A 53,928-nucleotide genomic window follows, 5' to 3' on the forward strand; every position below is an offset into this window, starting at 1 on the left:
TCTATAGCTGCATGCCCTATGAAATCTATTTTGATCATTTCAAAACCGGTTTCCTTAAACCGTTTGATGAGATAAGCAATACGCTCACGGGTGGCAGGATGCGTGGGATCCATGGCACGGGCCCCATCAAAATCGTGGTATTGCCCATTTACTTTTGTCCATGTTTCTTCATAATTATAATGGCTGCCTTCTACCATGCGGGAAGATTTAGACCAATCCACGAATGGTGCCCAGTAAATACCGGGTTTGCAACCCCGCTGCCTGCAATAATCCACAAATGCTTTGAGCTGGCTGAAATCGCCGGTCATACCGCCTTTGGTCATGTTGTCCCAGTAGGAATCGAGATCAATATAAAGGCTACCGTCTTTACCACGGAATGTTTTACAGGAGTCTGCAAAAAAGTCGACCACCTGTTTGGCTTTGGCAAGATCCAGTTTCGTTTGCATACTTCCCCAGCTGTTCCAGCCCAGGGGCTTTGCGCCGGTCCATTCAAAAATATAACGGGGCTCAGCGAGGCGATTGGCGCTACCATACTGTTCCATGCCTTTGCGCCAGTTGGCCGCAGGCAGTACAAAGATCTTTGGGGAGTTGCACAAAGTATCGCCCCGGGTAACAAATCCATGGGGTATTTTATCACGGGTAATCAGGCTGTCTGTCCACCCCGCTACCACAGAAACGTGGTTATTTTCCACCTTTACGCCTGTTTTCCAATCGTTGTGCTCTACCGATCCCAGTATCAGCCCGGCGTTGGTGGTACTGTCGTACAGGGCGGTTACTTCCGAGCTGGTAAATGCGGGGCCTTGCTGATTGGCCACCCGGTATTTGATCCAGGCATCATTATCGAACGGCACTACTACACCGCTGGTATACAACGCCGCTTCTCCTGTTAAAGGGCTCATGGCGCGGGAGCGCGCTCCTTTTCCCTGCATGGTTAGCGAAGTATAAAAGCCTTCATTCCCGTTATATACCTCAAATACCTGTTGTTTTTTTATGCCGTTACCGGCAGATGTAATTACATACCGGGCCCCGTCTTTTATACGGGAACTGGCAAAAGTGCGCAGCACGGGAAGGGTATCCGCCATACCCGCATCTTCATAAAAAGCAAATGCATTACGGATCACTTCTTTTTTCCCGGCCCATACGGAATAAGTGCCTTTCTGTAAATCGTAGGCAATATGGTTGTTTTTCCCGAAGGGAATATTTTTTACATGCCCCGCCTGTTGGGCGTACAGCGGTGTTAACAGGCAAAGCATTCCTGTAACTGGTAAAAGGTTCCTGAACCAGATCAGCGCATTATTCATTTTGCAAGTCCTAGTGGTGAAAAGATGATAAATAACAATACCATCAGTATCAGTAAAGCGGCGCTGTACCAGTGCCGGTGCTTCCACGGCTCTACAGATACTACAGGGATCACGGCGGGCTGATAAGGTACTGCCATTGGTTTTATTTTGCCGATGATCAGCATCAGCAGCGCGGTTACCACAAATGTGATGGCCAGCAGGTGCAGATAGTGGATGCCTGTGTCAAATACCCATTGCAGTAAAACATTCATGGCCAGGAAAAATACCAGCCCGGCTTTAGCCGCTACCGGCGGTACATACCGGGTAGCCATGCCTACTACCATGATGGTAAAAATGGGGATGCTGAAAAACCCTGCCAGCATCTGTATATAATTATAGAAACCACCTTTAAACAACATGATAAAAGGCGCTATAATAATACCGGACAACAACACCAATACCTGGAACAGGCGGGTACGGCTGATTAATTCCTTATCGGGCACACTGCCTTTGCGGGCTATCATAAAGGGTTTATACAGGTTCATGGTGAACAGGGTGCCCACGCTGTTCAGCCCTGCATTAAAGGTGCTGAGCGCTGCCCCAAAAACGATGGCAGCAATTAAACCGGTGTATACGGGCGGCAATACATCTGCTGCCATCCTGGGAAATATTTCCGCGGTTGCCTGTGGATGTATGTAAAGATGCACTGCAATAAGGCCCGGAATATTGAGCATGAGCGGCGATAATAGTTTGCACAAACAGGCCAGCGCAATGCCTTTCTGGCTTTGCTCCAGGTTCACTGAACCCAGCGCCTGCTGCACAATGAACTGCTCCATGCCCCAGTAGTAAATATTCACCAGCAGCATACCGGTAAAAATAGTGCTGAAAGGCACAGCGTCGTGCACTGATCCGATGGCGTTCAGGTGATCGGTATGACTTCCCAGCACGGTAAGCAATCCTGTTTCCGCATCGCCATGCCCCAGGTATTTAAACCCGAAATAAGGCAGTAACAATCCGCCTATGATCATGCCGGCGCCCAGCAAAGTATCTGAAATGCTGATCACTTTTAAGCCGCCCAGCACGTTGTAGAAGAAACCGGTGATGCCTATAAGACAGGCCAGTATCCAGATGGTGGACCAGTAGCTGAGATGCAGCAATTCATTCAGGTGAAAGATGCCGTTGAACGCCACTGCTCCGCCGTACAACACAGCAGGGATCAGGTTTACCAGGTAGCTGAGCAGGAAAATAACAGACACTATCTTCTTGGTGCCGCTGTCATATCTTACTTCCAGGAAATCTGGTGTGGTAACTGCTCCTATGCGGAGATAGATGGGCATCAGGAACTCGCTTACCAGCAGCATGGCAAACACGGAAGTAACGCCCCACGACATAATAGACATGTTGTTGATAAAAACAGATTCGTTTTCACCAATAAACTGGTTGGCGCTGATATTTGTCATAATGAGCGCACCACCTATCACCAGCCAGTTCAAACTGCGGCTGCCGAGAAATACGTCGGCCGCGGTTTTCAACTGGTGCCTTCTTGTAATGTACCACGACAATACCGTCATGAGCACCACAAAAAAAGCAAAGCTTATAATCGTAGAAAGAGGCATTAATAATTACAGTTACAACGATTTTCTTCTTATCAGCACGGTAGGCAGTGTTTCCTGGATCTTTTCCCTGTTCAGCACAAAAGCGGCTGCCTTTTCCGCCATTAGTTTAAAGTCGGTGGAATAAGTAGTGATGCCGTTGCAGATAATTTCTTTCACTACATCATCATTATGGGATAAAATGCCTACATCTTTGCCCAGCGCCAGTTTCTTTTCCACGCAATCTTTCAGGATGGCCCACAGTTCCGTATTATTGATGGTATAATATACTTTCCCTTTAGCAACGGAGCCCGGCTCATATTCTGTTTTAATGACCCCGTTGATCTTATGATCTTTTATAAAACGTTTAAACGCTTTCAGTATTTCTATGGGCGTATCAGTAGATGGCCGGTAATAAAAGATCATTTCATCGAACCGCCGGATCGTATCCGCCAGCGCGGAAAAGGCCCTGTAGGAAGATTCCCCGAATTCCTGCACAATGTAAGAACAGTCTGTTTGCAGCGGTTCATACCGGTCAATCATCAGGAACTTATCCATGGGCAGCCCCCGGAGGATCTCCGCTGTTCTGGGATGCGGGATAGGCGCTACCACGTACATCCCGTAACGGCCTTTTACCGACGCTACAATGCTTTCAAATACTTCGATGTTGTTATGATGAAAGAATACATCCAGCTGGATATTTCCACCAATGTTAGCCCTGAAAGTTTTATAGAATGTTTCCTGGAAGGTATCGAATGCAAACAGTAGCAGCGCTACTTTCAGCTGCTGCCCGGTATCATCGCTGCTTACAAAAAAACCTTTCCTGTTCTGCGAAGCTACAATGCCTCTCTCCACCAGTTCCTTATAGCCTTTGGCAATAGTTTCCCTTGCAAAACCAAGTTCCCCGATCAGGTTATTTACCGAAGGCAGGGAATCACCTCTCGACAACAGTTTCGAGTTAATGGCATTAATGATCCCCTGAACAAACTGTTCGTGTTTGGACAGGCCCGGAATGCCATCCAGTTCATGTATCTGTTCGTATACGTCCTGCATGTAAGGGGAAATTGACTGTACTATACTATCCTACTAAGCTATTGTGTTTTTTCCATACCTGCAACTGCCTGTGAATAATGTATCTCAGGGAGCGACTGTAACTTCTTCGCAGCCCATTCCGGCGTGATATCGCGCTGTGGACTGGCCAGCAGCTCATACCCTACCATAAATTTTTTCACGGTGGCAGAACGCAGCAGCGGCGGATAAAAATGCATATGCCAGTGCCATTCAGGATGATCGCCGGAATTTACGGGCGCCTGGTGCATACCGGCGGAGTAAGGGAAAGAGGTTTCAAAAAGGTTATCATATTTAATGGTCAGTCTCTTTAAAATATCTGCCAGCGCATTTTTCTCCGCTTCATCAAACTGCAGCAGGTTGGTTACATGCCGTTTGCTGATGATCATGGTTTCAAATGGCCATACCGCCCAGAAAGGCACCAGTGCAATGAAGTGCTCATTTTCACAAACGATCCTTTCCTGTTTTTCCTGTTCCAGGGCAATATAGCTTTGCAACAGGCTTTTGCCGGTAGCTTCATAATATTTTTTCTGGTGAGATGTTTCCTTGATCAGTTCCGCCGGTAAATCGCTCGTAGCCCAGATCTGTCCGTGTGGATGAGGGTTGCTGCAACCCATGATATCCCCTTTGTTCTCAAAGATCTGGATATACTTTATGTCCTTATCGGTAGAAAGCTGGCGGTATTCGTCCTGCCAGAGCGTAATCACTTTCCGGATGTCTTCTACCTCCAACAACGGCAGCGTAAGATCATGCCGTGGAGAGAAACAGATCACGCGGCAGGTGCCTTTCACACCGCGGGCGTGCAGCAAGTTGTCGATAATATCCGCGCCGGCAGGCGTATCTGCCAGGAGTGCGCCAAAGTCGTTGGTAAATGCATAAGGTTCGGTGTAAGCAGGGTTCAGCTCCCCGCCCATCCTGCTGTTGCCCGGGCACAGATAGCATGCGGCATCATATTCCGGCAGCGGGTCTTTATTTATTTTTTCAACTTTACCCTGCCACGGTCTTTTTGTACGGTGTGGCGATACCAATACCCACTCGCCTGTTAAGATATTCAAACGCTGATGTGGATGTTCTTCTAACTGGAAATTATTCATAGATTACGATTAGGAAACTTCGCTGATCCGGATCACCACGCTGGTTCTTCTAACATTCAGTTGTGGATTAAACCCGATATTCATTAAAAATTCGCCGGTAAATGTGGTGTTTCCCTGTATGGCTGATGCTTCTCCGGGATATACATTGATTTCTTCCAGGCGATATTTCTTTGCGGGGTCCAGGCCTTTTAGCCGGATGGGGAATTTACTGCTTTCTCCATAACGGTAATTAACCAGGTAGTTAAACAGTACGCCGGAAGATTTCTTTTCATTCACATACATTACTGCCGCTACGCTGCCCTCGTGCGGGTCTGCCAGGCGGTATTGGTCGCCATGCCAGATCACCTCTTTCAAAGCATTATAATTGCTGATGGCCTCTTTGCAGAAAGCCAGCTCTTTCTCTTTTAAGTCCTTTACCACAATATCAAAACCCAACTTGCCCATCATGGCCACGTCTACCCTGAACTTGATCGGTTGTTTGCCCCAGTCGGTTACATGGTTGGCGCTGGTAATGGCCGGATAAAAATAAGAATTTTCCCATTGGATAAAAATCCGTTCCAGCGGATCGGTGTTATCGCTTGGCCAGTATTCAGTAAAATACTGCAGTGCGGCATAGTCTACCCGGCCGCCGCCACCGGAGCAAAGCATCATAGGCACATGAGGATATTTGGCCCTCAGCCGTGCCAGTACTTTGTACAACCCCCTTATATATTCCACGTAAAACTGCGACTGCTGCTGTTGCTGGTAAGCGGACCATGCATTATAGATTACGGCGTTGCAATCCCATTTGATATAAGACAGTTTGGGCGCTTTTATAAACAGGGAATCCACTACGCTGAAAACGAAGTCCTGCACTTTCGGGTTGCTCAGGTCCAGCACCAGCTGGTGGCGGAAATAATGTTCCTCCCTGCCTGGCTGTCTCAACACCCAATCCGGGTGCCTGGCGTTCAATTCACTTTTCGGGCTTACCATTTCCGGTTCTACCCAGATGCCAAACTTCACGCCTGTAGCCTGCGCCATGCTATCGAGCGCCGCGATGCCATTAGGCAGTTTTGCACGGTTCTCCTGCCAATCGCCCAGCCCCTGGTGATCGCTGTTGCGCGGGAACTTATTCCCAAACCAGCCATCATCCAGCAGGAACAGGTCCACGCCCAGGTCTTTGGTATCTTTCAACAATCCTTTCAGTACAGACTCATTGAAGTTAAAATAGGTGGCTTCCCAGTTGTTTAACAATGTGAGCCTATCGCCCTTACCATCCAGCACTTTGTAATTCCTGGCCCAGCTTTGCAGTTTGCGGCTGGCGGCTCCCTTTCCTTTATTGGAAAAGGTATACAGGAAAGGCGGTGTTTCAAAAGCGGTGTTTGTTTTTAATATATAGGGAGATGCGTAATTATTGATCCCCGCTATGATACGTAAGTTATCCAGGTTGTCAAGTTCCAGGTCGATGCGGAAATTGCCGCTCCACTCCATTAACCCGTACAGCACACTACCCTGGTCTTCTGTAGCCGGCTGCCCCAGCGATACCATGAATACAGGCGGCTGGAATAAATTAGCGCGGGTACCTAATTTTGAATCGAGGGTTTTAATGCCGTGGGTCAATTGGGTTTCTTCCGGCTGCATTTCTTTGGCCCAGTCGCCATGATACTGGCGCAGCCAATACCGGGGCGCTTTCAGGTAAAGATTAGCCGAGGCAAATTTCTGCAGGGTAACATTTCCTTTTTCCTGGTGCCTTATCACGGACCATTGTTCTATCACATCTTCCGCTTTGTATACTTTATAATACAGGGTTACTTCAAAAGGGTATACAGGGTCTTTCAGCAGGATACTGGTTTCCTCTATGCCGGATCCGCGGGATACTGTTTTATGGCTTACATACCGGAGATCCAATCCATTGTTGCCATCTGCATGCGTTACCGCGATAGCTGGTTCCAGCAGGTTTTTTGTGCCGGCGGCAGTGTAGGCCGAGCTGGCTACTTCCGAGTAATCTTCCGTTTGTTTGTATGCGGAGGGTACCTGGCTATATTCTGCGGTGTTGGATAATTTTGTACCAAAGTAGAGGGTAGACAGTTGTCCTTTTGTATCTACCTGTAATACCACGGCATTATTCTTTGACTCCAGGGGTATGGTAACGGGCTTTGCATCCTGTGCAGCGGCCTGTCCGTACATTATCGCCAATAACCAGCAGCTCTGTTTCAAATGAATGGATCGTATCATGAAAAAATCTTTTTAAATAAATTGCCGCAGTAAGATATAAACAATACGGATAACAGTGTAGCGTTATCCGTTACTTTTAACAGGAAGATCAATAACCATCATTCTGGCGGAGCTTTCTTCCGGATGAATTAATTTCTGACTGAGGAATAGGCACCCAATAATTCTTTGTTTTATCAAACTTGCGGTTATCCAGCGCAATGATCTTTGTATACACGATAGTGCCGTCTGATTGTTTGGAGGGCAATACGCCATATGCAGGAATGTTTTCTGTTACCTCTGCAATTTTCCACCGGCGCACATCGAAGTAGCGGTGCTCTTCAAAAGCCAGCTCAATGCGGCGCTCATTGCGGATGCGGATTCTCATGCTGTCCGTCGACAGCCCCCGGGGCAGCTCAGGCATACCGGCTCTTGCACGGATATCGTTTACTGCTTTATATACCGTGGCATCCGGCCCTACCGCTTCGTTCTGCGCTTCTGCATAGTTCAGCAATACTTCCGCATACCTTAAATATTTCCAGGGCTGATAAGCCGTTTGGTTAGGGTTTTCCACCGGGTTGCCTTCGTTGATATATTTCCTTACATAATAGCCGGTAGGACTGGTATTCCAGTTGCCGTTGCCATCTTTACTGTCTTTACCGCCGGGACGGAATGTTTCCACGTTACGGTTCCTGTAAGGAGCTCCATTATAAAGGATGCTGGCATAAAAGCGGGGGTCCCTGTTCTGGTAAGGGTTTGCCTTTTGTGCAGGATTGTTCCAGTCGAACCGGGAGCCATCCGCCATTTCATAATCGTCTACCAGGTTTTGCATGGGAGTATTACCGCCCCATCCGCCATAGCCGTTAGGTCCGTTTACCAGTTCCAGGTTGGTGTGCTCATTGGTAGGGGAATATACCCGTTCAAAAATATCCTCGCTGGTACCGCTGATGGTGAATAAGGTTTTATAATTGTTATACAAGGTGAACTTGTTCAGCGCCATCACTGCCTGGGCAGCGGAGGCTGCGGCAGCCCATTTCGTTTTATCGTTCACGTTATTGGTATACAAAGGACTGGCAGCGTATAACAGCAGGCGCGCTTTCAATGCCAGTGCGGCAGCATAGGAACCGCGGCCAATAGGGTAGCTTTTATCCTGCATCATGGCCGCGGCCGTATTCAGCTCATTCAATGCGTACCCAATACATTCCTGTACCGGTTTGCGGATGAAGAGCGAATCAAAATTGGTATCGTCCAGGTTATACACCCGATCGCCCACCAGGGGTACATCACCGAAATTGCGGATCAGGTCCTGGTAGCGGTATGCGCGTATAAAATGGAGCTCGCCTTTCAATCTTTCTTTACCATAATCGCTCATGGGCACTTTATCGATATTGGCCAATGCGTAATTTATTTCGCGGATGCTCCGGTAGCTCCTCACCCAGGTATCGCTCATCCAGCCCGTTCTGTCGGGCGTGAGCGCACCCTGTTGCACAAACCAGGTATTGTTATCCCATACTACTACCGATTCATCTGTTACAGAGCTCATCCAGGCATCTTCAAAACCGCGGCCGAAGCCGGGTTTTCCTCCATCGTTGTTACCGCCCACACCGATGTACCTGCCTGTAATATAGGCTTCTGCCAGCGAGGAGTCGCCCCATACCGCTGCATCGGTGATGATACTGGTAGGCGTGGTATCCAGGAAATCTTTTTTACATGCTCCCAATGCTGCCAGGCCGGCTGCTAAAAGGATCAGTGAAATATTTTTAGTCTTCATTTCTTTGCAATTGAAATAGTAAATGATTTGTTTCTCCCTCTTAAAAATTCACGTTCACGCCTACGTTAAACACTTTTTGCTGCGGGTAAAAATATCCGCTACCGTCGGTGCCTTCCGGGTCTATCTGTTTCACTCTTGTAAAGGTGAGCAGGTTAAAGCCATTCACATAAAAGCGGGCTGATTTGATAGATGCCCTGGATACTAAAGTTGTTGGCAGGTTGTAGCCTATTTCCAGGTTCTTCAGACGGAGGAAAGAGGTATTCCAGTTCCAGAAAGTGCTTGGGTAAGCGCCGAGGTTGCTGGAGTTGGGCCTTGACACCGGGCGTGGCCAGGAAGCGTTGGTATTTTCCGGCGACCAGCGGTTATCTGCCCATTCCTTGAGGAAAGAGCCGAATTCTCCGGATTCCCATAGGAGGTATTGTGCGGATTCTCCCTGTCCCTGGAATAAAACGTTGATATCAAAATTCTTCCAGGAAGCGCCTAACGTGATCCCATATACGATTTGCGGGATATTGTTCTGATCAATCCGTACGCGGTCTGCTGCCGTGATCTGTTTATCGCCGTCGTAGTCTTCCAGGATCAGGTCGCCGGGCTTAGTGCCCGGTGCATGTGGCGTAGCGTCTATCTGTGCCTGGTCTTTGAAGATACCGATGCTGCGATAGTACAGACCGGCATTGATAGGATGACCTTCCACTTTCTGGTAAGAAAGTGTTCCCGGGGCTTCATCCAGGAAGATGACCTTATTTTTGATAAAGCTGAAGTTACCGCCGATATTGAATTTCACTTCATTGAAGCGGGTTTCATACATCACGGAGGCTTCCACGCCTTTGTTGGTTACCTTACCTATATTTTCGTCGGGAATCTGGTTGCTGCTGATACCGCTCACACCGGGGATGCTCAGGTTCCGCGGCGCCAGGATGTTGTTCCTGGTTTCGCTGAACACATCCAATGTTACATTAAAATGATTGAATAAAGATGCGTCCACACCGATATTGGCTTTCTTCGCCGTTTCCCAGGTGATGTTGGGGTTGGCGAGCTTGGCATATACAATGGTGGGGATATTGGCGCCGTAAGGCTGGCCTGAGCTGGTTAATGTGCTCAGCACATTTGTTTGCAGGTTGAGGTTCTGCAGGTATTGATATCCCGGGGCATCATCCGGTTTAATATTCTCATTTCCCAGCAGGCCGTAGGAAGCGCGGATCTTTAAGCTGTTGATGGAATTCTTATTAAACCAGGATTCTTCCGAGATACGCCATGCGGCCATGGCGCTGGGGAAAAATCCGTATTGTTTTCCCGGTGCAAAAATGGATGATCCGTCTTCGCGGAGCTGTACATCCAGCAGGTATTTCTCTGCATAGTTGTAACTGATACGGCCAAAGTAGCTTCTGCGGGTAATGATATAACTGCTGCCGTAGTTGCTGGCATCGGTTGGCAAAGCGCCACCCTGGCTCAGTTCCGGCAGTAAGGTGGTGATATAGTTCTGTCGCGCTGCGCCAAAAGTTTCATACGTTGTTTTGGATTGCTGTACAGCCGCAAATGCGCTGAGTTGGTGTTTACCGAAGTGTTTATCGTAGCTCAGGCGCAGGAAGGAGTTGAGCAACGTATAGTTGATCTGGCTTTCCGACAGGGAAGGATTATTAGGCCCGCCTTTCACGGGATTGTACGTATCTGCGCCTCTATCATACTGGTACACGATCCAGTTATGAGCCAGCTGTTTATCAAATTCAAAACGTTTGTCGATAGACACCATTCCATCTACAGATAATCCTTTAGCCAGTTCATAACTTGCCTTACCGATGATGCTACCGGTGGTGATGGGTCTTTTATCCGCGCCGGATAACTGTGCCATAGCGAGTGGGTTCTTTCCCATTTCCACGCCGGCGCCCATCAGCCCATTGGGGTAGTAAGCGGGAAGTGTCGGATAAGTGCGGTAAAGGAATTCAAATACATTGGATGCGCCAAAACCGGCCAGGGCTGTCTTTTCCTCCTGGCGGCCGGACATCTGCACGGTTGCCTTAAACCTGGAAGAGAAGTTAATATCGAAATTAGCGCGGATGTTATATTGTTTGTAATTGAGAGGGCTGTTGCGATACAATCCTTCCTGGTTCAGGTAACCGCCGGAAATATAATACGACAGCTTATTGCTGCCACCGGAGAAGGAAAGATTAGCTGTAGTTTGAGGCGCTACTGGCTTCATCAGTTCCTTTTCCCAGTTTGTATTCGGGTAAGATACCGGGTCTTTCCCGTTCCTGAACAATTCTATTTCCTCTTCGGAATAGCGTTGGTGCGTACCTTGTGAAGGGTTATTATAATAGCCTATTTCATTCACGATAGTAGCATAGGTAGCGGCGTCCACGAATTCCGGCAACCGGGTTGGTTTGATAAAACCCTGGTTAAGGTTAAAGCTGAAATTTGTTTTACCGGCTTCTCCTTTTTTGGTGGTAACAAGGATAACGCCGTTAGCCGCCTGCGAACCATAGATGGCTGCGGAGGCGTCTTTCAGGATGCTGATGCTTTCGATATCGCTGGGATTCAAACGGGAAAAACCGCCCAGCGCATTGGGTACGCCATCAATTACAATGAGAGGGGCTGAGTTACCGGTAGTGGCCACACCGCGGATCAGCAGGCGGGCATCATCGTAGCCTGGCTCCCCGCTGGTGTTAGGTGCAATGAGGCCCGGCATACGGCCTACAAGCGAATTCGAAATATTTGGCTGCGGGCTTCTCACTATCTCCGCGCTTTTCACTGCTGCTACGGAACCCGTCAATGTTGCTTTCTTCGCGGTGCCATAACCTACCACTACTACATCGCCCAGTGTTTCAACAGATGTTTCCAGCGCAATGGTGGTGAATTCTTCTGTGAGCGCCAGTTCCTGTTGCCGAAAGCCGATGCCGGAAACAATCACTGTATTGCTGCCTGCGGGGGCAGTAAGTACAAATTGTCCGTTAGCATCTGTTTTGGCGCCGGTGGTAGTGCCTTTCACAACTATGGAGATGAAGGGTAGCGGTGATTTGTCTGTGGAACTGATGACTTTACCTTTGAATGTTTTTTGCTGGGCATACCCTGGTATACACAAACAAAAGGCAGCAAGAAATGCAATGAAGCATTTCAGCAAATGTCTGGCAATCATTTTCTTTAATTTAAAACGTAAATGGAATACGAATGGCGAACAGTGTGGTGACCCCGTCATTCATAACGTGCTTTCAGTTGATCTGTGTTATTTACATCTGTACTATACTATACTATTCTACAAATATAATTTCCGGTATCGAATTGTCCAAAAAAAATTATGCGGAGATTGCCGCGGATTTTGTCTGACTCAGGATTACGCTGATTATACTGATTTGTTTGATTTGATATTTTGTATTTAATTATAAAGGGAGATGGAGGGGATATTCATTGTTGTCTTCCTTTATCTCTGGGGGATTACTGCTGCTTATGCCGCAGGATGTGGCAGCATACGCAAATTAATCAGATGTAGATAAGCCATATTTAATAGATACGGCTTAAATACGGCTCGGATAGGGCTTATATAGGTCGGAAATACGGCGGAAACATGGAGTATCCATACCGTAGCGCTGGAGTGTCTTAGTAACGGCATCCATACTGTTCTGATGCCAAAATCTTCCTACCGGGAATTTAGTCAGGTATTCCCGGGTTTATGACTTTATATACTACAAGTATATAACCTTTATTCATAGGGCGGCGGACCAACGGGTATTCCCATTTTCTTTTGCAGGTTCCTGGCCGAATCAAGATGAGCATTCAACACAGGTAACCGATCTATTGCGAAAGCCCTTATTTCCGGATCTGCCGCATTCTTTGCCGCCCTTTCAAATTCCCGGATATCTTTTCTATGCTCATCAATCATCAGGCTGATATAAGCCCTGTCGAACTCTTCTCCTTTCTTTTTTCCAAGCCGTTCCTTTATTCTTTGCTGGTGATTGGAGATCTCACCGGGGAGTACAATATTCTTCGACTGGGCCAGGTTCTTCAGTTTCTCCCTGCTTTCCGTCTGATCTTTTATCACCAGTTCTCCGAATGCCTTTATTTCCCGGTTCATGGAATTATCCCGGGCAAGCTGGCCCAGCTGCACTTCCGTCATGCCGCCGCTGGCTGCTTCTACCAGGAAGTCTGCATCCGTTTTGGCAGGAACAGTTACAGCCGTGTCGGCCAGCCGGTTACTCATGATCTGGCTGTCGATCTTTTCTTCATTGGCGGCTTTCGCTTCTTTCTCGCTGTCTGCAGACCTGTTATTACAACCACACAGCGCCAATAATACCGCACAGCAGCAAAATAAGTTTTTCATGATACCCTCCTTTTTTGAAGCAGGCCGGAACCTGCGGCTAGGCCGTTTTCTGGTTCCGTTCTCCCTCATCTATACGGAAAGACACCTTACAGATTAACCCATATGTGGATATCTTCCCGTCTTTTACATGTACTTTAATATCTTTCACAAAAACAGAATCTATATTATGGATCGTTTTTGATACTTCTGTTACTGCGTTGGTGATAGCATCTTCAATGCTTTTTTCAGAAGAAGAAATAACTTCAATTACTTTTACGATAGCCATAAAATTGTTTTTTAAAGATGAGAAAATGCTTGCAACTCGCACAATCCGGCACAAAAACCCGGCCACCCGGCGCCGGTTAAACCAGGAAATCTGCCAGGTTTTATATACAGGGGAACCTGCCGGATCTGCCCGGAAACCCTTATCCATAAAGCTTCCGGTTGCTATGGGAAAAATGTGCAACAAAAGGATGATTTAAACAGCACCAGCAGCAACTATTCCGTTTCTTTCCTGATAATCTGGCTGTATATGCATACAGTGCTTCCTTTTTATCAATTGTTATTCTTAAATCTATAACTAATTAGTTTCCAATTTTTTAATAACAGGGCTTTGTCCTTGAAATTTTTTACTCTAGTTTGTGCCTCCAAACATGAACATTATATAAGGCATTGTCAAGCAACCAAGCATACGAGGAAACTGCGCTGATCTCTTCTTTTCAGCAGGGCGAGCACAAAGCACTGCACCAGGTTTATGCGTTATATCAGCGTGCCTTATGTTATTTCACTGAACAGCTGACGGCCGATACGATGGCCGCCGAAGATATTGTTTCGGAATGTTTCATCCAGGCATTCCAGAAAAAAGAGGACTTCCCCACCCTCGCCCAGCTGAAGGGCTTCCTGTTCACTGCCGCCAGGAATGCCGCGCTTAATCACATTAAAGCACAAAAAAGGCATGGTGATATTCACCAGCTGATAGAAAGGGATGCCGACCGCTTTTCCATAGATGTGGAAAAAGCCTATATCAAAACAGAGGTCATACAGGCTATTTTTCTTGAAATAGAAAAACTGCCGCCGCAATGCCGGCAGGTGGTTCGTCTTTCCGTTATTGAAGGAAAACGCGCGCAGGAAATAGCGGCCGAACTGAATATGGCCTATCAAACTGTGCTGAACCAAAAAGCAAAAGGAGTAGGATTATTACGCACCGCGCTTTTAAAAAACGAGCTCATCTCCCTGCCAGTGCTGGTTTCCGCGTTGCTGATGCTGCAACGGTAATTTTTTTTTAAATAGGGCGGTATAAAAAGCAGCGTTAGTTGTTTTAGTAGTATCAACATGACAGAGAACAATCATTACATAGCCGGCCTGATTGGCAAATACCTGGACAATAGTTTGAATGCGGAGGAAGAACGCGCATTAACGGAATGGATCAATGCCTCCGAAGATAACCGTCGTCTTTTTGCGGAGCTCAACGATCCGCAGCAGCTGGTGGCCGGTCTTCAGCAGTTCTATGCCTATAACAGCAACAGGATTGCCAGCAGGATCAGTGAACAGGTTCCTGAATTTGACAGACCGGTAGCTGCGCCGGTTCACCGCGTCCATTTTATACGCAGGTGGGGCTGGGCCGCCGCTGTGGCATTGTTACTTGCAGGAAGCGCTTACTTCCTGGTTAATAAAAAAGATACGCCTGCGCCAATGGCTGCAAAGGCTGCGGAGATCACTCCGGGCATGCAGGGCGCTATACTCACGCTGGCCGACGGGCGCCAGGTGGTGCTGGACAGTATGGCCAGCGGCGTGGTGGCGCAGCAGGGCGGTACTTCCGTGGTATTATCGAACGGGAAACTGCAGTACGATCCTTCCGGTGAAGCCGCCACCGGTATTCAGTACAACAAAATGACCACGCCTAAAGGGCGGCAATTCGAGGTAACATTGCCCGATGGAACAAAAGTATGGTTGAATGCAGCCAGCTCTATCCGCTATCCCACTGCCTTTACAGGCAATGAAAGAAAAGTGGAGGTATATGGAGAAGCTTGTTTTGAAGTTGCTAAAGATGCCGGCAAACCTTTCCTGGTGAATGTAAATAATAAAGCATCCATAGAAGTACTGGGCACGTTGTTTAACGTAAATGCTTATGAAAATGAAAAAACGATCAACACAACATTGCTCAACGGAAGCATAAAAGTAGCTACCCATCCTGCCAGCATTGTGCTTAAACCAGGCCAGCAGGCGCAGATCAGCACTACTTCCGGCGCTAATAAACCAGAGGGAAAAATTGAAGTGATCAATCACCCGGACATGGAAAAAATCATGGCCTGGAAAAACGGCCTGTTCAATTTTGAAGGCGCCGGTATTGAAGAAGTGATGCGGCAACTGGAACGCTGGTATAATATAGATGTAGTATATGAAAATGGTATACCGGATATACAATTTATCGGAGAAATGAGCAGGCAGATTTCCCTGTCGGACCTGCTGGAAATATTAAGAAGGACAGAAGTAGACTTTAGAGTAGAAGGACGCAAACTGATTGTGCTGAATAAATAAAAGTACCAGATAAGCTGCACCGAAGAAACACAGCAGGGGCCTTTATGGCCCGGCCAGGTTATTTATTTGAATCAAACCAACCATTAAAAAAAACCGTCACGGATTGCGGCCGTGACGGTGTATTTGACTCAGTTGGTTTCTAAACGGTTTATTGCAATTCACATTTATTAACAACCAAATCCCTTGCAATTTATGCAAAAAAAATGCTATTGGCCGCCCGATCGCCCGGGAAAACAGATGGGCCTAACCAAAATCTTTCTGGTAATGAGACTAACCGTCATTTTATTAGCAGCCGCCATTTTCCAGGCAAATGCCTCGGGACATGCCCAAACCGTTACACTATCGGGTAAAACTATACCTATTAAAAAAGTATTTACCGCCATTAAACAACAAACGGGTTATGTGATTTTCAGCAATACCAACACCATCAGCGATGCGCAGAGCGTATCGCTTTCTGTACGGGACATGCCGCTGAAAGATTTGCTGGATGTAGTATTGAAAGATCTTCCTGTTACTTACCTGATCAAAGACAAAACAATTGTCCTCTCGCGCAAGACGCCTTCTTCCGCCGATGTCCTGACTATTCCGGCGCCTCCAACCACTATCAGCGGAGTGATCCGGTCCGCCACCGGGGAACTGCTCCCGGGCGTTTCCGTCCGGATAAAGAACACGGTTACCGGAACGGTCACTTCTTCTGATGGTGCTTTTTATTTTACACATCTCCCCGAAAATACCGTGCTCCTGATCACCATGCTGGGGTATGAAACACTGGAAATAGGCGTGCGTAAAGGAACTAACGGGTATACCGCCTATACGGTGGATAAAGACCAGTCGAAATCGTTACTCGTTACCGATGGCAACAACCTTGTCATGAATATCACCCTGCACAGAAAGGATATGGAAATAGGAGACGTGGTGATCACCGGTTATATGAACGTAAACAAGGGCAACTACGTAGGTTCCGTTTATTCTGTGAAAGCAGATGATATAAAGATCGCCGGTGAAACCAGCATCGACCAGATGCTGCAGGGCGTGGTACCAGGCATGTCGGTAATGGTGCAATCGGGCCAGGTAGGCTCCAGCCCTAAGATCCGCATCCGCGGTACTTCCACCATCCTTGGCAACCAGGAACCGGTTTGGGTGGTAGACGGCGTGATCCAGCGCGATCCGCTGCCCCTTCCAAACGGCAGCGGCTCACTGGCGGGAGATGCGGGCGAACTGCGCCTGCTGGCCTCCAACGCCATCTCCTGGCTCAATCCAAACGATATTGAAACCATCACCGTATTAAAAGACGCCTCCGCTACCGCCATCTACGGATCACAGGCGGCCAACGGCGTGATTGTGCTTACTACGAAAAAAGCAAAACCGGGACAGTTATCAGTATCCTACACTTCCAACCTCTCCGTTGGCCAGCGCCCTTCCTACGGCATGTACGACCTGATGAACTCACAGGAACTGATGCAGTTCTCAAAAGAAGTATACGAAGCCCGCGACAGCTACACCTATGATGTACTGCCCATAGGCTATGCAGCATTGATCCAGCAACTGCAGAATAAGGAGATCGATTACGCTACCTATAAAGAAAAATATCGTAAGCTGGAAAATCAGAATACAGATTGGTTCCGTTTACTGTTCCGGAATTCCTTTAACCAAAACCATAGCGTAAGCATCTCCGGCGGTAACGAAAAAATCGTGAACAGGACTTCGTTTAATATGCAGCAGCAGAAAGGCGAAGCAAAAGGAAATGATCTGACCAGCTTCTCTGCATCTTCCAACACCACCCTCCGCTTCGGAAAAAGACTTACGGTAAACCTCCTGCTGAACGGAAGCATGCGGGAAACAGATGGTTTTGCCTATGGTGTGAGCCCGTTCGACTATGCCTACAATACCTCCAGGACTATCCCCATGTACAACGACGACGGCTCCCTTTTCTTCCATGAAAAAAGAGGTGATGCCAGCACCGCTATCCCCGGAAAAGCCAGCTACCTGTACAACATCCGGAATGAAATTGATAATACCGGCAACAAAAACACTACCACTACCCTGTCGTCTACCGTGGATGTACGGCTGGAATTGCTGAAGGGCCTGGAGTACCAGGGCCTGTTGTCATATACCGCCGCTTCTTCTGATATAAAGTCCTACGCAACAGAATTATCTTACTATATCACACAAACAAGAGGTTACGAGTTTGGCAGCGTATTGTCCAATTCCCCCCAGGAATTAGCCAGCAGACTGCCCTTTGGCGGATTGGCGCAGCTGGAGAACGCCACCAATAAAGGCTATACTTTCAGGAATGCCCTGGTGTATAACCGCGTTTTCCGTGAACGCCATACCATGACGCTGCAAGGCGGTATTGAAGCCAGATCCGCGCTTGCACAGGGAAACACAGATACCCGCTATGGCTACCTGCGCTACCGCGGTGAAACATATGCTCCCGTTCCGCTGATGCCAACTTTACTCAGCGGCAACCCAGACAATCTTCATGAGCTGATGCGCCTTAATTCAAGGATCGTTAACCAGGAAAGTAACTACCTGAGTGAATATTTTTCAGCGGTATATGGTTTTGATCAACGCTATATACTCAACTTCAATGCAAGGCTGGATGCCTCCAACCGTTTTGGCCAGGATAAAAATAAACGGTTCCAGCCAACCTGGTCGCTCGGTGGAAGATGGCGTGTTGCGAATGAGAAATTCCTCCAGTCGCAGCGGTGGCTGAATTCACTGGACCTTTCCGCCACCTATGGTTACCAGGGGAATGCCGTGGAAGCGGTGTCTCCCTATCTCATAGCTACAGACGGAGGCCTTAGCAGCATCTTCAAACAATATACCCTGAACATAAAATCATTGCCTTATCCTGATCTGGGCTGGGAAAAAACAAAAACATGGAACCTTGGTATTGATATCTCCATGTGGAATGGCCGCTTTAATGCTACTGCTAACTGGTACAAGAAAACCAGCAATATCCTTGCTTCCAGGCAGGTGCCCGTTGAAAATGGTATGAACTCCGCTACTGTGTTCGGTTCCCGGATGGAGAACACCGGGTACGACCTGATCGTAAGCCTGATACCGGTACGCACCACCGACTTTATGTGGCAGTTTTCAGTGAATACCGGTCTTGCACGCAACATCCTGAAAGAAAATGAAAGGATCAACACCAGGGAAGATTACCTGAACGGAACAGCTATTGTAAACGGACAGGCTTACTCTACTTTCTATTCCTATGCCTTTGCGGGATTGAACCCGAACAACGGGCAGCCGATGTTCAAAAACATGGATATCAAGCCTACCGCCAACGACCTGGATTACCTCGTAAAATCCGGTAAGCTGGAACCTGATTTCTCCGGTGGTTTCAATACCATGTTCAGGTATAAAAACATTTCCTTCTATGCACAGTTTGCCATGGCATTCGGCGCACAGAAACGTTTGCCGGTTTACTACAACGCCTCCGGTGCGCCCACTCCCGAACAAAATGTTCCCAGGGTGCTGAACGACCGCTGGAAACAACCCGGCGATGAACAACATACCAATATCCCTGCTATTCCCCCGGGAAATCCACGCAGGTTTGAGATCGATCTGCCTACGCTTTCTCCTGTTACAGTGTCTACCTACAACCTGTATAACTTATCCGATTATATGGTGGCCAATGCCGATTTTATCCGTTGCCGCCAGTTATCTGTAAGCTACGAGTTTCAGCCACAGCTGCTGAAAAAGGTGCACATAAAGCGGTTGAGCACTTCTCTCAGTATGACCAACCCGTTCCTGGTAACAATGGATGATGCATGGAGAGGCTATGATCCTGAAACAGCCGGCTGGCCCGCCCGCCGGATGACGTCATTATCTTTTAATATGACTTTCTAATATTGAAGCGCATGAAATATAAATTATGTTCCCTTTTCTTTATCGCAGGCCTGCTGGTATTCAGCAGCTGTTCCAAACTGCTGGAAGAACAATCGCAGAGTGACGTAATTCCGAAAACAGCCATCGACTTCAGGGAGCTCCTGATCGGATCAGGTTATATGAAAAGAGACGATCCTACCAATTTCGTTTACTTTATGGACGATGATGTAGACCTCCACATTGAATACGGAAATGGCACAGGCGAAACCGTAGTGGGAAGCTCCATTGCCAAAAGCAATTATCTCTTCTATACCTGGCAACCCAAACTGGCCGACAGGAACGGGTTAGGAGACCTGATCAGTGAAGATCCGGCTTCTACCACTTACTATTATTTTTATGAACTGATAAAAGGATGTAATGCCGTACTGGATAACATCGACAATGCCATTGGCACCCAGCAGGAAAAAGACAGGGTAAAGGGAGAAGCGCTTGCCGTGAGAGCGCTCTATTACTTCAGACTGGTAAATCTTTATGGAGCGCCTTACAACAGCAATCCCACTGCACTGGCAGTACCACTGAAACTCAACTCCGGTATCTCCGCCGAATACCTGCAACAGGCAACTGTGGCGGAAGTATACAACCAGGTGGTAAACGACCTGAATGAAGCCGCCAGGCTGATGGACCCGCTGCCAGTAGCACGCAGGGACTTTCATATCAATCAGCCGGCTATTCATATCCTGCTGTCAAGGGTGTACCTCTATATGGAAAAATGGGCAGAAAGCGTAGCAGAAGCCGACAAAGTATTTACCCAGGGAGGCATGCTTACGGACCTCACAGGTATCACCACCGGCTACTGGCTTAGTTACACCAACCCGGAAGTGGAATGGATGTATGGTGGCTCCACCCAGCCCGACCAAAGCACTTATATTCCTGCAGGAGAGTTCCGCGCCAGCTTTGATGCCAACGACGTACGACTGAAATACGGATTCGTAGTGGATCAGCAAAGTGGCACCCCGCTGGTAACAAAATTCTCCAACACCGCAAGCGTAGAGCTCACACAAACCATCCGTACCGGGGAGGCAGTACTGAACAGGGCCGAAGCAAATGTGCAACTGGGTAAGCTCGCTGCCGCCATGAAAGATCTTAATGATCTGCGCCGGACCCGCATTATTGGCTACGCCGATGAAAATATCGGCACTAAAGAAGCGCTGCTGCAGGCGGTAAGAGAAGAGCGCCGGAAAGAATTCTGTTACGAAGGCTTCCGCTGGTTCGACCTGCGCCGCTATGGCATGCCGGCTATTTCCCACCGTTACCAGCACGAAGTGGGAGAACCCATACTGCACTATACCCTCGCGTCAGGAGATCCGATGTACACATTGCCTTTCCCTACCAGCCTGTTGCTGAGAAATCCTGCGCTGAAGCAGAATCCATCAGGTACCATGGCCGACAGGAACGGGCAATAATGTTTAACAAGCTATAACAATAATAACATGAAGAAAATATTTATTACCGGCTGTCTCTCCGGCATTTTATTATTCTCCTGTACAAAGGATACCGAAATCGGGCCCCCGGTGCCGATAAAAGAAGATTATACCCTGCCGCAGGGAAATGCATCAAAAGAAGCGAATGATAAAATCCAGCAGCTTTATGATACCTACGGTTCCTATTTCCTGTATGTGTTCACACAAAAGGATTTTGAATGGCTGCCCTCCGGCGGTACCGGTAATTCAAAGATAGATACCGTTGTAATGGGAAACCCGGCTTACGTGGGCGATATGCTGAACTTCCTGGATGATATCTGGCTGAAATTCCTGCCAGACGATTTCAAAAAAAGCCAGGGTATTCCCTACCGTGTAATGATGGCAGATACCATTAAGCAATACAGGGTTGGTTTTCCTCCAGGCAGGGAATACCTGTATTTTGATTACAAGGTAGTAGGGAAATCCATCACTTTTGCCGGTATGAACAGTTCCCTGCGCACCATGACGCCTGCAGATAAGATCGCGAAAAAGAATCTCCTTACAGGTGTTATCTGGAACTACTACCTCGGCAATAACATTATTGATGTGCCGGCAGCATTCTATGCAGTGAGCAATTACACGGCCGCTGCTCCCGCAACACCGCTCAATGCGGCCAATCCTGCCAATGTAGAGGCTTACCGGGAGAAAGGGTTCCTGCCATCTTCCTATAATGCAGTATCCGGTGCACCGTTTGAATGGCATAACGGTACCTATTCATGGAGCACTGCCAAAACAAATGATATCAGCTCCTTTATCCTGAACATCACCCAAAGGACCGATGCACAGATAGCGCCTTACCTTGCTTACCCGCTGATCAAAGAGAAGTTTGATATCCTGGTTAACTATTATAAAACAAAATATCGTATAGACGTTCGCGCTATTGCCAACGCCACCTATTAATCCGTTACCTGTAACTGTTTCCCGGGGATCAGATCCCGGGAAACATTACATCAGCAGTCATCTTCATAATATATTATTAATAACAAAGCATCGTGTAAACAACACCTTGCGCAGCTATTTTATTTATTAAACAATCCGTAATGAATGGAAAACGCCATTGTAAAAGTTGAAAACTTATCTCATCGCTATAATTCGCAGTGGGCGGTCAGAGATATAAATTTTGAGATCCACAGCCAGGGAGTTGTTGGCCTGCTGGGATCCAACGGAGCCGGCAAATCCACTACCATGAATATCATTTGTGGAGTGCTGAAACAAACAAAAGGTGATGTACTGGTTAACGGGGTTAATTTGAAAGATGATCCCGTGGAGGCCAAAAGGAATATCGGCTTTATGCCCCAGAAACTTCCGCTGTACCAGGACTTCACCGTAGAAGAATACCTTACCTATTGCGCCGACCTGAGAATGGTAGAGAAAACGCAGGTAAAAAAATCGGTACAGCAGGCGCTGGAAAGATGCGGGGTAGCCCATTTCAGGGAACGGCTGCTAAGGAACCTTTCCGGCGGTTACCAGCAACGCGTAGGCATCGCCCAGGCGATTGTGCATAACCCAAGATTTGTAGTGCTCGATGAACCTACCAACGGCCTCGATCCCAACCAGATCGTGGAAGTAAGGAACCTCATCAAGGAAATTGCCCAGGACCGTTCCGTATTGCTTTCCACGCACATCCTCACCGAAGTGCAGGCCACCTGCAAGGAAATCAAAATGATAGAGGAAGGACAGATGGTATTCTCCGGCACCATCGAGATGTTCGACAATTACATTGAGCCCAATACACTGATCATATCCCTGGATATGCCTCCCGCAAATGATGAACTGCTGAAGCTGGAAGGCATCAGGTCTATAGAACAGGTAGCGCCTACCCGCTTCCGGCTGGGATACGACGGCGAAAAGAAAACCGTGCAGCAACTGGCGGAAATAAGCGTAGGCAAAGGCTGGGGACTGATGGAGCTGATCATCGAAAAGAGCTCGCTGGATGCGGTATTTGCGAGGTTGTCGAAAAAAAACAACAAATAAAAAGCTGATAAAAAAATATTAAATGAGACGAGTTTTCAAGATCGCCAAGGCAGAATTATTCACCTTGTTTTACTCACCGATCGCCTGGATGATCCTTATCGTATTTACCTTTCAGACAGGGATGGCTTTTTCAGAGCACCTGCAGGAAGTACTGCGGTCGCAGCGTATCGGTTTTGGCAACATGTTCATTACTGCCAATATCTTTTCCGGGCAAATGGGGTTGCTGGTAACTGTGCAGAATTACCTGTACCTCTATATGCCATTGCTCACTATGGGGCTCATGAGCCGGGAACTGAGCAGCGGCTCTATCAAATTATTGTATTCTTCCCCGGTTACTTCTTCCCAGATCATCCGTGGTAAATTCCTTGCCATGATGATGTACAGCCTGCTGCTCATAGGCGTGCTGCTCATCTATACACTGATAGGCGTATGCACGGTAGATCATTTTGATCTGCCATCCGTATGGTCCGGCTTATTGTCTATTTACCTGCTGATGTGCGCCTACTCTGCTATCGGGCTGTTTATGTCCAGTCTTACCTCCTACCAGGTGGTGGCCGCACTGGGTACGCTGGTATTACTGGCTACTCTTAGCTACATGAACAAGGTTTGGCAGGATATCAGCTTCGTGCGCGACATTACTTACTGGCTTTCTATTTCAGGCCGTTGTAATGAAATGATCATGGGCCTTATCTGCAGTGAAGACGTACTATATTTTCTTATCGTTGTATGCATGTTCCTCACCCTCAGCGTGATGAAACTACAGGCCAACCGTACACACGCCTCTTTCTCCAGCGTATGGGGAAAATACAGTCTGGTAGTGCTTTCTGCCATGGCGCTGGGATACGCTACTTCAAGGCCCGTGCTGATGGCTTATTATGATGCCACCGAAACAAAAGGGAATACCCTCACACCCAACAGCCAGGCCATTATGGCCAAACTCGACGGAGGCATGACCATCACCACTTATGTGAACCTGCTGGACAGGGAATACTATAACGGTATGCCCGAACAGGTGAATGAAGACAAACAACGCCTGAAACAATACATCCGCTTTAAACCGGAAACAAAACTGAAATACGTTTACTATTACGATAAACCCAGTAATAACCCGCGGCTCGATTTCATCTATAAAAACAAGCCGCTCGCAGAACAGGCGAGGAAAGAAGCAGATCTCAAAGAAGTCGATATTGATATGTTCCTCACGCCGGAAGAAATTAAGAAGGAACAGGCTAAAAAGAAGATCGACCTCACAGACGAAGGCAACACTTTTGTACGCCTGGTAGAAAGAGAGAACGGGCAAAAAGCCTTCCTGAGAATTTATGACGACATGATGAAATTCCCGGGTGAAGCAGAGATCTCAGCGGTTTTCAAACGCATGGTCATGAAGCTGCCCCGTATCGGCTTCCTGGAAGGACAGGGCGAAAGGAAAATAGAAGGCGACAGGATCCGTGATTATACCCTGTTCTCTTCTGTTAAAACATTCCGTTATGCACTCACCAACCAGGGCTGCGATGTGGAAACACTAGACCTTTCCGGAGATAAACAGGTGCCGAAAGAAGTAGACATCATCGTGATTTCCGATATGCAGCAACTCATGGATACTGTTGTAAAAAAGAAACTGGATGCATACATCGCCAATGGTGGCAACCTGGCCATTACGCTGAAACCGGGATCCGGCATTATGGAATCGTTTATTGCGCAGTTTGGCGTTAAAACAATACCCGGCCAGCTGGTGCAGCCTAAGCAGGACGTAGCCGCTAACGTGGTAGTATGCCGGCCAACAGAAGCATCCAAAACCATAGCGCCAATGTTCACCGACATGATCCAGCGGCACCTGTATGTAGGTATGGTAAAATCAGCAGGGCTTGTAATGGCCGAAGATAAAGGCTTTAAAGCCATTCCCGTGCTGCAGACAGATACCATGAAAACATGGAATGAGCTGCAAACCATCGACTATGTAAATGATTCCGCCACCGTGGATATCGCCAGCGGCGAAAAGGTAGACAGCTTTGTAACTGCGCTGGCCCTGTCAAGAAAAGTAGGCAACAAGGAACAACGCATCATGATCATCGGGGATGCAGACTGTATCAGCAACGGCGGTATGAGACCACCTATACGCATATACGGAGCTGCCAACTTTAACCTGATCCCGGGTATGTTCCATTGGCTGTCGTACGGAACCGTACCTGTGGATGTAAGCCGCCCCGTTGGTTCCGACAACGAAATTTTCCTTACCAAGGAAAGCCTGAAAGTGGTGAAATACGGATTGATGGGTGTGATTCCCGGTATACTATTAATTGGAAGCACCATTTTACTCATCAGGAGAAGAAGAAAGTAAAACAGATAGCTGGTATGAGCTTAATGACCGATAAACAAACGCTGAATGATCTGAACATTTTCGGGAAAGGGGGTAGCGATACCGTGTACGCGATCTTTAACCGGACCTTTACCCGTGGCGGATCAACACTACTGGAAGAAATGTTCCGCAACCCCTTGTCGGAAGAAAATGCGATCAACGCCCGCAGCAGTATTATCCGTGCTTTTTCCGGGAAGGAGATCTCTTTCCCCTACGAAAGCGAATGGTTTGATGCCGCGGAACAACATCTGCAGAACACTGATGAGCGCACCCGGCTCAATGAGCATGAGGATACGCTGAACCGCAAATTCAACCAGCTCATTGCCGCCGATACTGAATACAAGGCTATTGAAAAAGGCGTGATCTGCCTGATCCATATACTGCAGACTACCAAAGCATTTGCGGAGAGCATCCGGCAACAGGTAGCGGATATTCCCTACAGCAAAGAACTGGCGGCCATAGACAGGTTGCTGGAACTGGACGAACTACAGCCGCTCATAAAGGAACATGCCAGACAAAAATTTTCCTTTGCCAGGATTGCGGAGTACGATAAAGTACTCCGCTTCCGGCACCGGGAAAGCATCCTGCAACTGTTGGGACAAATTTACCTGGCGGATGTATACCTTTCTGTGGCACGCACTGCCAGGGAAAGGAAATATTCCTTTCCTACTGCGTTGCCCAAAACATTGCAGACAGTAATGCTGGAAGATTTTTATCATCCGTGCTTAACCAAACCCATAGCCAACTCGCTGTCTGTTACGCCATCCGGCAATATTATTTTCCTGACGGGCGCAAACATGGCCGGTAAATCCACTTTCATGAAAGCGTTGGGAATAGCCATGTACCTGGGCCAGATGGGTTTCCCGGTACCGGCTTCCAGGATGGAGTTTTCCGTGAGAGATGGTATTTACACCACTATTAACCTGCCGGATAACCTAAGCCAGGGAGCCAGTCATTTTTATGCAGAAGTACTGCGTATTAAAACTATTGCCAGGGAACTAAGCAGGGATAAATACCTGTTCGTGATCTTTGATGAGCTGTTTCGCGGTACCAATGTAAAAGATGCATATGAGGCTACCATTGCCATCACATCCGCTATTGCACGCAGGCAAAATTGTATGTTCGTGGTATCCACGCATATCATTGAAGCCGGTGATGTGCTCAGGGAAAAGTGCAGCAATATCAACTTCGTATATCTGCCAACGTTAATGGAGGGGAATAAACCCGTGTATACGCACAAGCTGGCCTCCGGGATCACATCCGACAGGCACGGGATGGTTATTATAAAAAATGAAGGTATCCTGGATATATTAACCAGGAAAAATCAATAAAGAAAAGCACATGAGCTTTATTGCCGACAAACAAACACTGGATGATCTGTCGCTGTTAGGGAAATATAATACCAACTCAGTTTTCAGTCTGTTTAACCAGGTAAACACCAGGGGTGGTGAAAAACTGCTGGATGCGATGTTCAATCATCCGCTTACAGATGCGGATGCCATCAACAGCAGGAGTAAATCCTTCCGTTATTTTCATGACAACGCCTTTACCTTTCCATTTGATGCAGCGCTGATGGCCGGCGCCGAAGCCTATCTGGAGGAAGCAGGCGACTCTGCCTTACCTGTTGCCATATGGCATACCGGCAGGAAAAGGCTGATGGAAATCCTGGTGAAAGACGATACGTATCCGTTGCTGCAGGAAGGGATCAGTAACTGCATCGCCGTTTTAAAAAGCGGTGCGCGCATGCTTCAGCAGCTCGAAAACGAAGGCCGCGATAAAGGCACGCCCTGGGAAAACTGGGCCGGTATTGTTCGCAGCATTACCCGCGATGAGCGGCTGAAAGCGGTACTGGAAGAACGTGCTTCTGTAAAAAGATCATTGCTGCAAACCGCCAGGTTGCACCACCTGCTTACTTATGTGTTCCAGGCGCATTTAAAAACCCTGCTGGAACTTACATATGAGATAGATGTATACATCACTGTAGCAGGCATTGCCAGGGAGAAAGGATTTTCCTACGCTATAGCTTCTCCCAAAGAAAAAAATATGTTACACGCAAAAGGCGTTAAACATCCCGGCCTGGATAAAGCCGTTGCAAACAACCTTTCTTTTAATGGCAACAGCAATGTGCTGTTCCTTACAGGCGCCAATATGGCCGGTAAATCCACCCTTATGAAAGCAACGGGTATCATGCTGTACCTGGCGCATATGGGGTTCCCGGTAGCCGCTGAAGAAGTAGAGTTCTCCGTTCTCGACGGGCTTTATTCTTCCGTAAATGTACCCGACGACCTGAACAAGGGATACAGCCACTTTTATGCGGAAGTGCTCCGTGTAAAAAAAGTAGCAGAAGAAGTAGCAGCGGAAAAACGTCTCTTTATCATCTTTGATGAATTGTTTAAAGGCACCAATGTAAAAGACGCTTATGATGCCACGCTTGCAGTAACCGCTGCATTCAATGCCTTCACCGCCTGTTTTTTTATTATCTCAACACATATTTTCGAGGTAGGGGAAGAACTGAAAGTAAAAGGGAATAACATACAGTTTGGATTCCTTCCTACTGTAATGGAAGGCACTGTGCCCAGGTACACCTACCGGCTGCAACCCGGTATTACGGCCGACCGGCAGGGAATGATCATTATTGAAAATGAAGGTATACTGGAGATGTTGTAACTTACCGATCCTATCATTAGTTCGGGCATCTGTAACCCGTATAGTCAATTGAAAAGGCGTCTCAGTGTGCAGTGCCCCCAATAAGTGTCTAACTTATTGGGGGCACTGCATAATTGAGACGCCTTTTTTATTTTAAATGGTGGTGTTATTGTTTCACCACTTTTGTTGTTTTACTTTGAAGTCCTTGTTTAATATTGATATAGTAAATACCTGCTTTTAATTCCTGGCCTACCTGGCGGGTCTCGCCGGCATATATTCTGGCGGAATAAATGATACTGCCGGCATTATTAACAATGATCAGCAGTGCAGGCGCTTTTGAGGCAGAGGTCATTTTTACATTAAACGCACTGCTGGAAGGATTAGGATATACCTGTGTCGTAAAATCCAGGTCGTTGCGGGTGGTTATTTTATTATTGATCACTGCAGCCGGTCCGTTCTGGTTTCCGTTCAGGCTTTCCAGTGAATCCGCAGGCGTTAATGTGCGCACTTCCACGGCAGCAATGGAGCCGCTATATGGATCATACAGCCCTGTTTTAGGATAGAAGAAAACCTGGATCAAACCTGCGCTGTTTGCCGTTGCCCTGATGGTGCGGATTACTGCGGTGTTCAGCTTGTTGCCGGCAGCCTGGTATACATTGAAGTCAGTAAGACTGTCCAGCCCATTGGTAGCCTTCACACTGAATATCCTTTTATTTTTTTCCGCATCCTGTGGCTCAACAAAGTGCAGCCGGATAGCATACACGGTATTGGGGGTGAGCCCGCGCAGGTAATAACGCATCTGGGTCACGTTGCTTTTAAATACACGTATATATTCATATACCTGCCGGGGAGCCGGATCAGTTACATAAGACAGGTCTACCGGAGCATTTACTTTTTGCACCCATGTATAACCTGCATGCCATAGTTTATCGGTACCGGTAGGCCCTTCCGGAACATACTGTGCAAAGGTGGTATTCTCATACGGACCGGGAGGCGTTTGTGTGGTACCCGCGTTGATGCCGTAAACAACCGATTTGTTTGTCTTTAACACTTCTACACAGAAATCATCCAGCCATACAGTACCGAATCCTTCCTTGGCCATCCAGTAGGTAAGCCCTGTTGCACTGTCGGGAACGTTGATGGTATCTTTTATCTGAGCCCAGTTATCGCGGTAGGCAGCCACATTGTATACCTCTTTTGAATAAGATGCATTACCTGTTGGAGCGCCGAGGCTGTCTACAAAACCAACGCCATATCCTGCCCACCAGGGATAACCCGTAGCGTCTCTTTCTACCTTAATCCATTTTGTAAATACGATCACGCTGCCACCTCTGACTGGTATGGTGCCCTGAATATTCAAACCTGTTTTATCGGTAGTGAAGCCCATTGTAACGGCTTTATCGCCGGAATGCCCTTTCCCGCTAACGGTGTACACAGCGCCCACAAAAGGTTGATCTTTTTTGTAAGTCACCCAGTTAACAAGACCGCTTTCAAATCCGTAATTGGGTATTCCTCCGCAGGAGTCAAACGGCACTACCGTTACCGGCAAAATAGCTGAAACACCGGAACTATCCTGCGTATTAGCGGTAATGGTAACAGTGCCTTGTTTGATAGCGGAAATAAGACCGGCACTGTCTACCACAGCAATGCTGGCATCAGAAGTGCTCCAGGTTATTTTCCGGATAGAAGTATTTGCGGGGATGAAGGTAATGTTTGCCCGCAGTGTATCTCTTTCCCCGATGATAGCCGTGGATGGCTGGAACGTGAGACCGGTGGCCAGCACATTGGCAACGTGAACATTGGCCTGTGCAGTGATAGCAGGGTTATCTGCCGATGTGGCTTTTATTATCACATCGCCTTGTTTAATACCGCTGATAAGACCGCTGTCGCTCACTTTGGCCAGGGTAGTATCCGAGGAGGTCCATATCACTTTTTTATTGCTGGCTTTTGCCGGGCTGATAGCGGCATTCAGCTGTAAGGTAGATCCTACAAATACATTGGCGGATGTGCTGTCCAGCGTCACGGCTGTAACAGGTATGTAGATGACCGTATAGGTTTTGGTAGCTGTAAAACCGCTTTCAGCAGATTTGGCAGTGATAGTAACTGTTCCCGCAGCTTTCCCGGTTACCACCCCGTTCAGGTCTACCGTGGCAATAGACTGATCGGAAGAGGTATACGCCATGTTCCGGTTGGTGGCATTTGCCGGTGTAGTAGTTAGCTTCAGCGTGTCTTTATAGCTTACATAAAGATGACTGCTGTCTGAAGAGATGCTTATTCCCTGGAGTGGGATGATACGGGCTTCAAGAGCAGCTATGGAAGCGCTGTAAGGATCATTGGTACCGGTTTTGGGATAGAAGAATACTTCTATCACACCTGTACTGTTTGCTTTTGCTTCCAAAGTACGGGTAACCACTGTGTTCAGTTTATTGCCGGCGGCCTGGTAAATATTAAAGTTAATGAGGCTGTCACCGCCTGTTTTCACGCTAAACACCCGGTTTGCTTTATCTGCATCACTGGGCTCAACAAAGTGCAGGCGCAGCGAATAGTTAGCATTGGGAATCAGGTTGCGGAAATAATAACGCATCTGTGTCACATTATTTTTAGACACGCGCATATACTCATATACCTGGCGGGGAGCCGGCTCTGTTACCTGGCTCAGGTCTACCGTTGCTGTGATACGGGCGGTTCCGGTATACCCGGCATGCCAAAGCTTATCGGTACCACCCGGCCCTTCGGGTACATACTGACCGATTGCCGTATTCTGGTATGGCGATGGCGGGTTTTGCGTGGTTCCTGCGTTGATAGCAGTTACCGTGGTGTTCACGATGAGCTGTACGGTTTTGGTAAAGCCTCCGTCGGCCGCAGTAATAGTGAGGGTGGTAGCACCGAGTTTCAGACCGGTGACCGTACCGTTGGCATCCACGGTGGCAATGGTGCTATCTGCCACCGACCAGTTAAGTTTTTTATTGGTGGTATTGGCAGGTATAACGGTAATGGCTATCTGCTTAGGCGTATTCATGGTACCATACACCACGCTATCTATGGTAATACCGGTTGATATAGTTGGAGGTATCACGGTGATCTGCCTGGTATTTGTTTTTCCTCCATCCACCGATGTAACGGTAATAGCAGCAATGCCTGCGTTAATGCCGCTTACATTCCCGTAGGGATCTACCCTGGCGATGGCAGTATCAGAGGAGCTCCAGGTAACCGCCGGGTTGGTAGGATAAGTAGGCGTAAGCTTTACATTCAGCTTAACGGAGTATCCTTTTACAATAGTGTCTGATGCGGGGTTGATTATTTCCACCGACTGAACCGGGCCGGCTACGGGGGAGCCGAAAAAGATGCCATTTCCATGAGCGGAAATAAACATTCTTCCCTTATTGTCGGCCGTAATATTTGGTGCCACACCCGGCAACCGGTCTAAGATGGTAGTCCAGGTACGACCGGTATCATCTGAGCGGAATGCGCCATGATAAATGCCATTGATAGGAATGGCCTGGCTGGTCACATACAGCGCTAAATGCGCATTGAGCGTAGTATCTGACATGGCCGCTGCTATCCATTTGGGTTTGAAATTTTCGCCGCCTACTTTGGTGAATGTTTTGCCGGTATCAACAGTATGATAGAGAGCGCTGTATTCAGGATATGATTCATTGTGATATGCGATCCATACATCGCCTGTTTTTCCCGGCGTTACCTCCACATTGGAAGAGGTGGCATAGGCAGAGCCATTAGGGTTACTGCCTGCATTCGCAGCAAGACCTGTGGCTGCCGCTTTCGTGAATGATTTTCCCCCATCGGAGCTTACATAAAACGAACCACGGTCCCACACATAAAAATAATCGCCGTTTACTTTATCTGCTGCAAGATGGTTCTCCCCCGGATACAGGTTCCACTGCGGGCCTGCGGGCAGGATGCCCGGATTAAGACCGGTGGATTTCTGCCAGGAGCTGCCCAGGTTTTCCGACCAGTACAGATTACCCGGACTATTACCATCCATCTGGGTGAGCCAGAGAATGTTCCTGCGGTTGGCGGATACGGCTACACGGCCGCGTACACCGGGCGACTTCGGGAAAAGCGTGTATGCATCACCGCCATTGGTTGAATAACCAGCCCGCGATGCACTGAGGTTATTATCCGCCGGGCCGTCGCTGCCCACGCGAACCACAAAATCAGGATCGGTATACTGGAAAGCTACGCCCTGCATATTAAATGCAGAGAAGATACTGGAGTTCAGCGCGGTATAGGAAACTGCGCCCTCGTACAATGGCTCCGTGAGAGAGCGGTGATGGCTGCCTCCCACATCTGCAGTAACAGTGATCAGCTGGTTCTTTACGCTGGGAGGAGCCATCATGGGGCCTGTTACCATGATCTCCTCCAGGCCCACCACGCGGATCTTCCAGTCGGAAGCAGATGCAAAAATATTATCAGTAGAAAGTATGTCCAGCATATCGTTGATCCATACCCTGTCAGGGTAAAAAGGATCCCAGGTAAAACCCAAAGCATTATGCCCGGGATCATTATATGCTAAGCCATCGTTTGGCGAATGCGGCGCTTCCGAATTATCGCGACGGTTGATTTTTCCCTGTGTATAGGAGCCGGGAGCGCCGCCCTGCCTTGAAATAAAATAAGGATCCTTTTGCCAGGAGCCGCGGACGCTTACAACGATATCATTTGAATTGGCAGGACTTACCGCCACTTTGGAAAAGTACCTGTCCGGCTTACCCACTTCGGGTACCAAAGTCAAAGGAGAGATGTCCTGCCAGCCGCCGTTCCTATACTTGTAAACGCCTTTTGGCTGGTCTTCAGTACCGGCAGATACATACATGGTTCCATCGGCATGAATCACAGCACGTGTAGGATACTGCGGACTATTGCTCATCAGGTTGAAAGACACACCGCCATCTTCTGAGGAGAGCACGCCGGTGGAGCGACCTATATAAATCCTTTTGGTAACAGTTTGCCCGTTTACAGTAACGGTACCGGAGCTTTTGTCGAAAAGAAGAAAGGCACAGGAGCCCGGTGTAGTAATGTCGCTTACCTGGGCCCAGGTGGCGCCCGCATTCTCTGTTCTCAGGGCGCCATTCTGGTCTGTTACCACCCATACAACATTACTGTTGGCAGGATCCACCTGTATACGTTCGCCGTAAACCTGTGTGCTGTTGGGATGTACAACAATGGGAACATGCAGGTCAGTCCAGCTATCTCCCCTGTCGGTACTCTTCATGATAGTGCCTACCGCACTGGAGCCCCTGCCAGGTCCGGAACCGGCGCTATTCTCCACGGTAGCATAAAGGATATTGCCGGTGGAATCATTAGGGTCAACTCCCAGGCTGCCGCAACGCTGGCTGAATTCCCAGTTCCAGTAGTTGACCGGTATTTTTTTGAATAACATTAAGTGCTCCCATTTTTGCAGGTTCTTATTCCACCGGTAAGGAGTGCCTACATCGGTAGTGATAAAATAAAGATCCGGGACCTTAGGGTGCGGCACAAAAGAAGGCAGTACACCCGATCCGCCTATACGGACCTGGTTCCAGGTGTACGTTTGCGCACGTATACCCAAAGAGGTGGCCAGGTAAAAAATAGTCAGTAGTAAAGGGTAGCAAATTTTTTTCATTGTGGAATTATTTAGGGATTCAATTGTTAGCATCCAAAAATATTCCCATACCCCTTCTGATTACAGTATTTTTTTAGCTAATTCACGTTGTTTTTGGCCCGCTTTTAATTCTCCAGTTTGTTCCACCATGTTTTTTTAAGAATGAACCCTAATACCAGTAACAATGCCGCAGTAGTAAAAAATTCCTTTTTCATCCCCAGCACCAGGTACATAGGAACAATGGTAAGACAGGTTTGCGCCACAGTGCCAATTACTATATTGAACATATCCCTTTTAAATTCCCTGTTGGGTTTGAAAGATGGATCTTCTTCCAGTGCCTGTTCTTTTACCGGCTGCCACCACCCCCACGGCCGTACGCTGCTGTAAAATTTCACCAGTATATGCATATCCGTAGGCGGAGCCGTGAAAGTGCCTGCCAGGCAACCGGCCAGGGATATCAGAAAAAGTACAGGGAACCAATACAGGTATTCGACCCCCGTGAATAACCTCGACATTACCAGCGCACCACATACGCCCACGGCCATCCCATAATAAAATCCCTTTGCATTAAACCGCCACCAATACCATTTGAGGATATTGGCGGCTGTGTAGCCTCCCCATAAGCCTGATACGATCCATTGAAGAATGCTGTTCACATCCCTGGCAAAAAAGCCGATCAGGATGCCGGTGGCTACTACCATCAATCCAACGAAATAATTAACATGAATCAATCTCCTGGTGGCTGCTGCGGGGTTTATATACCTGAGATAAATGTCATTGACGATGTAAGCCTGGGCTGCATTCAATGTTCCGGAGAACGTTCCCATAAACGCTCCCAGCAACGCCGTTAGTACTATGCCCATAAGACCTGCCGGCAAATAATTGTTGATCACACCAGGCAACACTCTTTCAAAATCTATCTTCCCCGAATCACCGGTTAAAGGCAGGTTATGGAAATACAGGAGGCCCAACACCGCCACACCTGCTATCATCAGGTATCTTACGGGAAATAATACCACGGATACGAATCCCGCCATTTTTGATGCATCCACCGGGCTTCTGGCAGAAAGCGTTTTCTGCATATCGTAATTCGGAGCGAAACCGGCCAGGGAGCTCAATACCCCTTTGAACAACATCATCATAAAAAAAAGCCCAAAAAGGGAGAAGCCATCTCCCGCTATTTTTTCATCAGCAGCCGGCAGGATTCCTTGCCAGCTGAGATCCAGGCGCCATCCAAAAAAAGGATCTTTCCATCCTTCCGGAACCAGTAAGGGATTACTTTCCAGCTGCTGCCTGGCAATGATGGCAATTCCTATACATCCGATCACCATCAGCACATACTTAATAAGATCACCCAGCACAATACTGTGCATACCGCCTATAACGGTATAGAACACTGCAAACAAAGTGAAGACGATGCCGTAAAAATGACCAATGAACTGCGCCGGCACATTAAAGGGAACATAGGGCTGCACCAGGCGCCAGGGAACAAATACCTCGATGAATTTCCCCAGCCCGATAAAACCATAGGCCATAAATCCGAGACAACTGATAATGGCGAAGATCACAATGATAGCATGGGAACTTTTTGTGCCGGGCCCTGTACTGCCAAATCTTGACGCCAACCATTCAGCCCCCGTTGTAGCATTAGAGCGGCGCAGCCATTTTGAAAGATAAACCGCATTAAAAACCTGGTTAAAAACAGGCCAGAGCCAGGGTATCCAGATGCTTTTCAGGCCATACACCATACATAAAGCCACCAGCCACATAGTGCCGCTGATATCAAACATATCAGAAGCATTGCTTAATCCCAGCATATACCAGGGAATGGTTTTACCCCCCATCAGGTAGTTTTCCTTACTCTGCCGGGCCTTCTTTCTCAGGAACCAACCAGTCAGCAGGATACTTATCAGGTAGCAAACAACGATAGATACATCTAAAAGGCTTAATTTCATAAGGTTAGCAATGGAGGGTGTAAACAAATATAATTTTCCGGGCTTTTACTTTCTAATACTTTTTTAGCTACGCTCAATATTTTTTATATTAGGTTATAGGTTGAACAAGGAAAAAATTTTATCTTTTATGTAGCCTACTGTAATACTTCCACGATGAAAAAACAAATAACAAAGGAAATCGTCCCGCTTACCCCGTACGATTGCTATACCGTGTTTAGAAGAGTAAAATCAGGATTTGATTTTCCGCTTCATTTTCATGAGGAATACGAACTTAATTTTATTTACAATGCTGCTGGTGCGCAAAGGGTGGTAGGCGATCATATGGAAGACATCGGCGAATGGGAATTGGTGCTTGTAGGCTCAAACCTGCAGCATGGATGGTTCACACATAACTGCCCCAACAAACTTATCCAGGAAATTACCGTTCAGTTTCATAAAGACCTGTTTGACGACAGCTTTATGCGCCGTAACCAGTTTTCGATGATCAAAAACCTGCTGGACCGGTCGGCCCGTGGCATCCTGTTTTCACAGGAAACCGCCATGAACCTGTATAAAAGAATTGAAAGCCTGATATCCCTCACAGGATTTGATTCCATGCTGGCATTCCTGTCTATTTTAAACGACCTGTCTCTTTCACGCAACATGCGTGTTCTTTCTACCACTACCTTTTGCAATACCCTGCAACCTTATACCTTTCACAGCAGGAGGATAGAAAAGGCCATCAATTTCATGAAAGAGAATTATCGCAACCAGATAAGGCTCTCAGATGTATCAAAGGCAGCCAGCATGTCGGAAGTAGCCTTCAGCCGTTTCTTCAAACAAAAAACAGGGTCTAATTTTATTGATAGCCTTACGGATATCCGGATAGGTCATGCATGCCGTATGCTGATCGACACTACCCACTCTATCACTGAAATAGCTTATGGCTGCGGCTTTAATAACCTTTCCAATTTTAACCGGATCTTCAGGAAAAAGAAAGGATTTACGCCAAAGCAGTTTCGCTTTCAATACCTGGAGAATGGTATCAGCGCGTTTTTTTAAATTCTTCATCAGCCGTACCAGCCATATTTGAACGGCTACAGTCGCTTCTTTTTCTTTTTTCCCCACCAGATATAAAACCCGGTAACGGGCAATGAAGCGGTAACGAGAGCTGCCAGGAAAACGACCAGCCGCAGGGGGAATCCACCGATGGCGCCGGTATGTATATCATAGTTCATCCTGTTAGCTTTATCGCCTCCATCCGCATCCGCGTATTTCCCACGTACACCGGCAGGTAATATGGCAGCAGTATGCGGGTCAAACACAAGGTAATCTGCATTGAAGCTGCGCTTTTGCTCAGGAAAATAACGAACCGTGAGTGTTCCTTTTTCGCCGGAAGGCAAAAGGAATTGCGTTCTGCCATAGGCAATATTATAACGCTCCCTGATCTGTGCATCAATCCGGTCGAGCGGATCTGCACCGGGAACTTTTTGTTGAGGAGTATATTTTGCCGCTGCCGTCTTTTCCTTTGCGGGGTATTTCTTTCCACCGCTAAACACCCAGTACTCTGCATTACGCACGGCATCAAATCCCCAAACCAAACCGGTGAACACCACGAAGATCATCACCCAGCTGGCATAGAAGCCTAATACGTTATGCAGGTCATAGTTCAGGCGTTTGGGAGATGCGTTCAGCTTAACCGAAAAACTTTGCTTTCTTGCAGACTTGCTCCATTTCCTGGGCCACCATAATACAATACCGGAAATAATGATGAGGCCGAAAACCAGGGTGGCATAAATGATAATATAATGGCCCACCGGGTCGGGCAACCAGAGATGCATATGGCCGTTTAGTACCTGGCGGAAAAAGTCCTTGTCCATATCCTTTACCTGTAGCACTTTCCCGCTATATGGATTTACATAAACCATATAATAGTACCCTTCCTTTTTCTTATTGAAGCTAACGCTCACAGAGCGTTCTGCTCCGGAAAAGGTGATCCTGCTTACTGTTTTCCCGGGTAATTGTGCTTCGGCAACAGACCTGATCCTGGAAACAGGCAGCATAGGGCCGGTTGCTTTTTCCACGAACTGGTAAGGCTGGAACGCATCCGTCAATTCAGGTTGGAACGCATAGATAGCCCCGGTTAGCGCCACAATAATGATCACGATCCCGGAAATAAGACCCAGCCAGAGATGTAATACTCCTGCCAGTTTCCGGAAAAATGACTGCTTTTTGCCGTTATTCTTCTTTTTTTTGCTTTTATCCGGGTATGGGAGAGGCCCCCGGTGCGCCGTATCCGGCTCCTTGCCTGTGTGCTTTATATGAATAGGAGCTTTTTCGGCTACGCGCATGTGCTGGTATTTCAGACCGCAAGTTGTTATTTTCCGGCACAAAACGTTTACGAAAACGGGAAAAAGATTTACGGGATCCGGAAAAAATTAAATCCTGGGAGATGTATTACATCAAAAAAGCATATAAGGTACTAAGGCTTAATGGGATGTCCCGGTTGCGCATTCCCTTCTTCCGGATCCCTTCAAATTTCCTTTTCCGTAGATTAATGTTAAAATAACATTCGGCTTGCAAGACAGTCCCATAGCCGGGTCCAGGCCGCAGAAAGATTAAAAACAACGGCCATCGTCCATTACGGAATTTATTATTGCAGGAAAGCCATATAATTTTGCAGCTACTGTACTTACTGCACTCAATGGCATTTAACGAACTTACCGACTTAAATCTATGGCTCCAGGTAAAGCAGGACAATGGTGCTGCTTTTAAAACACTTTTCGACAGGTACTGGGAGAAGCTGTATGTATATGCTTTTAACCGGTTGAAATCAACAGCAGATGCACAGGATGTTGTACAGGAAGTAATGATCAGTATATGGTCGCGACGGGCTTCCCTGGATATCGAAACTACATTGGCGGCTTATCTGCATACCGCGGTTCAATATGAAGTACTGAGCCATTTTTCACGGGCCGCTAAAATTGCCGGCAAAAGCCTGGAATACGGCAAAAACATCCTGCCGGGATTAAGCAGTTATATGGAGCCTTTGCATTTAAAGGAATTAGAAGCATTAGCGGAAAATGAAATAACCAGGCTACCCGGAAAAATGCAGCAGGTGTACCGGCTACGCCAGGAACAGCATCTCTCTGTAAAAGAAATCTCCGCCCTGTTGAATATCTCCGAACAAACCGTTCGTAATCAGCTTAACTCAAGTTATCAAAAACTTAGAAAGCATTTAAAAGAAGCCATCCTTGTCGCCATATTCCTGCATGGCAATTAAGCCTTCCCATTTTTGGTAATAATTTGGTAACAATACCCGATAGTTAAAATCTTCTTTTTTGAGGCATATAGTCAGGAATCTAAAAGTTCCCGGTTATATGAATATAGAAGCAATCAGGGAAATGGTCGACAGGTACCTTCAGGGTACGGCCACCGACCAGGAAAAAAAAGTAATTGAAAAGTGGCTGCAGGCGCGGCCCGAAGATGATCAACCCTTAAAAGAGCAGGATAAGCAGGTGATTCACACCGCGCTCTGGCAATCATTTACACGTCATACAAACTGGTCTTCCTTCACAACCACCAGCGGAGGCGGCAAATCATATTCCCTGTTCAGCTATCGTTCATGGATGGGGTACGCCGCTGCTGTTATCGTTGTTCTTTCGTGTGCCTTCTGGTTAAACGGTACCTTATCAAAAAGGCAATTACCATCTGTACAAACTATTACAGCGATGAAGGGCGCTCATAAAACGGTACAACTGCCAGACAGTAGTATTGCCCATCTTTTTCCCGGCGCTACATTAATCATTCCCGGTGATTTCAATACCAGAGAGCGGGCTGTTACACTTTCAGGACGGATCTTTTTCGAAGTAAAGCCGGCTCCCTCCCGCCCTTTCTATGTACAATCGGGCAGGTTACGTGTGCGGGTGCTGGGTACTTCTTTTGAGGTGACTGCGCAGGACAGTCTTCATGCATCCGTTATTGTACGCACGGGGAAGGTTGGCGTGCAATACGATGGCCGGCAACTCGCAGATCTTATCCCCGGAAACCGCCTGCAATATGATGTACAGCAACGCCATGCAGTAATCGAAGAGGTGAATGCCGCCATGCTTTGTGAATGGTGGAACAACGGAATGGTTTTCAACCAATCGCCTTTTGAAGAGGTAGTGCAATCCATCTCCGGCTGGTACAATGTGCCTATAGTCATTACGGACAACAAATGGAAACAGGAAAGGGTAACTATCCGGATCAAAAACCGGTCATTTACCGAAGCGCTTTCCCTGTTATCAGCAACAATCGGGTTTCAGTATAAAAAGGAAAACAACAAGGTTATCATTTATTAACAAATCTAAACTCCTGTTACGCTATGATGAAAATGAAAGATTAAAGAGATAAAAAAACCGGTCTGTGTTCCCAGACCGGCATATACTGCGCCGGTATCTCACCTCCTGCGCAGCATTGTTAAACGCACAGTTCCAATAAGAAGTCTGTAACATTTAATTAATAAAATTATGCAAAAAAGGATACTCAGTATCATCTGTTTTTTATTCGGTATGATATTCCTTGCCGTAAATATCGCTTCCGCACAGGTAATATCAAAGCTTATCCAACTTCCCCAAAAAGATATCAAAGGGAAGGAGGTACTTGCATTAATAGAGAAAACCGGGTCTGTTCAGTTCACTTATGGGAAAGAGGTCAGTGGGCACCTGGAAAAGATCCTGCATTTCAACCATTCCAATCCTTCTGTTAAGGAAGTGCTGGAAGCGTTGCGCAAAACATCCGGCATTTCCTACAGCATCAGTGATGGCGCTATTATACTCAGGCCGGCAGCAGCGCCGGGCAACACCATTGACGAAGCCAATACAGCAACAGGAAACAGCCGTATCTCCGGAAAAATCATTGACGAAGAAACAGGAGAGCCTATACCGGATGTAACCATTCGCATAGGCAGCCTGGGCGCCATCAGCAACGCAGATGGCTCGTTCAGTATTCCTCTTTCCAAAGGGAAATACCAGGCCCGGATCAGCTCTATCGGATACGCTCCCAAACTTGTAACTGATATTGAAATAAAGGACGGACAGGCATTCCAGCTGGATATGACCATGAAACGTCAGAAAGGTACTTTAAGTGGCGTGGTGATCACCTCTTCTGCAAGCAAGGAATCTACGGCATCTTTATACACGCGCCAGAAGAATGAAGCAGGTATTATAAACGGGATCAGCAGGGAACAGATATCAGCCCTGCCGGATAAAAATGTAGGTGAAACACTGAAGCGTATTTCAGGTGTTAGTACGGTTGATAACCGTCGCGTGGTAGTACGGGGTATAGCTGAGCGTTACAATGTAGCTATGATGGATGGCGCTATTCTACCAAGTACAGATGTGCAGGTACGCGATTTCGAGTTCGACATTATTCCCAGCAACCTGATAGATAATGTAATTGTATCCAAAACCGCTACCCCCGATATGAGCTTCGGTTTTGGCGGAGGGCTCGTACAGGTGAATACATTTGCCATCCCCAACGAAAATTTTACGACCATCAGTGCCGGTACAAAATATATTTCCGGCAGTACCGGTAAAGATTTCCTGGGTTATGGCCGTGGAAAAAATGATTACCTGGGGTTTGATGATGGCAGCAGGGATCATTTTCCAAAAGACCTCATGGTTTTTACCAACCAGAATTATAACCTGACAAATCCTAATGCAATACCCCCTCCCGGTATAACACCTGTTACACCGGCTATGATAGCTGAACAGAATAAAAGGATAGGTGGTTTCGAACGCCTCGGCACAAGAACTTACAAAGCAGCACCCGGGCAAAACTACCAGTTCAGCCTGGGGCGCAACTACAATATCAGCAACAGCCGCTTTGGCTTTGTTGGTTCGCTTAGCTATCGCAATGAACAATCCATAGATGATATTCCGCATTTCGAAAGAGGGAACTGGGAAAAAATCGGCAATACCAGGTATGATGCCGTAACGGGTGAAGAACTGCAACGAACCTTTTCCAACCAGTATAACTTTGTTACTTCCTGGGGAGCGCTGCTCAACATGGGCTGGAGCTCAAAAAATCATAAAATCACTTTGCGCAATTTCTATTCCCGTGTTTTTAACAACCAGTTTTCCCGTATTGTAGGCTGGGGAAATGAAATTGGTGGAGAGCTTCCTGAAATCCGTGAGTATGACCGTCCGAAGTTTATTGATATGCTGCAAAACCGTATCAATGGCGAGCACACTTTTGGGGCTTTTAAATTTGAATGGAACGTGGCCCGCAACAGTCTTACCAACAATGAGCTGGATGCGGTGGAAGCCTGGCTGTACCCCTATAAAACCCTGAATGGAACAGTATATAACGTAGCGCCTACTGCCCTCACTAATCCCGGTTATGGCACATTTAACCGGGCGCAATATTATTACCGCGAAACCAATAAAATAGCGGAAGGCGCATTGAGTTACCAGGCGAAGCTGTTAGGACAAAAACAGGTGGCGAAAGCCGGGTACCAGTTTATGGAACGTCATGGTACATACGACTGGATCATTCTGCCAATCGGCAACGCACAACCCGGCAACAATATTTATCCTTATGTGCCGGTGCAGCAATGGGGGCAGTTCCTGGAGTTTAAAGATCCGCTGAAAGACCTGCTCTATTATCCCGCAGCCTTCTCCAGGAACGGATATGAAGGTAAGAACAACAACCAGGCCCTGTATGCGATGCTCGACAACCGTTTTACGAAATGGCTCCGGCTGGTATGGGGTATCAGAGCGGAATATTATAAATACGAAAAATTAAAAAACAGTGCCAATGATCTGGGTATTGATAAGCTGATAGAAGCAGGCGAAAAAAAGAAATATGTAGACCCGGAAACAGGGAGATTAGTAACTGCGACAGCAGACCCGGAAACAGAGGAAAAAACCTGGCGCTACCTGCCTTCGGCAAGTCTTACTGCCACACCATTGGAAAACTTCAATATCCGTGCAGCTTATTCAAAATCAGTAGTGCGCCCGGCGTTGATTGAAAATTCCATGATGATACGTTATGATCCCGCCATTGCCGGTTACCGCCGCAACGAAGGGGTATTGTCAACTGTTATAGATCACTACGATTTTCGCCTGGAGTGGTATCCCAAAGCCGGTGAAGTAATTTCATTCGGCTATTTCTACAAATACTTCGATAAACCCGTAGAGCTGTATCGTAACTGGACGGATGCCAGCATGCGCGTATATCTTACCACCAGTAACTCTGAATGGGCAAGGGTACATGGTTGGGAAGCGGATCTGCGCAAAAGCTTAGGTTTCATTTACCCCGGTTGGAAGTTCCTTGATAAATTATACTTCAGCGGTAATCTTACCTTCCAGAGCTCCACCGTACAGGCTGCCGAGTACACGGAAAAGTCGATGAGCGCCGACATATACGGCAACACTTATTCTTACCGTACAAAAAAACTACTGAAAGAGAAACGTCCTTTGTATGGACAGGTACCGGTATTATACAACCTCGGGTTACAATACGCCGGAAATCGTTTAGGCGCCAACGTTGCCTATAACCATATGGGTTATAAAACATTCGCAACCGGTATGGAACCAAATATCGTGGAATACGAACGGCCACGCAACCAGCTGGATGCGCAGATCAGCTACTCATTCCTGAAGAATAAAAAACTGAATGTAAGGTTCAACATGAGCAACCTCACAAACAGCCCATACCGCTTCTACCTCAACAGTAACGATACGTATAAGCTCCAGGATAAATGGCAGGGCCTGGGAGGGTCTTTTATCACAGCCACCGAATGGTCCGACATCTATGAATGGAAATACGGGTTCTCGCAGAAATATGAAGAAGGCTATTTAGAAACTTCGGCCGACGGAAAAACCAAAACCAGGGTAGGCGATAAAGAAACTTTTGTTAGGAAAGTAGGCGCTTCCTTCAGCTTAACTGCTGCCTATACATTTTAATTCTCCTCTTGTTTTATAAAAACAGAAAAATGAAAACAATTCATATATTCTTTGCCGTATTAACAGGCACTTTTCTGACAACACTACTGGCCTGTAACAAAAAGGAACAGGACTTCCTTTATGAAGATAACATGCTGGCTGTAACTGTGAAAGGCTACAACGGAAGCGACGAAACATTATCGGTCAGACTTGATACCTTCGAAGTTACAGCAGCATCACCCGGGAAATTTGATGCCACCAAAGGATGTATAATTCCGCATAATAAGCCTGTATTAAACCTAAGCATTACAGAAACAGGTACCGGTAAAACAGTAATGAGCAAAGAGCTGAAAAAGGAAGATAGTCCTGCTACCATCGAGTTCTTTTATTTTAACGGACAGGTAAACAAAATGCCGGAAATACCTGCATTTGAAGATGGTAAGATCAAAATATCATACCTGTTTACCCCCACCGTTACAAAATATACGGAACCTGTAGACATTGTCTTAGGTAAATACTATTTCACGCCAAAAGTATTTGAAGAGATCACCCGGATTAAAAATGTAAAGCCGAATGAATTTTCAGCACCTGTAAGCATTTCAACTTTTTCAACTACCGGCCAGGTGTATAACGGGCAGCCTACTGCTGTGCTGTTCCTGGTTTACATTTACAAGGCAGGTACCAATGAGTTTTATACGGAGGGCTCTGCATACACCTGGCATGCAACCGCTACCACTGCGCCCAAACCTGCTGCATCAACGGCATCTTCCAGGGTATATATATTTGAAGAAGCCCCTGTTGGCAACAGTATGAGATTCGCTAAAAAACTAGAACTGTAAACACGACGAAATGAGAACATTCATCAATAATAGAGCAGCACAACTATTGTTATTACTATTCATTGCTTTCACAGCCTGTAATAAAGAAGATGTGGATATCCGCAAGGCTATGCATTTGGTGGTTAATGGCTACAACGGATCAGGAAACGCCCTTCTGATAACTATAGATACCACTGTATACGCCGGTGATAAAGTGCTTAAGCCAACAGAAAAATTTGAATTCAATGTTGCTTATCCTTACCTGGAAAAACGGCAACAGAAAACGGTAGTAATAACTGATACGGTTACCAAACAGGTTATTTTCAGCAAGCCTTTACCACCAGGCGGTACCAAAGCAGCCATCAATTTCCTGTATATCAATGGCAAAGTGATGGAAGTACAGCCACCGGCAACAGATACCTCTACCAATAAACTGGGCTTCTATATTCATTATACAGACAGCGAAACACCTGTAGACATATTCCTTTACAGGATGGATAACAGCAGTGGTATGGAGCACAGAACTTATTTAGCGAGAAATGTTAAACCTGGCGCATGGATATACGTGGATTACCTCGCCGGAACAGATTTCAATAACAAGACCAATGTAGATGATGCTGCGAGCCTTTGTTTTACGAAGGCCGGTACTACGGACCAGTGGGCGTTTGAAGACAGTCAGCTTAAAAGCACAGTAGCTGTTTCCGGTATGCAGTTGCCGCTTGCAGGAGAAAAGGGCTTGGTACAACAGTATTTAATCACCCCGGGAGGATATATGCTGGATTACGCGAGAATGTATTTTCATCCCGACAGGGTGAGGTGAGAATAACGTTCCTTTAGTGTTACAGAAAAATTAAAGGCCGCTGGAATCAGTGGCCTTTAATTTTTTTACTTAGAGGAACTAAACATAATATTAAGGCTAATAACCCCGGGTGTATAGTAACACAATCCAGCGAAATTTACTCTGAGCGCAGGCTCTTTACCGGATTCATAAAGGCAGCTTTTATAGACTGGCCACTGACTGTAAGCAAAGTAATGAAGACTGCGCTAATACCGGTGACAGCAAAGATCCACCAGGGAATATTGCTGCGGTACTCATAATTCTGCAGCCAGCGCTGCATGAAAAACCAGGCCAGGGGCGCTGCAATGATAAAGGCTATCACTATCAGCAGTACAAATTCTTTCGATAATAACTGCCAGATATTGAAAGTGGAAGCGCCTAATACTTTGCGTACACCGATCTCCTTTGTACGTTGCTCCGCCATGAACAATGCCATACCAAATAATCCCAGGCAACTGATAAGAACGGCCAGAACGGCAAAAACACCGGCCAGTTTACCTATACGGGCTTCTTCATCAAACTTGTGCGCATAATCATCATCTGCAAACTGGTAGGTAAAAGGTTGAGCAGGGCTGTAGCGTTTAAATACAGCTGTTATATTGTTCAATGCCTTTTGGGTGCTGGCAGCGGGGTTTATTTTCATGATCGCGTAATTGTAGTGGTCTTTACGCACACAATAAAGAGACGGCCTTACGGAGGCATAGGGCGATTCCATGAGCATGTCCCTGATCACGCCAATTACTTTATAGGGTTCTCCATTCCATTTGATGATCTCTCCCACCGGGTCTTTCAGCCCCATCAGCTTTACAGCGCTTTCATTGATCACAAAAGCCATGGAGTCGCTGGCAAATTCCCTGGAAAAATCCCGTCCTGCCACAAACTCCCAGCCCACCGTTCTGCCATATTCGTGAGAAACGCCGGTATTGGGAATATCTATCGACATATCAGGGTCTTTGCCCTTCCAGGAAATGTCTCCATTTGTGGACCACACGCCGGTAACAGGTCCGCTGGAAGTGGCCATTTCAGTGATCACTCCTGCATTCTTCAGTTCCTGGCGGATAACATCTACATGGTTCGGAATGTCCATGGTCATCAGCTGCGTCATTAGCAGTCCATTGTTGTTATAGCCCAGAGGACGGTCCTTGGCGAACTGGATCTGCCGGAATACTACAAGCGTACCGATGATCAGGAGCACGGAAACGCTAAATTGCATTACTACCAGCGCCTTCCGGGGAATAGCTGCGAAACGGCCTACTTTGAAAGTGCCTTTCAATACTTTGACAGGTCTGAATGCCGATAGGTAGAGGGCAGGATAACTGCCGGCAAGGAGCCCCGTGATCAGGCTGAAGCCCAGTCCTGCCAGCCAGAATAAAGGCTGTGCCCAGGGTATACTGATCTTCTTCCCGGCAAGCTCATTAAAGGCAGGAAGCATGAGCTGCACGAGGACTATACACAATATAAATGCGATCGCTGTTATTAAAAGAGATTCACAGAAGAACTGGCAAATAAGCTGTATACGGAAAGAACCAATGGCTTTACGGATACCTACTTCTTTTGCACGTTTTTCAGAACGGGCGGTACTGAGATTCATAAAGTTGATACAGGCCAGCAGCAATACAAATACGCCAATGATCCCAAAGAGCCAGACAAATTGAATACGGCCTCCGGTGCTGAACCCGTTGCGGAAGTCGGCATGTAAATGCCATCTGTTCATGGGAAACAGGAACAGGCTGGGGGCGAACTTTCTGCTGATCTCATCAACATGCATCATTTTAATATTCCTGATCTTCAAAGACGCCTCCTCCATGTTTACATGATCTGCCAATTGTACCAGTACTTCAAACGAATTATTACCCCAGGCCTCCTGATCCCGGATCCATGGCGTATTGGCCACCATAAGGTCCCAGGGGGCGATAAAGGCCATATTTGCGAAGGAAGAATTGTATGGCAGATCTTCGTATATACCGGCCACTTTTACCATCATCTGGTTATCGATCTTCATGATCTTATCCATTGGGTCGGCATCACCGAAGAAGGTCTTTGCCAGGGATGCAGACAGGAGAATAGCGTTGATGTCTTTAAGCCCGTTCCGGGTACCTCTGAGCATTTTCAGGCCGAGCATTTCGGGAAGATCCGCTTCAGCAAAGTTGCCGGCTTTGATCAGCTTATCTTCTCCTGCAGAGAGGATATGGCTACCCGTCCAGGACGTCATCAGCACATGCTTGAAATTGCTGCCATAGCTTTCACGGATCGCTTTTCCCGTAGGCGCAGGCATATTAAACCAGGTGATGGTCTCCCCGTTAATATTCAGGTTCTGGATCACCCGGGCAATGCGGTCATGATCTTTAAAGTTCCGGTCATAGGTAAGCTCATCCCAGATCCAGAGGCCGATCAACAGCGCTATGGCCATACCAACAGAGAGTCCTGTGATATTGATAACAGAATGCGCCTTGTTCTTTAAAAGATTACGGAAAGCGGTCTTAAAGTAATTTCTGAACATACCGGGACATTTGGCAGTACTGCAAACTAAGAAAATGCCGGATATTATATAGCTGTTAATCAGTTATTTAGAAAAGTCGTATTGTCCGTTTTCGTACACCGGACGCCCGTTTTAGAACATCCGGTTGGAGGAACCTATCTCATCCTGAAAATGCTCTTTTTTGAGTTTATAGAAACAAAAAAGCCACTGAAAAATCAGTGGCCTTTAAAATCCTTGAAGTGGAAGTGGCGGGAATCGAACCCGCGTCCAAACATATTCGCCGAAAGCTTTCTACATGCTTATTTACGCATTGTTTTGTCGGGATCTGGCAGGGGCGCAACAAACCAACCGTCTCCTTATCCGTTGTAGCTTCAGTATTCACTCACAGAAACCATGAATACCTATCCCTATGGGTTTATGATTCAGCGGCGGGAGTCGCATAAGGCGACAACTCCAGGCGGCTATAATGGGTACCTAATTTAATTAGGCAGCCATGGCGTAGTTAGATTCGCCAATTAAAGTTTGAATATTCAGATTATCGTGCTAATTATCCAACGCACGGCATGCTTACACTCTCAAAGATCTATGCTGTCAAAACCAGGCACCCCCAGTTAAAATAGCTCACAAAGATACTAAAAAAAACCGGCATTTGAAAACTAAATCAAATGCCGGCAAATATTTTAAAACAATCCGCTCAGCAGGTTTCGCCATACATCCAGCCCATTGGCAAAAATCAACAGGCCAAACAGGATCAGCATACCCGCAATCTGTGCATATTCCAGGAACTTCTCGCTCGGCTTGCGGCCTGTAACGATCTCGTACAGCAGGAACAGTACATGCCCTCCATCCAGCGCCGGGATAGGAAGGATATTCATAAACGCCAGGATGATGGATAAAAACGCGGTCATCTCCCAGAACATCTGCCAATCCCATGCATCAGGGAACAGTTTGGCAATGGTCATAAAACCACCCAGCGACTCGCTCACCTTTACCTCTTTGGAAACAAAGATCAGGCGGAGCTGTTGCACATATTTAACGAGTTTGTCGATGCTTTTGTGGAAACCGGCGGGGAAAGATTCAAGTAATGTATACTTCTTTACCTTATACTCAAAAGGATCCCTGGGGTATACGCCGAAAGTCCCTTTCTCATTCAGTTTGGCAGCCAGGTTCAGGGTATCATTGCCACGCACTACGGTCACTATCACATTTTCACTTTTATGCTTCCTGATCTCTGTTGCAAATTCATGGTAGTAGGGAACCGACTGGCCGTTAATGGCAATCAGCCGGTCGCCGCTCTTCACTCCAACTGCGGCGGCAGCTGATCCCGGGAGGGTGCTGTCGGCAATATAAGGGAGCCGGGGCATGGCAAAAGGTGCTTTCTGTTTCAGCAGCTGCCGGGTAAAACCTGCCGGGATAGGAAGGTTAATGGCTTTGCCATCGCGCTCCACCTGGATGCTTTTGGCTTCAGAAAGGATCACATCTCCGGGGATGGCTTCAAACGCTTCCACATGGTGATTGTCAATAGTCAGGATCTTATCACCATCCTTCATTCCGATACTGCGGGCCAGGGAATCAGTTACCACGCCGTATTTGGCGGCGGCTGTAGGCAGGTAGGTTTCTCCCCAGTGCCATAAGATCATGGCGTATATGAAAAATGCAAGGATAATATTTACGGTAACACCGCCTATCATGATGATAAGGCGCTGCCAGGCCGGTTTGGCGCGGAACTCCCACGGTTGCGGAGGTTTGGCCAGCTGCTCCTTGTCCATACTTTCATCTATCATCCCGGATATCTTTACATATCCGCCTAATGGCAGCCACCCGATACCGTATTCAGTTTCGCCCTTCTTTATTTTGAAGAGGGAGAACCACGGATCAAAGAACAAATAAAATTTTTCCACCCTGGTTTTAAACAACTTGGCCGGGATAAAATGGCCTAACTCATGCAACACTACCAAAATGGAAAGTGACAGTAACAACTGTCCGGCTTTCACCAATATTACCTCTGTAGTCATTTAATTGTTTCTGCTTTAATCTGCCTAATATATCAGTTTTAATACATATTCCGGCAAAACTCTTTGTTAATTTTTTAATGGCAATTTATATAACGATAGAATTGATAAGGGATGCAGCGTGTTCACGTGCGGCATTATCGCATTCATAATAATCATGCAGGGTGGGAGTTTCGATAAATGGTATTTTGCCCAGCGTTTCTTCAATTACTTCCGTCATCTGCAGGAAGCCGATCCTGTTTTTCAGGAAAGCATTTACCACTTCTTCATTGGCCGCATTCATTACGCACGCAGCGTTCCCGCCTTTGTGCATCGCTTCTGTGGCAATGGCCAGGTTCCGGAAAGTTTTGGTATCCGGCTGCTCAAAAGTAAGCGACGGATAGTTACGGAAAGAGAAACGGGGAAAATCATTGGCCAGCCGGTCGGGATATCCCAACGCATACTGGATGGGCAGTTTCATATCCGGCAGTCCCATCTGCGCCTTGAGGGAACCATCTACAAACTGCACCATAGAGTGAATGATGGATTGTGCATGTATCACCACCTCGATATTTTCCGGCGCCAGGCCAAACAGCCAGCGCGCTTCAATCATTTCCAGCCCTTTATTCATCAGGGTGGCGGAGTCAATCGTGATTTTAGCGCCCATGCTCCAGTTGGGATGCTGCAGGGCATGGTCCTTTTTTACGTTGATCAGGAAGTTCGGCTTTTTTCCCAGGAAAGGTCCGCCGGAAGCGGTAAGGATTACTTTCTCCACCTTGCTGAAAGGCTCTCCCAGCAGGCATTGGAAAATAGCGGAATGTTCAGAGTCTACCGGTATAATGGGCACATTTTTCCTGCGGGCAGTAGCCATTACGATATCCCCGGCCACTACCAGGGTTTCCTTGTTGGCCAGCGCCACCGGGGTACCCTGTTCAATAGCAGATAAAGTAGGCGCCAGGCCGGCAAACCCCATGATGGCGGCCAGTACCATATCGATGGAGCTCCAGGAGGCTACCTCCACCATGGATTTCGCACCGGCAAATACTTTAATGCCTTTATCAAATAATATGTCTTTTACCTGTTTGTACTTTTCTTCATTGCCAATCACTACCGCGTTGGGCTTGAATTTCAGCGCCTGCTCAATCAGCAGGTCAGCATTCTGCTGTGCGGTCAGTACCTCTACACTAAACCTGTCGGGATGCGCAGCGATCACCTCCAGTGCCTGTATGCCAATGGATCCGGTTGATCCGAAGATGGCAATCTTTCGTTTATTCATTACGGTGATTTACTTTTTTACAGTTAACAAAAAATGAAGAATCAGCTGCCGGTTAAATAGCCTGGCAGCCGCTTCGCCTGAATTACCGGTTACTTTTGTAAATAGGCGGCCAGCTCATCTGCCAGCTTCCTGTCGTTACTCAAACGAGGCACTTTGTTCTGACCTCCCAGTTTTCCAATAGCTTTCATATAGTCGATAAAGCCCTGTTTACGTACAGTCCTTATCTTCAGGGGTTGCAAAATATTTCCGGTCAGCAGATCATCATAATAAATATTCTTCCGACGCATGTTTTCATCTACCTTCCTCGAAAATGCCTCCAGGTTCTCCGGCATATTCTCAAACTCTACAAACCACTCGTGGTAAGGCAGTTCCCCGTTTGTTTGCACCATCGGAGCAACAGTGAATTCAGTGATCTGCACATTTTCTTCCGCGGCAGCCTTCATCAGGCTATGTTCCACTTCCTCCCCGATCACATGTTCCCCGAACGCGGAAATAAAATGTTTGATCCGGCCGGTTACCAGCAAACGGTATGGATTGGTGGAAACAAATTTCACCGTGTCGCCGAGGTTATATCCCCATAAACCGGCGTTATTGTTGATCACCATCGCGTAATTTACACCGGTTTGTACGTCTTTGAGCGACAAACGCGTAGGATTTTCACTGAAGATCTCCTGCGCCGGTATAAATTCATAAAAGATGCCCGAATTGGTGTTGAGCAGCAGTCCTTCCTTATCCTGCGAATCCTGGAAGGCAAAAAAGCCTTCGGAAGCAGGGAATGTTTCCACAGTATGGATCGGCGCCCCTATAGAGGCCATGAGCTTGGAACGGTAAGGCTCAAAATTCACCCCGCCGTATACCATCACATCAAAATTCTTGAATATCTCCCTGATCCGCTTGCCGTTACTGCGCTCTATCAGGCGGTCGAAATACATCTGTACCCATGGCGGAATGCCGCTGATCAGCGTCATATCCTGGTTGATGGTTTCTTCCACAATTTTGTCCAGCTTCGTTTCCCAGTCGTCAATACAGTTGGTTTCGTAAGATGGCAGCTGGTTGGTACGCAGGTACCTGGGAATATGATGATTCACAATACCGCTCAGCCTTCCCGTAGGAATGCCCCCCACCCTTTCCAGCTCCGGCGATCCCGATAAAAAGATCATTTTACCATCTGCAAACGCCGTATTACCGGTTTCTCCCATATAATTCAGCAACGCATTACGGGCTGTATCTATATGATTGTTCACAGAATCTTTGGAGATGGGAATATATTTAACGCCACTGGTGGTTCCGGAGGTTTTAGCCAGGTAAATCGGCTGCCCCTTCCACAGCACATTCTGCTTGCCTTCCTTGATCCTTTCAATGTATGGTTTAAACTGCTCGTAATCCCGCAAAGGCACGGCCTGCTTAAAATCGTCGTGGGTTTGTACCCCGCTGAACTTATGCTCTGTTCCGAATTCCGTCTTTCTGCCTGTCTTCAGGAGCTCCTGCAGGATAGCCTCCTGATCTTCTACCGCCCTTAACATTTCCTTCTTTATCCTATTATATACGATAGAAGCAAATGGTTTGGCCAGCAGTGATTTAAACTTCATGCCTGTTGTTTTATAATTGAGAGACTACAGTTGGGCATATTTATTTATTGAAGATTTAATTGATTATGAGGAATTTCCGGGAGAAATGACCCTCTTTTAATTAAATAGATAAATAAGTAAATGTGCTCATCCTATCTGTTTTATTCGCGTAAACGACAAAAGTATACAAAATTGCGTTGGTTTGCACAGCAAGATAGCTGTTTTTAAGAGATCCGGAAATAGCATAAAAAGTGGATGTGACGGCCTGTGGCCGGAAACCATTATTTGTTAAAATAATTTAAAATTCAGGAAAGTATGTATCTTTGAAAAGATTAAGCTTTAAGCGGTCCGTCCTATGTGTTTATACATTGTGATTTAAAAAAGACCGAAAAACTTTGTCTATTAGAAAACAAAAGGTTACTTTTGCGGAAATTATATTTTGGATAATTATGTTTGCAGTTGTAAAAATCGCAGGTCAGCAATTTAAAGTACAAAAAGACCAGGAAATTTTTGTACAGCAGTTACAAGGAAATATTGGAGACAAAGTGGAGTTTTCCGATGTACTGTTAACAGATAATGCTGGTACGCTGTCCGTAGGCACTGATGTAAAATCAGTAGTAAAAGCAGAGATTCTGGCTCATGTTCAGGGTGATAAGGTCATCGCTTTCAAAATGAAGAGAAGAAAAGGCTTCAGAAAGAAAGTTGGTCACCGTACCCACTTTACAAGAATCAAAATCAATGAAATAGCTTAATTATCCTGATTAAGCTGAATTTTTTTATCAGACAATTTATAAAGTAATTATACAATGGCACATAAAAAAGGTGAAGGTAGCGTAAAGAACGGCCGTGACTCCCACAGCAAAAGGCTGGGAGTAAAAATCTTCGGTGGTCAGCCAGCTGTTTCCGGTAACATCATTGTTCGCCAGAGAGGTACGGTTTATCATCCCGGTCAAAATGTAGGCGTTGGTAAAGATTTTACCATTTTCGCAGTAGCAGACGGTGTTGTGGAATTCAGAAAAGGTCGCGAAAACAAGACTTACGTTTCTGTTAAAGCATTTGATACCACTGCACAGGCGGAAGCCTAAACAGTGTTAGCCATAAAGTTTTTTTTAATACCCAATTTTTTTACTAACCCAAATTCAAAAAACAATGGCAACAATTAAAAAAGCAGCTGCTAAGAAAGCTGCACCAAAAAAGAAAGCTGCTGCTCCTAAGAAAGCTGCTGCAAAAAAAGCTGCTCCTAAAAAAGCTGCTGCTAAGAAAGCTGCTCCTAAAAAGAAAGCTGCTGCTAAGAAAGCCGCTCCTAAAAAAGCTGCTGCTAAGAAAGCTGCTCCTAAAAA

33 protein-coding genes, 1 other RNA gene and 1 pseudogene are annotated in these 53,928 nt (G+C 46.9%); 18 read left to right on the forward strand and 17 right to left on the reverse strand.

Features of this window, described 5'->3' with window-relative positions:
* From VIM72_RS17750 to VIM72_RS17790, 9 genes and pseudogenes are all read right to left on the reverse strand, one after another.
* Positions 1-1,301 (reverse strand): annotated as a pseudogene (locus tag VIM72_RS17750) (hypothetical protein); the annotation flags it as partial.
* Positions 1,298-2,896: a solute:sodium symporter family transporter gene (locus VIM72_RS17755; RefSeq protein ID WP_332004169.1), complete on the reverse strand. Its 1,599-nt coding sequence runs from the start codon at positions 2,894-2,896 to the stop codon at positions 1,298-1,300. The gene VIM72_RS17755 and the pseudogene VIM72_RS17750, both read right to left, overlap by 4 nt.
* 12 nt (positions 2,897-2,908) lie before the next feature.
* Positions 2,909-3,925, reverse strand: a complete 1,017-nt coding sequence (locus tag VIM72_RS17760; RefSeq protein WP_332004170.1) for a GntR family transcriptional regulator — start codon at positions 3,923-3,925, stop codon at positions 2,909-2,911.
* A 38-nt stretch (positions 3,926-3,963) separates the two neighbouring features.
* Positions 3,964-5,034 carry a UDP-glucose--hexose-1-phosphate uridylyltransferase gene (locus VIM72_RS17765; RefSeq protein WP_332004171.1) on the reverse strand — a complete coding sequence of 357 codons (1,071 nt, stop codon included), beginning with the start codon at positions 5,032-5,034 and terminating at the stop codon, positions 3,964-3,966.
* Positions 5,035-5,043: 9 nt separating this feature from the next.
* A complete protein-coding gene (locus VIM72_RS17770) occupies positions 5,044-7,248 on the reverse strand; it encodes an alpha-galactosidase (protein WP_332004172.1) in 2,205 nt (734 codons plus the stop codon).
* Positions 7,249-7,336: 88 nt separating this feature from the next.
* A complete protein-coding gene (locus tag VIM72_RS17775; RefSeq protein ID WP_332004173.1) occupies positions 7,337-8,995 on the reverse strand; it encodes a RagB/SusD family nutrient uptake outer membrane protein in 1,659 nt (552 codons plus the stop codon).
* Between the two features lie 40 nt (positions 8,996-9,035).
* Entirely contained in the window at positions 9,036-12,125 is a 3,090-nt protein-coding gene (locus VIM72_RS17780) for a TonB-dependent receptor (protein ID WP_332004174.1), read from the reverse strand.
* A gap of 561 nt (positions 12,126-12,686) precedes the next feature.
* Entirely contained in the window at positions 12,687-13,304 is a 618-nt protein-coding gene (locus VIM72_RS17785; protein WP_332004175.1) for a DUF4142 domain-containing protein, read from the reverse strand.
* A 37-nt stretch (positions 13,305-13,341) separates the two neighbouring features.
* Positions 13,342-13,569 (reverse strand): dodecin family protein, encoded by a 228-nt coding sequence (locus VIM72_RS17790; protein ID WP_332004176.1) that lies wholly within the window; start codon positions 13,567-13,569, stop codon positions 13,342-13,344.
* 386 nt (positions 13,570-13,955) lie between these two features.
* On the opposite strand from VIM72_RS17790, the gene VIM72_RS17795 reads away from it, so the two are divergent.
* From VIM72_RS17795 to VIM72_RS17835, 9 genes are all read left to right on the forward strand, one after another.
* The gene (locus VIM72_RS17795; protein WP_332004177.1) at positions 13,956-14,558 is read left to right on the forward strand and encodes an RNA polymerase sigma factor; all 603 of its coding nucleotides are present in this window, start codon (positions 13,956-13,958) and stop codon (positions 14,556-14,558) included.
* A 57-nt stretch (positions 14,559-14,615) separates the two neighbouring features.
* Entirely contained in the window at positions 14,616-15,821 is a 1,206-nt protein-coding gene (locus VIM72_RS17800; RefSeq protein WP_332004178.1) for a FecR domain-containing protein, read from the forward strand.
* A gap of 264 nt (positions 15,822-16,085) precedes the next feature.
* The gene (locus VIM72_RS17805) at positions 16,086-19,679 is read left to right on the forward strand and encodes a SusC/RagA family TonB-linked outer membrane protein (RefSeq protein ID WP_332004179.1); all 3,594 of its coding nucleotides are present in this window, start codon (positions 16,086-16,088) and stop codon (positions 19,677-19,679) included.
* 11 nt (positions 19,680-19,690) lie between these two features.
* The gene (locus VIM72_RS17810; protein ID WP_332004180.1) at positions 19,691-21,121 is read left to right on the forward strand and encodes a RagB/SusD family nutrient uptake outer membrane protein; all 1,431 of its coding nucleotides are present in this window, start codon (positions 19,691-19,693) and stop codon (positions 21,119-21,121) included.
* A gap of 27 nt (positions 21,122-21,148) precedes the next feature.
* Entirely contained in the window at positions 21,149-22,078 is a 930-nt protein-coding gene (locus VIM72_RS17815; protein ID WP_332004181.1) for a hypothetical protein, read from the forward strand.
* 144 nt (positions 22,079-22,222) lie between these two features.
* Positions 22,223-23,152, forward strand: a complete 930-nt coding sequence (locus VIM72_RS17820) for an ABC transporter ATP-binding protein (protein ID WP_332004182.1) — start codon at positions 22,223-22,225, stop codon at positions 23,150-23,152.
* A 22-nt stretch (positions 23,153-23,174) separates the two neighbouring features.
* Positions 23,175-25,490: a Gldg family protein gene (locus VIM72_RS17825; protein ID WP_332004183.1), complete on the forward strand. Its 2,316-nt coding sequence runs from the start codon at positions 23,175-23,177 to the stop codon at positions 25,488-25,490.
* 14 nt (positions 25,491-25,504) lie between these two features.
* The gene (locus VIM72_RS17830) at positions 25,505-26,839 is read left to right on the forward strand and encodes a MutS-related protein (RefSeq protein WP_332004184.1); all 1,335 of its coding nucleotides are present in this window, start codon (positions 25,505-25,507) and stop codon (positions 26,837-26,839) included.
* 10 nt (positions 26,840-26,849) lie between these two features.
* Positions 26,850-28,175: a MutS-related protein gene (locus VIM72_RS17835; protein ID WP_332004185.1), complete on the forward strand. Its 1,326-nt coding sequence runs from the start codon at positions 26,850-26,852 to the stop codon at positions 28,173-28,175.
* Between the two features lie 145 nt (positions 28,176-28,320).
* On the opposite strand, the gene VIM72_RS17840 is transcribed toward VIM72_RS17835, so the two are convergent.
* Positions 28,321-33,774 carry an Ig-like domain-containing protein gene (locus tag VIM72_RS17840; protein WP_332004186.1) on the reverse strand — a complete coding sequence of 1,818 codons (5,454 nt, stop codon included), beginning with the start codon at positions 33,772-33,774 and terminating at the stop codon, positions 28,321-28,323.
* A gap of 104 nt (positions 33,775-33,878) precedes the next feature.
* Positions 33,879-35,708, reverse strand: a complete 1,830-nt coding sequence (locus VIM72_RS17845) for a sodium:solute symporter family protein (RefSeq protein ID WP_332004187.1) — start codon at positions 35,706-35,708, stop codon at positions 33,879-33,881.
* A 153-nt stretch (positions 35,709-35,861) separates the two neighbouring features.
* Between VIM72_RS17845 and VIM72_RS17850 the strand changes: the two genes are divergently transcribed.
* On the forward strand, positions 35,862-36,749 hold the full coding sequence (locus VIM72_RS17850) for an AraC family transcriptional regulator (protein WP_332004188.1): 888 nt from the start codon (positions 35,862-35,864) through the stop codon (positions 36,747-36,749).
* 35 nt (positions 36,750-36,784) lie between these two features.
* Here VIM72_RS17850 and VIM72_RS17855 read toward each other — a convergent pair whose 3' ends face one another.
* Positions 36,785-38,038: a PepSY-associated TM helix domain-containing protein gene (locus tag VIM72_RS17855; RefSeq protein ID WP_332004189.1), complete on the reverse strand. Its 1,254-nt coding sequence runs from the start codon at positions 38,036-38,038 to the stop codon at positions 36,785-36,787.
* A 353-nt stretch (positions 38,039-38,391) separates the two neighbouring features.
* On the opposite strand from VIM72_RS17855, the gene VIM72_RS17860 reads away from it, so the two are divergent.
* From VIM72_RS17860 to VIM72_RS17880, 5 genes are all read left to right on the forward strand, one after another.
* Positions 38,392-38,970, forward strand: a complete 579-nt coding sequence (locus VIM72_RS17860; protein WP_332004190.1) for an RNA polymerase sigma factor — start codon at positions 38,392-38,394, stop codon at positions 38,968-38,970.
* A 97-nt stretch (positions 38,971-39,067) separates the two neighbouring features.
* Positions 39,068-40,030, forward strand: a complete 963-nt coding sequence (locus VIM72_RS17865) for a FecR family protein (RefSeq protein WP_332004191.1) — start codon at positions 39,068-39,070, stop codon at positions 40,028-40,030.
* A gap of 168 nt (positions 40,031-40,198) precedes the next feature.
* Positions 40,199-43,639: a TonB-dependent receptor gene (locus VIM72_RS17870; protein WP_332004192.1), complete on the forward strand. Its 3,441-nt coding sequence runs from the start codon at positions 40,199-40,201 to the stop codon at positions 43,637-43,639.
* Between the two features lie 29 nt (positions 43,640-43,668).
* On the forward strand, positions 43,669-44,457 hold the full coding sequence (locus VIM72_RS17875) for a hypothetical protein (protein WP_332004193.1): 789 nt from the start codon (positions 43,669-43,671) through the stop codon (positions 44,455-44,457).
* Positions 44,458-44,467: 10 nt separating this feature from the next.
* The gene (locus VIM72_RS17880; RefSeq protein ID WP_332004194.1) at positions 44,468-45,256 is read left to right on the forward strand and encodes a hypothetical protein; all 789 of its coding nucleotides are present in this window, start codon (positions 44,468-44,470) and stop codon (positions 45,254-45,256) included.
* Positions 45,257-45,392: 136 nt separating this feature from the next.
* Here the strand turns inward: VIM72_RS17880 and VIM72_RS17885 are convergent, their stop codons facing one another.
* The 5 genes from VIM72_RS17885 to VIM72_RS17905 all read right to left on the reverse strand — a co-directional run bounded on the left by VIM72_RS17885 (position 45,393) and on the right by VIM72_RS17905 (position 52,609).
* Positions 45,393-47,774: an ABC transporter permease gene (locus VIM72_RS17885; RefSeq protein WP_332004195.1), complete on the reverse strand. Its 2,382-nt coding sequence runs from the start codon at positions 47,772-47,774 to the stop codon at positions 45,393-45,395.
* Between the two features lie 216 nt (positions 47,775-47,990).
* Positions 47,991-48,362, reverse strand: a transfer-messenger RNA (tmRNA) gene (gene ssrA, locus VIM72_RS17890).
* A gap of 71 nt (positions 48,363-48,433) precedes the next feature.
* Positions 48,434-49,768 carry an RIP metalloprotease RseP gene (gene rseP, locus VIM72_RS17895; RefSeq protein ID WP_332004196.1) on the reverse strand — a complete coding sequence of 445 codons (1,335 nt, stop codon included), beginning with the start codon at positions 49,766-49,768 and terminating at the stop codon, positions 48,434-48,436.
* An 85-nt stretch (positions 49,769-49,853) separates the two neighbouring features.
* Positions 49,854-51,020, reverse strand: a complete 1,167-nt coding sequence (locus tag VIM72_RS17900) for a 1-deoxy-D-xylulose-5-phosphate reductoisomerase (protein ID WP_332004197.1) — start codon at positions 51,018-51,020, stop codon at positions 49,854-49,856.
* Positions 51,021-51,109: 89 nt separating this feature from the next.
* Complete coding sequence (locus VIM72_RS17905; protein ID WP_332004198.1) at positions 51,110-52,609, reverse strand: GH3 auxin-responsive promoter family protein; 1,500 nt, start codon at positions 52,607-52,609, stop codon at positions 51,110-51,112.
* Between the two features lie 374 nt (positions 52,610-52,983).
* Here VIM72_RS17905 and rplU point away from each other — a divergent pair, with 374 nt between their 5' ends.
* The 3 genes from rplU to VIM72_RS17920 all read left to right on the forward strand — a co-directional run.
* Entirely contained in the window at positions 52,984-53,340 is a 357-nt protein-coding gene (gene rplU / locus VIM72_RS17910; RefSeq protein ID WP_246121200.1) for a 50S ribosomal protein L21, read from the forward strand.
* Positions 53,341-53,394: 54 nt separating this feature from the next.
* Positions 53,395-53,673: a 50S ribosomal protein L27 gene (gene rpmA, locus VIM72_RS17915; RefSeq protein WP_291929314.1), complete on the forward strand. Its 279-nt coding sequence runs from the start codon at positions 53,395-53,397 to the stop codon at positions 53,671-53,673.
* 64 nt (positions 53,674-53,737) lie between these two features.
* Positions 53,738-53,928, forward strand: a 191-nt coding sequence (locus tag VIM72_RS17920) for a hypothetical protein (RefSeq protein WP_332004199.1), incomplete at its 3' end; no start/stop codon positions are given.

The sequence above is a fragment of the Chitinophaga sp. genome, assembly GCF_036569185.1.
Lineage (GTDB): Bacteria > Bacteroidota > Bacteroidia > Chitinophagales > Chitinophagaceae > Chitinophaga.

What these genes read in the sequence shown, in the direction of transcription:
- VIM72_RS17865 (WP_332004191.1), top strand. Translation starts at nt 39,068, where the DNA reads ATGAATATAGAAGCAATCAGGGAAATGGTCGACAGGTACCTTCAGGGT.
- VIM72_RS17900 (WP_332004197.1), bottom strand. Translation starts at nt 51,020, where the DNA reads ATGAATAAACGAAAGATTGCCATCTTCGGATCAACCGGATCCATTGGC.
- VIM72_RS17845 (WP_332004187.1), bottom strand. Translation starts at nt 35,708, where the DNA reads ATGAAATTAAGCCTTTTAGATGTATCTATCGTTGTTTGCTACCTGATA.
- VIM72_RS17815 (WP_332004181.1), top strand. Translation starts at nt 21,149, where the DNA reads ATGAAGAAAATATTTATTACCGGCTGTCTCTCCGGCATTTTATTATTC.
- rpmA (WP_291929314.1), top strand. Translation starts at nt 53,395, where the DNA reads ATGGCACATAAAAAAGGTGAAGGTAGCGTAAAGAACGGCCGTGACTCC.
- VIM72_RS17835 (WP_332004185.1), top strand. Translation starts at nt 26,850, where the DNA reads ATGAGCTTTATTGCCGACAAACAAACACTGGATGATCTGTCGCTGTTA.
- VIM72_RS17875 (WP_332004193.1), top strand. Translation starts at nt 43,669, where the DNA reads ATGAAAACAATTCATATATTCTTTGCCGTATTAACAGGCACTTTTCTG.
- VIM72_RS17880 (WP_332004194.1), top strand. Translation starts at nt 44,468, where the DNA reads ATGAGAACATTCATCAATAATAGAGCAGCACAACTATTGTTATTACTA.
- VIM72_RS17775 (WP_332004173.1), bottom strand. Translation starts at nt 8,995, where the DNA reads ATGAAGACTAAAAATATTTCACTGATCCTTTTAGCAGCCGGCCTGGCA.
- VIM72_RS17860 (WP_332004190.1), top strand. Translation starts at nt 38,392, where the DNA reads ATGGCATTTAACGAACTTACCGACTTAAATCTATGGCTCCAGGTAAAG.
- VIM72_RS17755 (WP_332004169.1), bottom strand. Translation starts at nt 2,896, where the DNA reads ATGCCTCTTTCTACGATTATAAGCTTTGCTTTTTTTGTGGTGCTCATG.
- VIM72_RS17805 (WP_332004179.1), top strand. Translation starts at nt 16,086, where the DNA reads ATGAGACTAACCGTCATTTTATTAGCAGCCGCCATTTTCCAGGCAAAT.
- VIM72_RS17825 (WP_332004183.1), top strand. Translation starts at nt 23,175, where the DNA reads ATGAGACGAGTTTTCAAGATCGCCAAGGCAGAATTATTCACCTTGTTT.
- VIM72_RS17855 (WP_332004189.1), bottom strand. Translation starts at nt 38,038, where the DNA reads ATGCGCGTAGCCGAAAAAGCTCCTATTCATATAAAGCACACAGGCAAG.
- rseP (WP_332004196.1), bottom strand. Translation starts at nt 49,768, where the DNA reads ATGACTACAGAGGTAATATTGGTGAAAGCCGGACAGTTGTTACTGTCA.
- VIM72_RS17800 (WP_332004178.1), top strand. Translation starts at nt 14,616, where the DNA reads ATGACAGAGAACAATCATTACATAGCCGGCCTGATTGGCAAATACCTG.
- VIM72_RS17850 (WP_332004188.1), top strand. Translation starts at nt 35,862, where the DNA reads ATGAAAAAACAAATAACAAAGGAAATCGTCCCGCTTACCCCGTACGAT.
- VIM72_RS17830 (WP_332004184.1), top strand. Translation starts at nt 25,505, where the DNA reads ATGAGCTTAATGACCGATAAACAAACGCTGAATGATCTGAACATTTTC.
- VIM72_RS17780 (WP_332004174.1), bottom strand. Translation starts at nt 12,125, where the DNA reads ATGATTGCCAGACATTTGCTGAAATGCTTCATTGCATTTCTTGCTGCC.
- VIM72_RS17790 (WP_332004176.1), bottom strand. Translation starts at nt 13,569, where the DNA reads ATGGCTATCGTAAAAGTAATTGAAGTTATTTCTTCTTCTGAAAAAAGC.
- VIM72_RS17840 (WP_332004186.1), bottom strand. Translation starts at nt 33,774, where the DNA reads ATGAAAAAAATTTGCTACCCTTTACTACTGACTATTTTTTACCTGGCC.
- VIM72_RS17810 (WP_332004180.1), top strand. Translation starts at nt 19,691, where the DNA reads ATGAAATATAAATTATGTTCCCTTTTCTTTATCGCAGGCCTGCTGGTA.
- VIM72_RS17765 (WP_332004171.1), bottom strand. Translation starts at nt 5,034, where the DNA reads ATGAATAATTTCCAGTTAGAAGAACATCCACATCAGCGTTTGAATATC.
- VIM72_RS17905 (WP_332004198.1), bottom strand. Translation starts at nt 52,609, where the DNA reads ATGAAGTTTAAATCACTGCTGGCCAAACCATTTGCTTCTATCGTATAT.
- VIM72_RS17770 (WP_332004172.1), bottom strand. Translation starts at nt 7,248, where the DNA reads ATGATACGATCCATTCATTTGAAACAGAGCTGCTGGTTATTGGCGATA.
- VIM72_RS17760 (WP_332004170.1), bottom strand. Translation starts at nt 3,925, where the DNA reads ATGCAGGACGTATACGAACAGATACATGAACTGGATGGCATTCCGGGC.
- VIM72_RS17870 (WP_332004192.1), top strand. Translation starts at nt 40,199, where the DNA reads ATGCAAAAAAGGATACTCAGTATCATCTGTTTTTTATTCGGTATGATA.
- VIM72_RS17885 (WP_332004195.1), bottom strand. Translation starts at nt 47,774, where the DNA reads ATGTTCAGAAATTACTTTAAGACCGCTTTCCGTAATCTTTTAAAGAAC.
- VIM72_RS17785 (WP_332004175.1), bottom strand. Translation starts at nt 13,304, where the DNA reads ATGAAAAACTTATTTTGCTGCTGTGCGGTATTATTGGCGCTGTGTGGT.
- VIM72_RS17820 (WP_332004182.1), top strand. Translation starts at nt 22,223, where the DNA reads ATGGAAAACGCCATTGTAAAAGTTGAAAACTTATCTCATCGCTATAAT.